57 protein-coding genes (2 of these 57 only partly in view) are annotated in these 55,354 nt (G+C 69.4%); 29 read left to right on the top strand and 28 right to left on the bottom strand.

What is annotated here, in order from left to right; translation table 11 throughout:
* Positions 1-551, top strand: the 3' portion of a protein-coding gene (locus tag WC555_RS03605) for an acetyl-CoA hydrolase/transferase family protein (RefSeq protein WP_373251199.1). It extends 961 nt beyond the left edge of the window; the window shows 551 of its 1,512 coding nt (coding positions 962-1,512); its start codon lies off the left edge, out of view; it ends in the stop codon at positions 549-551.
* Positions 552-603: 52 nt separating this feature from the next.
* Here the strand turns inward: WC555_RS03605 and WC555_RS03600 are convergent, their stop codons facing one another.
* The 5 genes from WC555_RS03600 to WC555_RS03580 form a co-directional block, all read right to left on the bottom strand.
* Entirely contained in the window at positions 604-1,254 is a 651-nt protein-coding gene (locus tag WC555_RS03600) for an OmpW family protein (RefSeq protein ID WP_373251198.1), read from the bottom strand.
* A 122-nt stretch (positions 1,255-1,376) separates the two neighbouring features.
* On the bottom strand, positions 1,377-2,759 hold the full coding sequence (hemN, locus tag WC555_RS03595) for an oxygen-independent coproporphyrinogen III oxidase (RefSeq protein ID WP_373251196.1): 1,383 nt from the start codon (positions 2,757-2,759) through the stop codon (positions 1,377-1,379).
* Positions 2,749-2,886 (bottom strand): cytochrome bd-I oxidase subunit CydX, encoded by a 138-nt coding sequence (gene cydX / locus WC555_RS03590; RefSeq protein WP_373251195.1) that lies wholly within the window; start codon positions 2,884-2,886, stop codon positions 2,749-2,751. The genes hemN and cydX overlap by 11 nt, the downstream gene beginning before the upstream one ends.
* 20 nt (positions 2,887-2,906) lie before the next feature.
* A complete protein-coding gene (cydB, locus tag WC555_RS03585) occupies positions 2,907-4,055 on the bottom strand; it encodes a cytochrome d ubiquinol oxidase subunit II (protein ID WP_373251193.1) in 1,149 nt (382 codons plus the stop codon).
* Between the two features lie 19 nt (positions 4,056-4,074).
* A complete protein-coding gene (locus WC555_RS03580; protein ID WP_373251256.1) occupies positions 4,075-5,652 on the bottom strand; it encodes a cytochrome ubiquinol oxidase subunit I in 1,578 nt (525 codons plus the stop codon).
* 123 nt (positions 5,653-5,775) lie between these two features.
* Here WC555_RS03580 and cydD point away from each other — a divergent pair, with 123 nt between their 5' ends.
* The gene (gene cydD / locus WC555_RS03575; protein ID WP_373251191.1) at positions 5,776-7,386 is read left to right on the top strand and encodes a thiol reductant ABC exporter subunit CydD; all 1,611 of its coding nucleotides are present in this window, start codon (positions 5,776-5,778) and stop codon (positions 7,384-7,386) included.
* The gene (locus WC555_RS03570) at positions 7,383-9,029 is read left to right on the top strand and encodes an amino acid ABC transporter ATP-binding/permease protein (protein ID WP_373251189.1); all 1,647 of its coding nucleotides are present in this window, start codon (positions 7,383-7,385) and stop codon (positions 9,027-9,029) included. The genes cydD and WC555_RS03570 overlap by 4 nt, the downstream gene beginning before the upstream one ends.
* A gap of 259 nt (positions 9,030-9,288) precedes the next feature.
* Here the strand turns inward: WC555_RS03570 and WC555_RS03565 are convergent, their stop codons facing one another.
* Together WC555_RS03565 and WC555_RS03560 are read right to left on the bottom strand one after the other, a co-directional pair.
* Positions 9,289-9,870 (bottom strand): NAD(P)H-dependent oxidoreductase, encoded by a 582-nt coding sequence (locus tag WC555_RS03565; protein WP_373251187.1) that lies wholly within the window; start codon positions 9,868-9,870, stop codon positions 9,289-9,291.
* Positions 9,871-9,927: 57 nt separating this feature from the next.
* Positions 9,928-10,758 (bottom strand): universal stress protein, encoded by an 831-nt coding sequence (locus WC555_RS03560; RefSeq protein WP_373251185.1) that lies wholly within the window; start codon positions 10,756-10,758, stop codon positions 9,928-9,930.
* A gap of 112 nt (positions 10,759-10,870) precedes the next feature.
* Here WC555_RS03560 and WC555_RS03555 point away from each other — a divergent pair, with 112 nt between their 5' ends.
* From WC555_RS03555 to WC555_RS03530, 6 genes are all read left to right on the top strand, one after another.
* Positions 10,871-11,269, top strand: a complete 399-nt coding sequence (locus WC555_RS03555; RefSeq protein ID WP_373251183.1) for a cytochrome c — start codon at positions 10,871-10,873, stop codon at positions 11,267-11,269.
* A complete protein-coding gene (locus WC555_RS03550) occupies positions 11,266-11,769 on the top strand; it encodes a pyridoxamine 5'-phosphate oxidase family protein (protein ID WP_373251181.1) in 504 nt (167 codons plus the stop codon). The genes WC555_RS03555 and WC555_RS03550 overlap by 4 nt, the downstream gene beginning before the upstream one ends.
* Before the next feature lie 67 nt (positions 11,770-11,836).
* Positions 11,837-12,697, top strand: coding sequence for a universal stress protein (locus WC555_RS03545; protein WP_373251180.1), 861 nt, complete (start codon positions 11,837-11,839; stop codon positions 12,695-12,697).
* A 55-nt stretch (positions 12,698-12,752) separates the two neighbouring features.
* Positions 12,753-14,333, top strand: coding sequence for an MBL fold metallo-hydrolase (locus tag WC555_RS03540; protein ID WP_373251178.1), 1,581 nt, complete (start codon positions 12,753-12,755; stop codon positions 14,331-14,333).
* Entirely contained in the window at positions 14,330-15,088 is a 759-nt protein-coding gene (locus tag WC555_RS03535) for an LOG family protein (RefSeq protein WP_373251176.1), read from the top strand. Before WC555_RS03540 ends, WC555_RS03535 begins: the two co-directional genes overlap by 4 nt.
* A 74-nt stretch (positions 15,089-15,162) precedes the next feature.
* On the top strand, positions 15,163-15,783 hold the full coding sequence (locus WC555_RS03530; protein ID WP_373251175.1) for an NAD(P)H-dependent oxidoreductase: 621 nt from the start codon (positions 15,163-15,165) through the stop codon (positions 15,781-15,783).
* A gap of 3 nt (positions 15,784-15,786) precedes the next feature.
* Here the strand turns inward: WC555_RS03530 and WC555_RS03525 are convergent, their stop codons facing one another.
* From WC555_RS03525 to WC555_RS03485, 9 genes are all read right to left on the bottom strand, one after another.
* Positions 15,787-16,554 carry an SDR family NAD(P)-dependent oxidoreductase gene (locus WC555_RS03525; RefSeq protein WP_373251174.1) on the bottom strand — a complete coding sequence of 256 codons (768 nt, stop codon included), beginning with the start codon at positions 16,552-16,554 and terminating at the stop codon, positions 15,787-15,789.
* Between the two features lie 4 nt (positions 16,555-16,558).
* Positions 16,559-17,125, bottom strand: coding sequence for a hypothetical protein (locus WC555_RS03520; protein WP_373251172.1), 567 nt, complete (start codon positions 17,123-17,125; stop codon positions 16,559-16,561).
* Between the two features lie 57 nt (positions 17,126-17,182).
* The gene (locus WC555_RS03515; RefSeq protein WP_373251254.1) at positions 17,183-17,569 is read right to left on the bottom strand and encodes a response regulator; all 387 of its coding nucleotides are present in this window, start codon (positions 17,567-17,569) and stop codon (positions 17,183-17,185) included.
* Positions 17,570-17,653: 84 nt separating this feature from the next.
* Entirely contained in the window at positions 17,654-18,253 is a 600-nt protein-coding gene (gene fixJ / locus WC555_RS03510; RefSeq protein WP_373251170.1) for a response regulator FixJ, read from the bottom strand.
* Positions 18,246-19,673 (bottom strand): PAS domain S-box protein, encoded by a 1,428-nt coding sequence (locus tag WC555_RS03505; protein ID WP_373251168.1) that lies wholly within the window; start codon positions 19,671-19,673, stop codon positions 18,246-18,248. The genes fixJ and WC555_RS03505 overlap by 8 nt, the downstream gene beginning before the upstream one ends.
* A 107-nt stretch (positions 19,674-19,780) precedes the next feature.
* Positions 19,781-20,422 (bottom strand): helix-turn-helix domain-containing protein, encoded by a 642-nt coding sequence (locus tag WC555_RS03500; protein ID WP_373251166.1) that lies wholly within the window; start codon positions 20,420-20,422, stop codon positions 19,781-19,783.
* Between the two features lie 71 nt (positions 20,423-20,493).
* Positions 20,494-23,052 carry a cation-translocating P-type ATPase gene (locus WC555_RS03495; protein WP_373251164.1) on the bottom strand — a complete coding sequence of 853 codons (2,559 nt, stop codon included), beginning with the start codon at positions 23,050-23,052 and terminating at the stop codon, positions 20,494-20,496.
* 135 nt (positions 23,053-23,187) lie between these two features.
* The gene (locus tag WC555_RS03490) at positions 23,188-23,391 is read right to left on the bottom strand and encodes a DUF2892 domain-containing protein (protein WP_373251162.1); all 204 of its coding nucleotides are present in this window, start codon (positions 23,389-23,391) and stop codon (positions 23,188-23,190) included.
* Positions 23,388-24,701, bottom strand: coding sequence for an NAD(P)/FAD-dependent oxidoreductase (locus tag WC555_RS03485; RefSeq protein ID WP_373251160.1), 1,314 nt, complete (start codon positions 24,699-24,701; stop codon positions 23,388-23,390). The genes WC555_RS03490 and WC555_RS03485 overlap by 4 nt, the downstream gene beginning before the upstream one ends.
* A 164-nt stretch (positions 24,702-24,865) precedes the next feature.
* Here WC555_RS03485 and WC555_RS03480 point away from each other — a divergent pair, with 164 nt between their 5' ends.
* The 5 genes from WC555_RS03480 (at position 24,866) to WC555_RS03460 (ending at position 31,371) form a co-directional block, all read left to right on the top strand.
* Positions 24,866-25,900 (top strand): efflux RND transporter periplasmic adaptor subunit, encoded by a 1,035-nt coding sequence (locus WC555_RS03480; protein ID WP_373251159.1) that lies wholly within the window; start codon positions 24,866-24,868, stop codon positions 25,898-25,900.
* Positions 25,897-29,127, top strand: a complete 3,231-nt coding sequence (locus WC555_RS03475; RefSeq protein WP_373251158.1) for an efflux RND transporter permease subunit — start codon at positions 25,897-25,899, stop codon at positions 29,125-29,127. The genes WC555_RS03480 and WC555_RS03475 overlap by 4 nt, the downstream gene beginning before the upstream one ends.
* Positions 29,124-29,468, top strand: coding sequence for an ArsR/SmtB family transcription factor (locus WC555_RS03470; protein WP_373251157.1), 345 nt, complete (start codon positions 29,124-29,126; stop codon positions 29,466-29,468). The genes WC555_RS03475 and WC555_RS03470 overlap by 4 nt, the downstream gene beginning before the upstream one ends.
* Complete coding sequence (locus tag WC555_RS03465) at positions 29,465-29,848, top strand: DUF302 domain-containing protein (RefSeq protein ID WP_373251156.1); 384 nt, start codon at positions 29,465-29,467, stop codon at positions 29,846-29,848. The genes WC555_RS03470 and WC555_RS03465 overlap by 4 nt, the downstream gene beginning before the upstream one ends.
* A 122-nt stretch (positions 29,849-29,970) precedes the next feature.
* Positions 29,971-31,371, top strand: a complete 1,401-nt coding sequence (locus WC555_RS03460; protein ID WP_373251154.1) for a dicarboxylate/amino acid:cation symporter — start codon at positions 29,971-29,973, stop codon at positions 31,369-31,371.
* Here the strand turns inward: WC555_RS03460 and WC555_RS03455 are convergent.
* Positions 31,368-31,859: a VOC family protein gene (locus WC555_RS03455; RefSeq protein WP_373251152.1), complete on the bottom strand. Its 492-nt coding sequence runs from the start codon at positions 31,857-31,859 to the stop codon at positions 31,368-31,370. The genes WC555_RS03460 and WC555_RS03455 overlap by 4 nt on opposite strands.
* 106 nt (positions 31,860-31,965) lie before the next feature.
* Here WC555_RS03455 and WC555_RS03450 point away from each other — a divergent pair, with 106 nt between their 5' ends.
* Positions 31,966-32,313: an arsenate reductase gene (locus WC555_RS03450; RefSeq protein ID WP_373251150.1), complete on the top strand. Its 348-nt coding sequence runs from the start codon at positions 31,966-31,968 to the stop codon at positions 32,311-32,313.
* A 300-nt stretch (positions 32,314-32,613) separates the two neighbouring features.
* On the opposite strand, the gene WC555_RS03445 is transcribed toward WC555_RS03450, so the two are convergent.
* Together WC555_RS03445 and WC555_RS03440 are read right to left on the bottom strand one after the other, a co-directional pair.
* A complete protein-coding gene (locus WC555_RS03445) occupies positions 32,614-34,893 on the bottom strand; it encodes a glycoside hydrolase family 3 N-terminal domain-containing protein (RefSeq protein WP_373251149.1) in 2,280 nt (759 codons plus the stop codon).
* 85 nt (positions 34,894-34,978) lie between these two features.
* On the bottom strand, positions 34,979-35,218 hold the full coding sequence (locus WC555_RS03440; RefSeq protein ID WP_373251147.1) for a DUF2188 domain-containing protein: 240 nt from the start codon (positions 35,216-35,218) through the stop codon (positions 34,979-34,981).
* A gap of 179 nt (positions 35,219-35,397) precedes the next feature.
* Between WC555_RS03440 and WC555_RS03435 the strand changes: the two genes are divergently transcribed.
* From WC555_RS03435 to WC555_RS03425, 3 genes are read left to right on the top strand one after another with little or no spacing between them, the layout of a single operon-like run.
* Positions 35,398-35,814: a hypothetical protein gene (locus WC555_RS03435; protein ID WP_373251145.1), complete on the top strand. Its 417-nt coding sequence runs from the start codon at positions 35,398-35,400 to the stop codon at positions 35,812-35,814.
* Between the two features lie 21 nt (positions 35,815-35,835).
* On the top strand, positions 35,836-36,375 hold the full coding sequence (locus WC555_RS03430; RefSeq protein ID WP_373251143.1) for an RNA polymerase sigma factor: 540 nt from the start codon (positions 35,836-35,838) through the stop codon (positions 36,373-36,375).
* Positions 36,365-36,661 carry a hypothetical protein gene (locus WC555_RS03425; protein ID WP_373251141.1) on the top strand — a complete coding sequence of 99 codons (297 nt, stop codon included), beginning with the start codon at positions 36,365-36,367 and terminating at the stop codon, positions 36,659-36,661. The genes WC555_RS03430 and WC555_RS03425 overlap by 11 nt, the downstream gene beginning before the upstream one ends.
* Here the strand turns inward: WC555_RS03425 and WC555_RS03420 are convergent.
* Entirely contained in the window at positions 36,648-37,466 is an 819-nt protein-coding gene (locus tag WC555_RS03420) for an endonuclease/exonuclease/phosphatase family protein (protein ID WP_373251139.1), read from the bottom strand. The two genes, WC555_RS03425 and WC555_RS03420, sit on opposite strands and share 14 nt — an antisense overlap.
* 154 nt (positions 37,467-37,620) lie before the next feature.
* Here WC555_RS03420 and WC555_RS03415 point away from each other — a divergent pair, with 154 nt between their 5' ends.
* The 8 genes from WC555_RS03415 to WC555_RS03380 all read left to right on the top strand — a co-directional run bounded on the left by WC555_RS03415 (position 37,621) and on the right by WC555_RS03380 (position 44,407).
* The gene (locus tag WC555_RS03415; RefSeq protein ID WP_373251137.1) at positions 37,621-38,028 is read left to right on the top strand and encodes a DUF6249 domain-containing protein; all 408 of its coding nucleotides are present in this window, start codon (positions 37,621-37,623) and stop codon (positions 38,026-38,028) included.
* Between the two features lie 25 nt (positions 38,029-38,053).
* Complete coding sequence (locus tag WC555_RS03410; RefSeq protein ID WP_373251135.1) at positions 38,054-38,614, top strand: RNA polymerase sigma factor; 561 nt, start codon at positions 38,054-38,056, stop codon at positions 38,612-38,614.
* Positions 38,604-39,026: a hypothetical protein gene (locus WC555_RS03405; RefSeq protein WP_373251133.1), complete on the top strand. Its 423-nt coding sequence runs from the start codon at positions 38,604-38,606 to the stop codon at positions 39,024-39,026. The genes WC555_RS03410 and WC555_RS03405 overlap by 11 nt, the downstream gene beginning before the upstream one ends.
* 90 nt (positions 39,027-39,116) lie before the next feature.
* Complete coding sequence (gene panB, locus WC555_RS03400) at positions 39,117-39,953, top strand: 3-methyl-2-oxobutanoate hydroxymethyltransferase (RefSeq protein ID WP_373251131.1); 837 nt, start codon at positions 39,117-39,119, stop codon at positions 39,951-39,953.
* Positions 39,954-40,045: 92 nt separating this feature from the next.
* On the top strand, positions 40,046-40,822 hold the full coding sequence (locus WC555_RS03395; RefSeq protein ID WP_373251129.1) for a tetratricopeptide repeat protein: 777 nt from the start codon (positions 40,046-40,048) through the stop codon (positions 40,820-40,822).
* A gap of 23 nt (positions 40,823-40,845) precedes the next feature.
* A complete protein-coding gene (locus WC555_RS03390) occupies positions 40,846-42,276 on the top strand; it encodes a PQQ-binding-like beta-propeller repeat protein (protein ID WP_373251127.1) in 1,431 nt (476 codons plus the stop codon).
* Between the two features lie 32 nt (positions 42,277-42,308).
* On the top strand, positions 42,309-43,931 hold the full coding sequence (der, locus tag WC555_RS03385) for a ribosome biogenesis GTPase Der (protein ID WP_373251125.1): 1,623 nt from the start codon (positions 42,309-42,311) through the stop codon (positions 43,929-43,931).
* Between the two features lie 113 nt (positions 43,932-44,044).
* Positions 44,045-44,407 (top strand): endonuclease domain-containing protein, encoded by a 363-nt coding sequence (locus WC555_RS03380; RefSeq protein ID WP_373251123.1) that lies wholly within the window; start codon positions 44,045-44,047, stop codon positions 44,405-44,407.
* A gap of 81 nt (positions 44,408-44,488) precedes the next feature.
* On the opposite strand, the gene WC555_RS03375 is transcribed toward WC555_RS03380, so the two are convergent.
* The gene (locus tag WC555_RS03375; protein ID WP_373251121.1) at positions 44,489-45,253 is read right to left on the bottom strand and encodes an SDR family NAD(P)-dependent oxidoreductase; all 765 of its coding nucleotides are present in this window, start codon (positions 45,251-45,253) and stop codon (positions 44,489-44,491) included.
* Between the two features lie 47 nt (positions 45,254-45,300).
* Here WC555_RS03375 and WC555_RS03370 point away from each other — a divergent pair, with 47 nt between their 5' ends.
* Together WC555_RS03370 and WC555_RS03365 are read left to right on the top strand one after the other, a co-directional pair.
* Entirely contained in the window at positions 45,301-45,564 is a 264-nt protein-coding gene (locus WC555_RS03370; RefSeq protein WP_373251119.1) for a CopG family ribbon-helix-helix protein, read from the top strand.
* Positions 45,561-45,845 carry a type II toxin-antitoxin system RelE/ParE family toxin gene (locus WC555_RS03365; RefSeq protein WP_373251117.1) on the top strand — a complete coding sequence of 95 codons (285 nt, stop codon included), beginning with the start codon at positions 45,561-45,563 and terminating at the stop codon, positions 45,843-45,845. Before WC555_RS03370 ends, WC555_RS03365 begins: the two co-directional genes overlap by 4 nt.
* Here the strand turns inward: WC555_RS03365 and WC555_RS03360 are convergent.
* Genes WC555_RS03360 through radA form a run of 4 tightly spaced genes read right to left on the bottom strand, consistent with a single transcriptional unit; the run spans position 45,842 to position 49,753 of the window.
* Entirely contained in the window at positions 45,842-46,186 is a 345-nt protein-coding gene (locus WC555_RS03360; RefSeq protein ID WP_373251115.1) for a VOC family protein, read from the bottom strand. The two genes, WC555_RS03365 and WC555_RS03360, sit on opposite strands and share 4 nt — an antisense overlap.
* A gap of 29 nt (positions 46,187-46,215) precedes the next feature.
* Complete coding sequence (gene purF, locus WC555_RS03355) at positions 46,216-47,730, bottom strand: amidophosphoribosyltransferase (protein WP_373251113.1); 1,515 nt, start codon at positions 47,728-47,730, stop codon at positions 46,216-46,218.
* A gap of 27 nt (positions 47,731-47,757) precedes the next feature.
* A complete protein-coding gene (locus tag WC555_RS03350; RefSeq protein WP_373251111.1) occupies positions 47,758-48,354 on the bottom strand; it encodes a CvpA family protein in 597 nt (198 codons plus the stop codon).
* Positions 48,355-48,382: 28 nt separating this feature from the next.
* Positions 48,383-49,753 carry a DNA repair protein RadA gene (gene radA, locus WC555_RS03345; RefSeq protein WP_373251109.1) on the bottom strand — a complete coding sequence of 457 codons (1,371 nt, stop codon included), beginning with the start codon at positions 49,751-49,753 and terminating at the stop codon, positions 48,383-48,385.
* A gap of 520 nt (positions 49,754-50,273) precedes the next feature.
* Between radA and WC555_RS03340 the strand changes: the two genes are divergently transcribed.
* Positions 50,274-51,551, top strand: coding sequence for an amidohydrolase family protein (locus tag WC555_RS03340; RefSeq protein ID WP_373251107.1), 1,278 nt, complete (start codon positions 50,274-50,276; stop codon positions 51,549-51,551).
* A 3-nt stretch (positions 51,552-51,554) separates the two neighbouring features.
* Here WC555_RS03340 and alr read toward each other — a convergent pair whose 3' ends face one another.
* The 3 genes from alr to WC555_RS03325 all read right to left on the bottom strand — a co-directional run.
* Positions 51,555-52,589 carry an alanine racemase gene (gene alr, locus WC555_RS03335; RefSeq protein ID WP_373251105.1) on the bottom strand — a complete coding sequence of 345 codons (1,035 nt, stop codon included), beginning with the start codon at positions 52,587-52,589 and terminating at the stop codon, positions 51,555-51,557.
* Positions 52,590-52,634: 45 nt separating this feature from the next.
* Positions 52,635-53,717 (bottom strand): ABC transporter ATP-binding protein, encoded by a 1,083-nt coding sequence (locus tag WC555_RS03330; RefSeq protein WP_373251103.1) that lies wholly within the window; start codon positions 53,715-53,717, stop codon positions 52,635-52,637.
* Positions 53,718-53,842: 125 nt separating this feature from the next.
* A protein-coding gene (locus WC555_RS03325; protein ID WP_373251101.1) for a DEAD/DEAH box helicase crosses the window boundary here: on the bottom strand, positions 53,843-55,354 show its 3' portion. The gene runs 699 nt beyond the window's last position; the window shows 1,512 of its 2,211 coding nt (coding positions 700-2,211); its start codon lies off the right edge, out of view; it ends in the stop codon at positions 53,843-53,845.

Below are 55,354 nucleotides of genomic sequence, written 5' to 3'. Positions count from 1 at the left end.
CCGCCCAGGACCTCAACGCCCGGATGGACGCGTTCCACGACCGGATCATCCTGCGGCCGCAGGAGATCAGCAATCATCCGGAGCTGATCCGCCGCCTCGGCTGCATCGCCATGAACGGGATGATCGAGGCCGACATCTTCGGCAGCGTCAACTCCACCCACATCATGGGTTCGCGCATCCAGAACGGCATCGGCGGCTCGGGTGATTTCGCCCGCAACGCCTACATCTCGATCTTCATGGCGGCCTCGACGGCCAAGGGCGGGCGCATCTCGACCATCGTGCCCCACGCCTCCCACACCGATCACATCCCGCAGGATGTGCAGGTGATCGTCACCGAACAGGGCCTCGCCGATCTCCGCGGTTTGTCGCCGAAACAGCGGGCGACGCTGGTGATCGGGAACTGCGCCCACCCCGACTATCGGCCCGCGCTGGAGGACTACTACGCCCGGGCGCGCAAGGATTCTTACGGCCAGCAGTCGCCCATGCTGCTGCAGGAGGCGCTGTCCTGGCATGACCGCTTTGTCCGCACCGGCTCCATGATGCCCGAATGACAAGACGGCGGTCCTGCAAGGACCGCCGCCTTTTCAGAGTCGATGCGCCGGATCAGAATTTCCGGCCGATACCCACCGACACGACCCACGGATCCAGATCGACATCGCTCTTCAGCGCCCCGCCGTTGACCGTCGCGTCGGTGTTGAACCACACCTTCTTGACGTCGAGGTTCAGGCTCCAGGGGCCCTGCAGGCCGATGTCGGCGCCGACCTGGGCGGCGTAGCCGAACCCGTCGTCGAGATCCACGGTGAAGCCGTTCTTGTCGTCGCCGCCGTAGAACAGCATGGCGTTGACCCCGGCGCCGACGTAGGGGCTGAAGCGTCCCTCGGTCAGCGGCCGATACTGGAGGGTGACCACCGGCGGCAGGACCCAGGTCTCGTGCACGACCACATCGGTGGCCCCGCCCTGGGCCCGGATCTCGTGCCGGGTCGTGCCCAGGATGGCCTCGACCGCCCAGTGATCGGTGATGAAATAGGTGAAGCCCAGGGTCGGCATGATGCTGTCGCCGACGTCGACGTTGAGGCCGGTGGCGGCTCCGGCGGCGGTGACGATCGCATCGTCAGTCGTCGGCGCGACATCGGTGATGCGCCCCGTGATCAGCCAGTCGCCAGCCTGCGGCGCCTGCCAGGCGTCCTGGGCCTGGGCGGTCCCCGCCAGGGCGAGGAGGCCCAGGGCGGCGAGAGAGACGGTCTTGAGAGTCATGGTCTTGTCCCCGACGATTCCCGACCGCGAATTCGGCCGTCGAAAGCGTCGGAGGCCTTGTGCGGCCACGCCTGGTCGCGGGCCTTGATCCAGAGCAAAGGGCCGGGCCCTGCGACAATGAGTCAGACCACGCGGGCGTGGCGGCCTTCCGCCGGCCGGACCGTGGGGTCCCAGGCGGCGCAAACGACGCGTGCGAACGGGCGGCCCGCGTCGGTTATCCGCACCCTCGCTCCATGCTGGACGATCAGGCCGTCGGCCTCGAGGCGGTCGAGGGCGGGCCAGGCGAAGGCGGTGTCGCGGACGTCGGCGCCGAGGCGCCTCGCCACCGCCTCCACATCCACAGTGAAGTCGCACATCATCTGTTCGATGATCGCGGCCAGAAAGGCGTCCCGGTCTGTAATCGGCACGCCCCGCGTCGCCGGAAGGCCGCCGGCCTCGACCGCGGCGCGCCAGTCCCGTTCCTGGGAGGGGTTCTGCACATAGCCCTGGCGGAACCGGCTGATCGAGGAGACGCCCAGCCCGATGAGGGCTTCGGCGCGGTCGGTGGTGTAGCCCTGGAAATTCCGGTGCAGGCGGCCGGAATCCGCGGCCCGGGCCAGGGCGTCGTGGGGCAGGGCGAAATGGTCGAGGCCGATCACGCGCCAGCCGTGGGCGACCAGGAAACGCTCGGCCGCACGGCTCTGGTCGAAGCGGGCGCGCGCATCGGGAAGCGTCGCGCTGTCGATCAGCTTCTGGTGCGGTTTCATCCATGGGACATGGGCGTAGCCGAACAGGGCCACCCGATCGGGGCGCAGGGTGACGATCTGGTCCAGCGTCGTCAGCACCTCCTCGACGCCCTGCAGCGGCAGGCCGTACATCAGGTCCAGGTTGAGCGACCGGACGCCCGCTCCTCGCAGGCCCTCGGCCGCGCGCCGGATGGTGTCGAAGGACTCCGGCCGGTTCACCGCCGCCTGCACGCGCGGCGACAGATCCTGCACGCCCAGGCTGGCGCGGGTCATGCCGACGCGGCCGGCGGCGGCGATCCAGTCCTCGGTGAGAACTTCCGGGTCCAGCTCCGCGGCGATCTCCTCGACCTCCGCAAGGTCGAAGCGCGACGACAGACCGGCCATGAGCCGCTCGAGATCGTCGGGCGACAGCATGTTGGGCGTGCCACCGCCGAGATGAAGGAAGCTGACCGGCAGCCTGCGCCCGGCCGCGGCGGCCACGCGTTCGGCCTCGACCAGAAGCAGATCGACATAGCTCGCGATCAGCGCCGGACGGTTCATCGCCCGGGTGTTGCAGCCGCAGTACCAGCACAGCCGCTTGCAGAACGGGATGTGCAGGTACAGCGAAACGGGGAGACCGTCCGGCAGGCTCGAGAGCCAGCGGGCGCGGTCGTCCGGCCCGACCGCGGGCGTGAACTGCGCCGCGGTCGGATAGCTGGTGTACCGCGGCGCGTTGACGTCGTAGCGGGCGATCAGTTCGTCGACCGTCAGGCTGACGGCGGGTCGGGCTTCAGTCTGCATCGGCGGGCGAGGGGATGGAGGCGCCCTCATCCCCTTCATCGAACAGCTGGAACTCATGCCAGACGCCGTTGAGGACACCGAACAGGACCGCCAGGCCAAGGCCGAGAATCCAGGCGAAATACCACATGGTCGTTTTCCTTGGTCTGATCAGTAGAGGTCGGGATTGGTGCGCAGGGCGGCGGTGCTCGAACGGCCCCACAGCACCCGGTAGACCCAGGCGGTGTAGGCGAGGACCATCGGCAGGAAGATCACCGTCACGACCAGCATGATGAACAGGGTCGTGTGGCTGGACGACGCGTTCCAGACCGTCAGGCTGGACTGCGCATCCACGGAGCTGGGCAGGATGAAGGGGAACATCGACAGCCCCACCGTGGAGATGATCCCGATCGCCGAAACCGACGATCCGGCCAGCGACAGGGGCTCCGATCGACGCAGCAGCCCGACGAGGGCCGCCAGCGCCCCGACGAAGCCGAGCACGGGCGCCGTGATCATCCAGGGGTAGCGCGAATAGTTCGCCAGCCAGGCGCCGGGCTGGGCCTCGACCGCGGTGCGCATCGGATTGGACGCTCCACCCGGATCGATCGCGCCGGTGATGGCGAAGCCCAGCGGCCCGAAGGCGACGAACAGGCCGCCCGCCGCGAACAGGACGAGACCCAGCACGGCGGCGATGATTCCGATGGTCCGCGCCCGGGCCTGGATCGGACCGCGCTCGGCCTTCACGCCCAGCCAGGCGGCGCCGTGCAGGACCAGCATGGTCACCGACAACAGGCCGCAGATCAGGCTGAACGGCGTGAACAGGCCCAGAAGCGAGCCTTCGTAGAAGGAGCGCAGATCGTTATCGAGACGGAAGGGCGCGCCCAGCAGGACATTGCCGACGGCGACGCCGAACACCAGGGCCGGGACGAAGCCGCCGACGAACAGGGCCCAGTCCCAGAAGCTGCGCCAGGCCCGCGACGGCCGCTTGGAGCGGTATTTGAACGCGACGGGCCTGAGGATCAGGGCCGCCAGCACCAGGAACATCGCCAGGTAGAAGCCCGAGAAGCTGACGGCGTAGACCAGCGGCCAGGCGGCGAAGATGGCGCCCCCGCCGAGGACGAACCAGACCTGGTTGCCCTCCCAGGTCGCGCCGACGGTGTTGATCACCATCCGACGCTCCTCGTCCGTGCGGGCGACGAAGGGCAGCAGGGCGCCGACGCCGAGGTCGAAGCCGTCGGTCAGGGCGAAGCCGATCAGCAGCACGCCCAGCAGACCCCACCAGATCAGGCGGAGCGTTTCATAGTCGAGAGGCAGTTCCATCTGAGTCTTTCCAGGGTTGTCAGGCGACGGCGGGTGCGGCTTCGGCAGCCGACGGATCGGAGGGGCTGGGCGCGAACTCTTCCTGCTGGGCGAAGGGCCCCTTCTTGATCGTGTGCAGGATCAGGCCGACCTCGACCACGGCGAGGGCGCCGTAGAAGAGGGTGAAGCCGATGATCGTGGCCCACAGCTGGGGCACGGTCAGGCTCGAGGCGCCGAGGAAGGTCGGCAGCACGCCCTCGACCGCCCAGGGCTGACGACCAAATTCGGCGACGACCCAGCCCAGTTCGGCGGCGATCCACGGCAGGGGGATGGCCGCGACGCAGAGCCACAGGAACCAGCGGGTTTCGTGCTTGCGCAGGGTGCACAGCAGGAAGGCCGTGGCGAACAGGGCGATCATGGCGAAGCCGATCGCCGCCATGAAGCGGAAGGTCCAGAACATGACCGGCACATTGGGGACGGTGTTCCACGCCGCGTCGCGGATCTGCTCCGGCGTGGCGGTGCGCGGATCCGCCACATGCCGTTTCAGCATCAGGCCGTAGCCGAGGTCGTTGCGGTGCAGCTCGAACAGGCTGCGGGCGGCGGCGTCCGTCGGGTCGGCCTTGATCGTCTCCAGCGCGTCATAGGCGATCACGCCGGACTCGATGCGGGTTTCGGCCACCGCGACCAGCTGCAGGATGCCCTCCACGCTGCCGTCGAGGCTGCGCGTCGAGATCAGCCCGAGCACCCAGGGGATCTGCACGTCATAGCGGGTCTCGCGCAGCTTCATGTCCGGTATGCCGAAGATGCTGATCCCGGCTGGCGCGGGCTGGGTGTTCCACATGGACTCAATGGCGGCCAGCTTCATTTTCTGGTTGTCGGTGAGGGCATAGCCGCTCTCGTCGCCGAGGACGACGACCGACAGGGAGGCCGCCAGGCCGAAGGCGGCGGCCACGGTCATCGAGCGCTTGGCGAAGCCCTTGTGGCGGCCCTTCAGCATGTAGAAGGCCGAGACCCCCAGCACGAAGACGGCGGCGATGACGTAGCCGGCGCTGACGGTGTGCACGAACTTGGCCTGCGCCACCGGGTTGAACAGCACCGCGGCGAAGTCGGTCACCTCCATCCGCATGGTGTCGGGATTGAAGCGCGCGCCGACCGGATTCTGCATCCAGCCGTTGGCGATCAGGATCCACAGCGCCGACAGATTGGTTCCCAGCGCGACCAGGAAGGTGACCAGCAGATGTTGCACCCGCCCCAGCTTGTCCCAGCCGAAGAACATCAACCCGACGAAGGTCGCCTCAAGGAAGAAGGCCATCAGGCCCTCAATGGCGAGCGGCGCACCAAAAATGTCGCCCACATAATGTGAGTAGTAGGACCAGTTCATTCCGAACTGGAACTCCATCGTGATCCCGGTCGCGACGCCCAGGGCGAAGTTGATGCCGAACAGCATGCCCCAGAAGCGGGTGATGGTTCGCCAGATCGGCCGGCGGGTCATCACATAGATGCTCTCCATGATGACGAGCATGAACGACAGGCCGAGCGTCAGCGGCACGAAGAGAAAATGGTAGAGAGCCGTCAGCGCGAACTGCAGACGGGAAAGGTCGACGACCGCCAGGTCGATCATGGGTCGGCTCCGAAAGCGACGGTCCCTTCGACCGCGTTCCGTCCCGCCTAGGAGCGCCCTCGCCACCTCGCCTTGATTTCGATCAAAGCAGAGGTTCGGCGCCTGGGCTCCAAGCAGGACATGACCGCTGAGATCCTGACCGCCCCGATCAAGCCCGCCCGCTGGCTGCGGGATGCGGGGCGACCCTGGGCGCGTCTGAACGGTCTCGCGGCGATCCTGACGGTCCTGGACATCCTGCCCGCCGCGGGCTTCGCCGGCGGTCTCGCCATGGCCGTGTCGGTGGCTTCGACGTCCCTGAATTCAGCCTTGCCCTGGCTCCTTCTGGCCGTCGCGAGCCTCGCGGCGAGGGGGCTGATGGCCCAGCGGGCAGCCGCGGGCGGCGCGCGCGCCGCCCGCGCCGTGAAGGGGCAGGTCCGGCGCGAGGTGGCGGAGGACCTGTTCCAGGGCCGCCGTTCGGGATCGGGAGCCCTGGCGGCGGCGACAGACGGCGTCGACGCCATCGACGGATACTACGCCCGTTTCGGACCGGCCAGGCTCGCCGCCACGGCGTCTCCGCTGGTCGCCATCGGCATCATCGCCTTCGTCAGTCCGGTGGCGGCGGCCATCCTGCTGTTCACCCTGATACCCTTCGTCGCAGGCATGGCGCTGGCGGGCGCGGCCGCGGCCGGGGAAAGTCGGAAGCAGTTCGACGCCATGGCGCGGCTGTCCGGCCTGTTCCTCGATCGCATCCGGGCCCTGCCGGCCGTCCTCGCCTTCCAGGCGGAGGATGCGGTGACGCGGGAGGTGGCGCGCAGTTCCACCGATCTCGCGCTGCGCACCAGCCGGGTGCTGCGCATCGCCTTCCTGTCTTCCGGCGTGCTGGAGTTCTTCTCGGCCCTGTCGGTGGCCTTGGTGGCCGTCTACTGTGGCTTCAACCTGTTGCGGATGCTGCCCTTTCCCGTCCCCGAACAGCTGGATCTGGGGCGCGCCTTCTTCGTGCTTGCCCTCTCCCCCGAGGTCTACGCCCCCATGCGCCGGCTCGCCGCCGCCTATCACGACCGGCAGGCGGCGGAGGCGGCCGCGCCGTCACTGCTCGCGGCGACCCGTCCGGAGACCCGCTCTCCGATCGGACTGGGCCGCGCGGCGCCGGCGGTGCGCTTCGAACGCGTGAGCATCGCCTATGACGGCGGGGCGCCCGTCGTCGCGGCCTTCGATCTCGAGGTGCGGCCCGGGCAGATCGTCGCCCTTGCCGGGAGCAGCGGCGCGGGCAAGACCAGCCTGCTTCATACCCTGCTCGGCCTCGCGCCGTTGACGTCCGGCGACGTTCTGATCGACGGCCGACGTCTGTCGCGGTGCGGCGATTTCGCCGGCCAGATCGCCTGGGCCAGCCAGTCGCCGGTGATCGTGCCCGGCTCGCTGCGGGACAACATCGCCCTGGCGGACCGCGGCGCTTCGGTCGAGGCGATCGCCCAGGCCGCCCGCCGGGCCGGATTGTCCGCCGACCTGGGGCGTGCGCTGGACGAAAGGGGCGGGGGACTGTCGGGCGGCGAACGTCGCCGGCTGGCCCTGGCCCGGGCCATCCTCAAGGATGCGCCGCTGCTGCTCATGGACGAACCGACCGCCAATCTGGACGCCGAGGCGGAACAGGCGATGCTGCTCCTGATCCGTGAGGCGGCGCGGGGAAGAACCACCCTGATCGCCACCCATTCGCCCGCTGTCATGGCGATCGCCGACCGCGTGGTGACGCTGTGAGCGTCCCGATCGGCCGCGTCGGCGCCCTTATCGCGGGCCAACGAAAGGCCCAGAGGCAGCGGCTGGCCGTCTCCGCCGTGGCCGGCAGCGTCCTGGCGGCCGCGTCCGTCGGCCTGCTGGGAATTTCCGGCTGGTTCATCGCCGGAGCGGCGCTGGCCGGAGCCGCCGGCGCCTCCGCCGCTCACGCGTTCAACTATCTGACGCCCAGCGCCGTCATCCGGCTGCTGGCCATCCTTCGGACCGGCGCGCGCTACGCCGAACGGGTCAGCGGCCACGACGCCGCGCTCCATGCCCTGGCCCGGTTGCGGCCCGAGGTCTTCGCAAGTTTCGCCACGGGTCGGCCCGGGGCCGTTCTGCGGGTGTCCGCGGGCGAGGTTTCCAGCCGGCTGGTGCAGGACATCGACGCCTTGCAGATCCTGTTCATCCGCCTGTCGGCGCCCTGGGCCCTGGGAACAGGCGCGACCGTCGCGGCGGGGCTGGCCTGGCTGGCTCACCCCCTGGCCGGGGTGACGACCGTGGCGTTCATGGCGGCGGCCGCTGTCGCCAACGGCCTGCTGGGGCGGCGGCTGGCAGGTCCGGCGGGTCGCGAAATCCAGCACAGTGGAGGCGCCTTCCGCGCCCGGCTGGCCGCCCTCGAAGCCGCGGCGCCCGAGCTGAAAGCCTACGGCCTGGCGGCCTGGGCCGTGCATGAGGTCGAGACAGCGGCGGACCCTCTTGACCGCGCGACGGTCCGGCTGAACGAGGCCGGCGGCTGGATGGTCGCGAGCCAGGCGGTGATCACGGGCCTGGCGACCGCCGCGGCCGTTGTGGCCGCCCACGGCGCCGCGACTCCGATGGTCGCGCTCGCCGCCTTGTCCGCGGTGACCGGCGTCGAAGCCGCCGGCGCCCTCGCGGCGGCCTTCCGTCAGGGCGGCTCCGCGCAGGAGGCCGTCGAGCGCCTTGAACAGCTGACGCCGGAGCCGGCGCGGGTTTCCGGCGCTCATCCGCGCGACGCCGGCCTGACGACGGGTCTGACCGGCGAAACCCTGACCCCGCCGGCCCGGCTCGCCATTGTCGGCCCCTCGGGCGGCGGCAAGACCACTCTGATCGAGCGCCTCATCGGCTTGCGCGAACCGGTCCCGCACGAGTGGCGGCTGGGGGATGTGGATTTGCCGGATCTGGCTCCGGGGGCCGCATCCCCCCTGTTCGCCTACGCCGCCCAGGACGTGCGTCTCCTGGACGGAAGCGTGCGCGACAATCTGAGGCTCGCGGCGGCGGAGGCTCCGGACGAGCTCCTGTGGGCGGCCCTGGAAGATGCGGCGCTCGCAGAGCGAATCCGCGCCGCGCCCCGCGGCCTGGACATGGCGGTGGGTTCGAACGGACTCAAATTGTCGGGGGGGGAAAGGCGGCGCCTCGCCCTCGCCCGGGCCTATCTGCGGCCGGCGCCCTGGCTGGTGCTGGACGAACCGACGGAGGGGCTCGACGCCGCCACTGAGGCGCAGGTGCTCGAGCGGCTGGATCGCCGTCTGCGCGACCAGGGCCAGGGTTTGATCCTGATCAGCCATCGCCTGGCGCCGGTCAGGCTCTGCGAGCGGGTCATCAGGATCGAAAAGGCCGTCGCGGCCGGGCCGGCGCGAACGGCAGGGCGGTTCATCGTCGCCTGAGCGGTTTTGATCCCGATCAAGGCGATCCGGTCTCCCCCTGGCGATGTTCGGCCATAGCAAAGGAGCCCGCCATGCCTGCAGACGTCGTCCCCTACATCATCGCCATCTGCGCGGTGTTCTCGCTCTTCATCCTCGTGGTGGGAGGCGTCTCCATCTGGACCTATCTGCCGGACCGCAACGAGCGGGACTGACGGGAATCCGCGCGGATGGGTCCGACGGAACGCCGGGCCGGGTCCGGGGAACGGCAGGGGTGCGGAGCCTAGGCCGCGCGCCCGCCCATCGCGCCGATGCGCTTCAGCAGGCGTTCGCGATCCGGGCGGGACTCTATTCCGCCCAGGACGGTGTCCCGGACGGGCCCGAACCCGACGAACCCCAGGATGCCGCCTTTGAGCGCCTTGAGCGAGTGACCGAAGAAGACGGTCCGGTAGACGAGCGCGGGCATGCCCATGGTCACGATAATCCTCGCCGACCGGCCCTTCAGCCTGCCTCGGCCGGGCGCCACGGGCGCATCCCCGAAAGCGAAAGAGGGACGGAAGGCCTGTTCGAGCAGCGCCTTCAACCGGGCCGGCATCGATCCGAGCCAGAGCGGATAGATGATCACCAGGTGCTCCGCCCACGCCAGTTCATCCTGAAAGGCGAGCACGGCGGGGCAGGGCGTTCCGCTCTCCCAGTCCTCGCGCGTCGCGAGGGTGGGGAACTCCATCTCGGACAGGTTTACGCGGTGGACGATGTGGCCCGCGCCGGCGCCGCCCCGGGCATAGGCGGCGGCCAGGGCGTGACAGAAGCGACCGGGATCGCGATCAGGGTGGCCGTCGAGGATCAGGATGCGGCGACGGCTCATGCGTCAGACATCCGCGACCAGACGGATGTGGCGAGCTTGCCTGGTCATGAGCGGTCCCTAGTGCGCGAAGCAGAGACAGATCGGGCTGTCGTTGATCAGATCGCGGGTCACGCCGCCCAGCGCCCATTCGCGCAGTCGGGCATGGCCGTAGCCTCCCGCCACGATCAGACCTGAGTCGCGAGCGAGCGCTTCATCAAGGATCTGGCGGGCCGTCGGCGCCTCGCCCCGGAGGGCGATGACGGGCTCGGCGAAAATTTCATGTCGCGCCAGAAACTGCACGACATCGGCCAGCTCGCCGTCGGCCTGCGCGTTCTCGTCCTCGGTGCAGACCATATACAGCGTGACGCCCTCGGCCCGTTTCAGCAACGGAATCGCGGCGGCCAGGGCGAGACGGGACTCGCGACAGTCTTTCCAGGCCACCAGGACGTGTTCGCCGACGGGATTGCGAAGGCGCGTCGGCGGCGTGACCAGCACGGGCCGTCCGCAGCCCATGAGGACATCGGAGACGTCCGGCGCGTGGTTCGGCGCTTTCGAATTGCGACCGCCGAGAATGACCAGATCCGCCGCCCGCGCGGCGCGGGAACAGACCTCGCCCGGAAAGCCGATCTCCCCCCGCCATCCGGCTTCGACCTCGCGCGCCTGGACGACCTCGAAGAAGCGCGAACGGGCGCGCTCCACATCGGCCTCCGCCATGTCGCGGTAGAGGGTGAGCAGTTCGCCGACCATGGCGCCGCCCGCGAGCGGATCGTAAAGGGGCGGCGCGATGGACCCCGCGCACAGCCCGGTCAGGTGAGCATCGAAGGCGACGGAAAGGTCGCAGGCGAGTTCAAGGCGGCTGTCGCTCTCGGGTCCGTCTTCGACGGCGACGAGCAGGCTGGCGTAGGTCATGGCGATCTCCTTCGCTCCCCAGCAGAGCGGACGGCGACGGGGACCGCATTGACGAAGATCAAGGTGGACGGTCCGCGCGCGGACCAGCATGGTGTTCTCGTGGAGAAAGTTCATGTCCGCCTTCCGGTTCGCCGCCGCGCTCGCGCTGATTTGCATTGTTCCGGCGGCCTGCGCCCGTGAGCCGGCCGTCCTGCCGCATCAGGTCGCCCCGGACGTCGGCGCGCCCGCCGCGACCGCTCCGGATACGGTGGCCCGGGCCGCGGAGCGCGGTCGGCGGCTCGCCGCCAACGCCTGCGCCAGCTGTCACGCGACCGGACCTGGCGGCGCCAGTCCCATGGCGGTCGCGCCGCCGTTTCGCGATATCGTAAGCCGCAAGCCTCTCGATCAGCTGGAAGCGGGGTTCGCCGAAGGTCTCGTCACCGCCCACCCGGCCATGCCGGCGTTCACCTTCCGCGCCAGCGAGATTGACGATCTGATCGCCTGGCTCGACACTTTGAAGGCCGGGCGGTGAGCGCCCCGGACCCGGCCCCGATCCACGGCCGCGCCGTCGCGGCGATCGCCGATCTGCTGGATCGTGAGCGCCTGATGACCCTCGCGTGCAACCGGCCCGACGGCTGGCCCCATGCGACCACCGTCGGCTATCTGAACGAAGGTCTGAACCTGTATTTCATCGTCGCCCGGACGAGCCAGAAGTTCGCCAATCTCCAGGCCGATCCCCGCGCCTCCGTGGCGGTCCGGTCCCAAAGCGGAGGTCAGGGCGACGGCGTCGGCCTGTCCATGGCCGGCCGGGTCGTGGAGGTCGTCGATCCCGAGGCCGTCGAGCGGCTCAACCGTCAGGTGATCGAGCGATATCCAGCGGTGCACGTCTACTGTCCATCGGCGGACGCCGTCGCGGTGCTGCATTTCAAACCGGAGGTCATTTCCGCCGTCGGCGTGATTGACGGCCGCAGCGTTGCGGAGACTTTCAACCTCGCAGAGACGGACGCCGGCAGCGTTTCCCGGTTGTTCTGACGGCTTGACACCGATCAAGGCGGGGCCGGGCCGCCTCGCCCAAGGTGGCCCCAAAGGGAGACCCATCATGAGCCTGAAACGCATCCTCGCCCTGGCCTCCGGCGCCGCCGGCGACGCCTCCGCCTTGGCCTTCGCCGCCCATCTGGCGGGCCAGCACGACGGCGTCGTGGAGGTCGTTCCGGTCTATCCGGACTCCGCCGCAGACATGATCGCCCTGGGCCTGACCCTTGGCGCCTCGCTCTCGAAAGAGGCGGTCGAGGAGCTGGCCGCGGCCGAAACCGAGTTGCAGGGCCGCATCGAAGTCGCCGCGCGGCGCGCGGCGAACGAGGCCGACGTGGTGTTTGGAGCCGGCGAGGGCGCGCCCCGCATGTCGGTTCTCACCCGCGGACTCCGGCCCGCGCTCGCCCTGTCGCGCCATGCCGCCCTGGCTGATCTGGTGGTGGTGGCCCAGGAGGGTCTCCAGGACGGACCGGTACGGGACCTGCTGGGCCAGGCGCTGGTGGGCGATCGCGCGCCCGTGCTGATCGCGCGCGGCGATCCGGATCGCCTCTCCGGACCGGCCGCGATCGCCTGGGACGGCAGCCCGCAGGCGGGCCGCGCCGTCCGCGCCGCCCTGCCTCTGCTGGCGATGGCCAGCGCGATCCATGTGTTGCAGTGCGTGACCAGCCTCGACCAGCAGGCCGCGGATCCCGACATCGACCTGCTCAACGCCTATCTCAAGCTGCACGGCGTCGGCGCCGGGGTGGCGACCATGGTCGAAGGCGCCGATGAGGGCGCGGCCTTGATCGCGGCGGCCGAAGGCAAGCAGGCCGGGGTGCTGGTCGCCGGCGCCTGGGGCCATTCGCGGCTCCGGGAGACGGTCTTCGGCGGGGCCACGCGGACCTTCCTGCGCCGCAAGGACGGTCCCAGCCTCATGCTGGCGCATTGAGGGTGGCGCGTCGCCTTCCGGTCGTTTCCATCTCGCCGTCCCCGGGACCCCTGACGTGACCGCCCGGCTGACCTTCCATGGAGCCGCCGAGTGCGTCACCGGCTCCTGCATGCTGCTGGAAACGGGGGCCAGGCGAATTCTCATCGACTGCGGCATGTTCCAGGGGCCCAAGACCCTGAAGGCGCTCAACTACGAGCCCTTTCCCTTCGCCGCCGACTCGCTCGACGCGGTGCTGCTGACCCACGCCCACATCGACCATTCGGGATTGCTGCCGAAGCTCGTTCGCGCCGGCTATCGCGGTCCGATCTTCGCCACCCGCAGCACACGGGATCTCTGCGAGGTGATGCTGGCGGACTCCGCGGGGATCCAGGAAAGCGAGGTGCGCCATCTGAACCGGCGCAACGCCCAGCGCGGCCTGAGGCCTGTGGAGCCCATCTATACGGCGGGGGACGTGGATACGACCCTGCGGCTCTTCGAGCGCGTGCGGTTCGGCGAACCGGCCACGATCGGCGAAGGCGTGCAGGCCACCTGGTGGGCGGCCGGCCATCTCCTCGGGGCGGCCTCGATCCAGATCCAGCTGGAGGAGGGGGGCGAGAGCCTGAATCTGCTGTTCTCCGGCGACCTCGGCTCGGGGCGGCAGCCGTTTCTGCCCGGTCCGACCGGACCCACGGGCGTCGATCATGTGATCCTCGAAAGCACCTATGGCGACCGGGAACGCATCGATCTGGAACTCACCGCGCGCCGCCGCGCGCTGGCTGACGAATTGCGTCAGGCGCGCGCCGCGGGCGGACCGCTGCTGATCCCGAGCTTCGCCGTGGGGCGCGCGCAGGAACTGATCCTCGACCTGCTGGCGGTGATGGACGCCGAGCCGGATCTGGCGGCCGAGATCTTTCTGGATTCCCCGCTCGCCATCGAGGCGACCGATGTCTTTCTGCGTCGCGGCTGGAACCCGGACACCGCGGAGAATCCCTTCGAGCCGCTGCGGCACGCGACCCGCCTGCACCATCTGATGCGGCCGCAGGAGAGTGACCGGCTTGAGCGCCTGACCGGCTGGCACGTCATCCTCGCCGGCAGCGGCATGTGCGACGCGGGACGAATCCGCCGCCACCTCAAACGCCTCCTGTGGCGCAAGGAGGTGACCGTGCTGATGACCGGCTTCCAGGCCGCCGGCACCCTGGGCCGGTTGCTGGTGGAGGGGCGCTCCGCCGTCCGCATCCAGGGCGAGGACATTCGCGTCGGGGCCCGCATCCGCAATCTCGACACCTATTCCGGCCACGGGGACGCGACCGACCTGGTGGCCTGGCTCAAGGCGAGAAGTCCGGTGGCCGGAAGCGTCCTGCTCGACCACGGCGAGCCGACCGCCATCGCAACCCTGTCGGGCCGCCTGTCGGAGGCCGGATACAGGCCCGTCACCGCCCTGCTGGACCAGACCTACGCCCTCACGCGGACATCGGCGGACCCGCTGCCCCGGACCCGTGCGCGACTGGAGCGCGGGGACGCGACACGGCTGGACTGGCACAATGACCGCGCCGCCTTCCTGGTCGCCTTGAACGAAAGGCTTCAGGGGCTTCCGAACGATGCGGAACGGGTACGCCTGGTCGCCAGGCTGGGCGAGGCTCTGGAGACTGGCCGATGACCGGTCCCGCCGCGGCGCCGAACGCCGCCCAGATCGCCTCCCGGGCCTATCGCCTTCCGGCTTTCGACGAGGCCTTCCTGCTCGGCGACTCCATGCGCGGGGCGCGGTTCATGATGGAGTTCGCCAAGGCGGACGAGGTCCTGCGCGCCTGGGAGATCGGATCGACGATCGTCGTCTTCGGCAGCTCCCGGATCACCGAGGACGGGCTCGCCGACCACGCGCGCTGGTACGCCGAAGCACGCCGGTTCGCCGCCCTGGCCTCGCGGGAAGGCGGGGCGCTGACCGGCGACGGCGGGCCGCGGCGGAATGTCATCGCCACCGGAGGCGGTCCGGGCATCATGGCCGCCGCCAACCGCGGAGCGGCCGACGTCGGAGCGCCGTCGATCGGTTTCAACATCAGCCTGCCGCAGGAGCAGGGGCCGAACGCCTGGTCGACCCCGGAACTGACCTTTCGTTTCCACTACTTCGCCATGCGCAAGATGCACCTTGCGATGCGCGCCAGCGCGCTCGTGGTCTTTCCGGGCGGCTTTGGAACCATGGACGAACTGTTCGAGATCCTGACCCTTCGCCAGACGGGGAAGATGAAGTCCGTTCCGGTCGTTCTCGTGGACAAGGCCTACTGGACGGGCCTGATCCGCTTCGAGACGCTCCGGGAGCAGGACTTCATCGGCCCCGGCGACCTCGAGCTGATACAGTTCGCCGCGGACGGCGCCGAGGCTTGGGGTCTTCTCGCTCCCCTGCTGTCCGCCCCCTGATCCAGACGAGGGCGCGCCTCCGGGCCTTGAGCCAGATCAATGCCGGCAGGCAGGGTCCGACGCAGGATTGAGGCATGCAAACCTCAGCCCCCCGCATCGCCGTCATTGTCAGCCATCCCCGGCGGCGAAGTTTCACCGTCGCCATGGCCGAGGCTTTCGCCGGGGCGGCGCGCGCCGGCGGCGCGGAGGTGGTGGAACGGGATCTCTACCGGCTGCGCTTCGATCCGCGGCTGCGAGCCGGAGAGATGCCGGACCATCTGGGCGCGGCCGTCCGCCCCGACGTCGCCCGTGAACGCGCGGCGCTCGCCGACGTGGACATTTTCGCCTTCTTCTACCCGCTGTGGTTCAACGCCACCCCGGCGATGATGAAGGGTTATGTCGAGCGGGTCTTCGGCATGGACTTCGGCTACACGGCTCGCCAGCACGGCGGCAATCAACCTCTGCTGGGGGGTCGCAAGATGGTCACCTTCACCTCCTCGGGCGCGCCGCAGGACTGGGTGGAGCGGACCGGCGCCTGGGAGGCGATGCAGAAGCATTTCGATGAGCATTTCGCGGCCATGACCGGGATGGAGATCATCGGCCACCACAACGTCGGCCAGATCGGCGGAGGCCTGCGCAAGGATGTCGTCGAACGCCATGGTCAGGCCGTCGCGGCCCGCGCAAGCCGGATCGTCGACGTCTATCGCCGCGAATAGACCTCAGCGGGCCGTATAGCCGCCGTCGATCACGAGTTCGGAGCCCGTGACGAATTTCGCCTCATCCGAGGCGAGATAGACGGCCCCCCAGGCGATGTCGTCGGGCTCTCCCATGTGGCCGAGCGGGTGCAGGGCGGCGACGGCCTTGCGGCCGGCCTCGATGTCGCCCTGACCCGCGAGATGGCCTTCGACCATCGGAGTCCAGATGAAGCCGGGATGGATGGAATTCACCCGGATCCGGTCGGCGGCGTATGTCAGGGCGTCGGTCTTGGTCATCAGGCGCACGGCGCCCTTGGAGGCGTGGTATGGCGGCACATCCGGTCCGCCGACGAGGCCGTAGATCGACGACAGGTTTATGATCGAGCCCCCGCCGGCGGCTTTCAGCGGGCCGATCGCGTGCTTGGTGCAGAAGAAGACGCCCTTGACGTTGATCGCCTGGACCCAGTCCCACTCGGCCTCGGTGATCTCGTGCGTCGGCTTGTTGACCCCGGCCACGCCGGCGTTGTTGACCAGGATGTCGATGCGGCCGAAATGCCGGACGACCTCCTGCATCACCGATTGCACCTCGCTCTCGCTGGACACGTCGCAGCGCCACCAGGCGGCCGGCAGGCCCCTGGCCTCAAGCTCGGAGACCAGCGCCCGACCCTCGGCGTCGCGGACATCGAAAAGAGCGACCGAAGCGCCTTCTTCCGCCATGCGGAGAGCGGTGGCGCGGCCCAGACCCACGGCGGCGCCGGTGATCACGGCGACCTTGCCAGCAAGACGGTTCATGGCGTCAGGCCTCCGGCCGGATGATGCGGTGTTCGAGCGATGTCTTGACGGCCCTGGCGTCGAAGGCGCGCGCGTCGTCGACGGGCTTGGCCCCCCGGCGCATCACCACCTCGGCGACGGCCTCATAGGCGGTGACCCGCTGGACGTCGAAGGCGGGACCCGCGGTGTGGCGATCCCAGGTGCGCCAGCCGGCGTGGACGCCATAGGCGTAACGCCAGTGGGGTTCCCAGCCGGGGCCCCAGGGGCCGATCGGCTCGTGCACGGTGAGGGTGACGTGTTCCTCGGTGTCGCGTTCCACGGTCTGGAACCAGTCATAGCCGTTTTCCAGGGTCAGTTCGGCGGCGCGATACAGCAGATACGTCTCGACCGTGTCGCGCGAGGTCAGGCTGTTGCCGGAGAAGACGACACGCCAGCGCTCAGGCTCCACCCGCAGTTCGCGATAGCCGTCCGCGTGAGCGGGGTCCGTCAGCGAGGCCGCGTGATAGGGCGTCGGAGCGGCGCAGCCGCCCAGGATGGCGGCTCCGATCGCGAGACCGGCGAAGAGGGGCGAGGTGCGGGTGAAACGGGCCATGGGAGTCTCCGGTTTGTCCTATCTCGCCTGAACCGCCGGGGGCGGCATTGACCGATATCAATCCGGCCCGATCAGCCGGTGGAGCTGGGTGAACAACTCCTCGTCGAGGAGAGGTTTCTCAACGATCGGCACGCCCGCCGCCGCGGCCTGTCGCTTCAGGGTCGGAGACGGGCCCGTGGTGATCACGACCGCAGGAGCCTCGACACCCAATTCCCGCAATCTCGACAGCAGTTCGATTCCCTGAAGATCGGGCAGTTTCTGGTCGATGATCAGGCCGGCGAACCGCTGCCCGGCGGCGGCCAGCGCGATCGCTTCCCGGGCGGTGCCGCAGCGCTGGACGCCAAAGCCGCGCGTGGCGGTCATGAAGGCGAGCGCGCGCAAGACGTCCGGATCGTCATCGACGATCAGCAGGGTCTGCCGTTCAATGGAATTGCGTGCAACCACCAAGGGTCCCTGCTCATGGCTTCGGCCGGCGCCGATGCCTTTTCCTGGCGCAGTCGGCGGCGGAACGCCTTGATCCAGAACAAGTCAAAGGCCGGCGGCGAGCGCGATCCGCATCAAATCAGCGACGTTCCGCGCGCCTGTCTTGGACATCAGATTGGCCCGATAGATTTCCACGGTCCGAGGGCTGATCGAGAGATCGAACGCGATCTGCTTGTTCAACTTGCCTTCGACCACGCCGTCGAGGACATCGCGTTCCCGCGGTGAAAGTTGCGCCAGGCGCTCCTCGGCGACCGCCCGCGCCGCCCCGGGTTCATGAACGGTTCGCAGGTTCGCGAGGGCCGCGCGAAGGGATTCGGTCAACCGCGCTTCCTCGAACGGCTTTTCGATGAAGTCGATCACGCCGGCCTTCATGGCTTCCACCGCCAAGGGGACGTCGCCATGTCCGGTCATGACGATCACCGGAAAGGATTCGCCTCGCTTCCTGAGCTCGCGCACCAACTCCAGCCCCGTCAGGCCGGGCATCCGGACGTCGGTCAGGACGCAACCCTCGCCGACAGGCAGGGCGTCGAGGAAGGCGTTCGCCGAAGCGTAGAAGCGGGCCTCGATCCCGTTCACCTCGAGCAGGAACCCCAACGCGTCCCGCAGACCGTCGTCGTCATCGATGACATGCACCAGATCAGGCACGGCCGGTCTCCTCGGCGCGGGGCAGGGTGAACGAAAAAACCGCGCCGCCGCCGCTGTTGTCCTCTGCCCAGATTCGCCCGCCATGGGCTTCGACGATAGTGCGACAGATCGACAGCCCCACTCCCATGCCGGTCGCCTTGGTGGTTACGAACGGCTGGAAAAGTCTGTCGCGCACCGTCGGGTCGAGCCCCGGCCCCGAGTCGGCGACACTGATCCGGATGGCGCCGCCGCCTTCCGCCTGCACCCGGATCTCCAGCTCGCGGCGCGGCGCGTCGGCCATGGCGTCGATCGCGTTGCGGATCAGATTGAGCGCCACCTGCTGAATCTGGATCTTGTCCACGATCACCCGACCGACATCGCGGGCCAGACGCAGGTCGACGCGAACGTCGCGGTCCTTGACGCCCACAAGTGCGAGGGCGCTGGCCTCCTCCATCATCTTGGCGGGATCCTCAAGCGTATGCTCGGTTTCACCCTTGGCGACGAACTCCCTCAGACGCTTGATGATGTCCCCCGCCCGCAGCGCCTGGTCGCCGGCGCGATCCAGCGCGCCGCGCAGCTTCGCAAGGTCCGGTTTCGGTCCCTCCAGCAAGGTCACCGACCCCTTCATATAGCTGGCGATCGCCGACAGGGGCTGGTTCAGTTCATGGGCCAGCGAGGACGCCATCTCGCCCATCGCGGTCAGGCGGGAGACGTGCATCAGCTCCGACTGCAGTTCCTGGAAGCGCCTTTCCTGGTCCCGCCGCTCGGTCAGGTCCCGGATGAAGCCGGTGAAGAAGCGGCTTCCGCCAACCTTGGCCTCGCCCACCGCCAGCTCCATCGGAAACGTCGACCCGTCCTTGCGCTGGCCCACCACGATGCGGCCGATGCCGATGATCCGCCGTTCCCCGGTGCCCATGTATCGGCTCAGATACTGATCGTGCTCGGACCGGTAGGGGTCCGGCATCAGGATGTTGACGTTGCGCCCGATCGCCTCCTCCGGACTCCATCCGAACATCCGGATCGCGGTGGTGCTGAACGACTGCATGATCCCGCTGGCGTCGATGACGATCATCGCCTCCGGAATCGTCTCGAGGATCGACTGAAGATGCGCCTGGCGACTGGCGGCCTCGCGGCTCCGCCGCCACAGGCGCTCGCCCATGACGGCGATGAAGGGGCCCAGCAGGGCGAACACCAGGGTTTCCACGAGGTTGGCCCGCTCGGTCCACAAGGCGGTCCCCAGCGTCGCGCCGCTGATCCCGAGACAGAGGGCCGTGGCGAGGAGAGCGGGCGTGCGGCCGCCCAGCGCCGCGGCCACGAGGACGATGGGCACATAGAGGACGAAGAACGACCGGTCGTCGAGCGTCCCGTCCAGCGCCAGCCGGACTCCGGCGGCGATCAGCGCGCCGATGACCGCTGCGACATAGCCGTAGCGCCGGGACATTGAGTGATTGATCGCGGATCGGATCTGCAACGGCGTCTCGGAACCGGACCGCGCCTCGCGGCGGCCTTCAGTCCAGCCTAGCACGGCGATACGATTCCCGCTTGGGTTCAGGCGGCGGCCAGGTCCGACAAGGCGCCGAGGCGGCGGATGCGGTATCTGCGCGCGCCGATGAACTCGACGAGGCCGTCGGCCTGAAGACGGCCCAGCATGCGCGAAATCGTCTCGATGGTGAGCCCCAGATAGTCGGCCATGTCCTGACGGCTCATCGGCAGGGCGATGATCTCGTCCCGGAAGCGGTCGGCGATGTCGAGCAGGAAGCGGGCGACCTTCTCGCAGGCCGTCGCCCGACCGAGCAGAAGCATATGGGACTGGGCGCGCTGCAGTTCGGCGCCGGTCGCCTGCCAGATCATGCGATCGAGGCGTCCCGCGTCATAGGCCGCCGAGCCGGCGCGACGGACGGCGAGCACTTCGCAGTCTCCCAAGGCTTCGGCCGAGAACCGGTGCGCGGCGCTGATCTCGAGGCCGAGCACGTCTCCCTCGTAATAGAAGTCTCCGATCTGGCGACGGCCGTCGGAGAGCAGGTGGCTGGTCCGGACCGCCCCGCGAACGAGGCGGTAGATCATGTCGGCATCTTCGTCCTGGGCATAGATTTCCTCGCCCTGTTTGAAGGTCAGGCGCGCGGCGCCCGTCCATTCGTCCGTTCCGTGGGAGGCGCTGGCGACCGCTTCGAATGGCAGGGTGATCGTCATGTCCGGATCTCCTCGTCTCGTGGCGACATGGATAGGCGGACGCGGCGGTTCTGATTATTCGGGAATGTTCCCTAAGTGGCGTCCCTTAAGGGTTGATACGGAGGTCGTCGGGGGCGGCGGCTCGCCAAGGCGTCCCGGCTGACGCGAACCACGCCGGTCCATCCCCCCGCCAGCAGTCCCGCCGCGACCGCGATTGCGAGCAGGGCGGGGGACGGAGCGCCGAAGCGGAAGACGTGGGCGATGCCGGGCACGTAGAGAGCCGTGAGCAGGACGGCGGCGAGGCTCGCGCCGATGCCCCAGAAGAGACGTCTATGCGGATCGAACAGGCCGACCCCGGCCGAGGCCCCGATCGCCAGCGCCAGCGCCAGATTGCCCACGGCCAGCGCCACATAGGCGACCGAGCGGGCGACGGCTTCCCCGGCTGTCGGCAGAACCACCAGATAGAGCGCGAGGACCGCCGCAAGGATGGGCAGCCCCCGAACGAGGCCCGTGACGATCTCCATCAGCCCGAAGAGACTTTTCTGTTGCGGGCGAGGCGGCCGCCGCATGGCGTCCGCCTCGCTGGGCTCGGCCTCGAAGGCCAGCGAACAGACCGGATCAATCACCAGTTCCAGCAGGACGACATGGATCGGGAAGAGTAGCGGCGGCGCGCCGAGCAGGATCGGCAGCAAGGCCAGGCCGGCGATCGGCACATGGATGGCGGTGACGTAGACCAGAGCCCGGCGGAGGTTGGTGAAGATGCGGCGGCCCAGGCGCACGGCGCCCAGGATCGAGCCGAAACGGTCGTCCAGCAGGACAAGGTCGGCCGCTTCCCGCGCGACGTCCGTGCCGCGACCGCCCATGGCGATGCCGATGTCGGCGGCCTCCAGGGCGGGGGCGTCATTGACCCCGTCCCCCGTCATGGCCACGACCGCGCCATTGGCCTGGAAGGCGCGAACCAGCGCCAGCTTCTGGCCGGGCTGCACCCGGGCGAAGACCCGAACGTCACGTATCCTTTCGGCCAGCGCGGCCTCGGTGAGGTCCGCGATCTCCGCCCCCGTCATCAGACCGGCCGAGACGTCGATCCCCGCGTCGCTGGCGATCTTCAGGGCCGTGGCCGGATAGTCGCCGGTGATCATGGCCACGTTGATGCCCGCGGCGCGCGCGATCTCCAGCGCCGCCGGCACGTCGGAGGCGACAGGATCCAGGAAGCCCACCAGGCCCCTGAACTCGAAATCCAGGGCTTCGGGGGTCGCGACCGCGGCGTCGTGGGCGGCCTCGGCGACGGCCAGGACCCGCAGGCCGCCCGACGCGAGGCGCTCGAGCGCGGACCGCGCCGCCGTCGCCTCGGGCGCGGTCATCCGGCAAAGGGCGAACACCGCTTCCGGCGATCCCTTGGCCGCGGTGCGCCGCCGCTCCGCCGTTCGCCAGGTCTGCACCACGGCCAGCCGGTGCGTCGCCAGCGGCCAGACCTGTTCCGGCCGTTCCGTCGCGGGGGGAGCGCGCGCCGCCAGCGCCAGGTCCATGGGATCGGTCGGCTGGGGGCTGCTGGCGTGCACCGCCGTATCGAGCAACGCCCGCAAGGCCGGGGCCAGGGCCTTGTCGTCCGGGCGGCCTTCGCCTTGCGGCGACCACAGGGCGGCCACGGCCATGCGGTTCTCGGTCAGCGTGCCGGTCTTGTCGACACAGAGCATCGTCGCCCCGCCGAGCGCCTCAATGGCCGCGGCCCGCCGCACCAGCACCTGATGCTGGGCCAGCCGCCAGGCCCCGAGGGAGAGGAACACCGACAGAACGACCGGGAATTCCTCGGGGATCAGCGCGATGGCGATGGTGATGCCGGCGAGCGCGCCCTCGATCCACAGACCCCGCAGCAGGCCGTAGGCCAGGGCGACGACGACGGCGAAGACCAGCGCCATCGCCCCGATCCAGATCACGATACGGCCCGTGGACTTCTGCAGGGGCGTCCGCCCCTCTCCGATCGTCGACAGCGAGGCGCCGATCCGGCCCAGGGCGGTGCGCGGTCCCGTGGCGTCGACCCGGACGACCCCGTGTCCGGCGACAACGAGGGTGCCGGCGAGGACCCGGTCCGACAACGCCCCGTCCGGCGGGGAGGGGGTGCCGCTGCGAATGACCGCCACGGACTCGCCGGTCAGCGCCGACTCATCGATCTGCAGGATGTCCGATCCCAGCAGGGCCCCGTCGGCGGGCGCCCGCTGGCCTTCGGCGAGCAGGACGATGTCCCCGCGCACCAGGTCCTGGGCCGCGATGGCCCGGGCCCGGCCGTCACGCACCACCCGGACCACGGGGTCGGCCAGGCGCCGCAGGGCCTTGAGCGCGGCCTCGCTCCGGGCTTCCTGGACCACCACGAGGGCGACGGTGACCACGCCGGCCGCAGCCAGGAGGAGGCCCTCCGAAAGATCTCCCAGGGCCAGGTACAGGGCCGATGCGGCGGCCAGGAGAAGGAACATCGGCTCGCGCATCGCGGACAGGGCGATCAGGGCGACCGGGCGGGTCCGGTCCGCGGACAGCAGATTGGGTCCGTCCGCGGCGAGGCGACGCGCCGCCTCGGCCGCATCGAGACCGTCGAAGGCGGACTGCGGGGAGAGGACCGCCCGGCTTGCATCCGGCGGTTCAGATGCGGAGGGGGTCAATCCACCCCCGCCGGCGTCCGCCGCGCGCGCCCTGTCGGGTGTCATTGTCGCCCCGCGAAAAGTCACATCTTCATCGGTCCGGGGACGGACCGGCGCCTTGATGTCGATCAAGCCTCGCGTGGGCGAGATCGCGTTTTACCGGAACGCCGTCCCGGGCCGCACGCCCAGACGCCGGAACAGCATGGCCGCCGGACAGAAGCCGGTGACCGACGCCTGCATCAGATTCAGGCCGACGAAGACGGTCAGCCAGACCCAGGCCGGATGGACCCAGTGGGCCAGGGCGACGCTGACCAGCACCATCAGGCCGGCGAACATCATGACGGCGCGATCGAGACTCATGCCTTGGGCTCCTGTGCAGGGGTGGACTGTGTGGTGCGGCGCAGCTTGTGGGCGCCGATCAGATCGAGAGCCAGCTTCTCATAGAGGGGCTCGGCCTGGCCCTTGCGGACCTTGTGCAGGAAGTAGCCCTCGAAGGCGACCTTGGCGGCGTGCACCCAGCGGCCGCTGGCCGACCAGTTGATGTTGCGCGGCGGAATCTGCGGCTGGGCCATGAAGGCCACGCCGCCGTCGCCGAAGTCAGCCAGGCAGATGGCGTTCCAGCTGGCCTCGTTGGTCGGCGCCTGGCCGTCGAGGATCTGCTTCAGATTGGCCGCGATGGCCGTGACCATGCTCTCGATCATGAAGCCGGTCTTGGGCACGCCGACGGGCACCGGCGTCGGTCCGGTCGGCGGAATGGCGATGCATACGCCCAGGGCGAAAATCTCGGGCCAGGCCGGATTGCGCTGATGCTTGTCCACCAGGATGAAGCCGCGCGGATTGGTCAGGCCCTCGACGCCGCGCACCGCCTCCACCCCGCGGAAGGCGGGCAGCATCATGGAATACGAGAAGGGCAGGTCGTGGTTCGCCTTCACGGCCCCGTCCTCGCCGATCTCCTCGACGTGCATCAGGCCGGCGTCGACGCTCTTCACCTTGGCGTTGGTGACCCATTTGATGTGCCGCTGGCGCATCTCGCTTTCCAGCAGACCCTTGGTGTCGCCGACCCCGTCGAGCCCCAGGTGGCCGATATAGGGTTCCGAGGTGACGAAGGTCATCGGCACGCGGTCGCGCAGCTTGCGCCGGCGCAGCTCGGTGTCGAGGATCATGGCGAATTCATAGGCCGGTCCGAAGCACGAGGCGCCCTGCACCGCCCCGACCACGATCGGGCCGGGGTTCTCGACAAAGCGATCGAAAGCCTCGGCCGCGTCCACCGCGTGATCGACATGGCAGATCGACACCGTATGCCCGTTCGGGCCGAGGCCCGGGATCTCGTCGAAGGCCAGGTCGGGCCCGGTGGCGATGACCAGATAGTCGTAGTGAAGCGCCCGGCCGTCGGCCAGGTCGATGCCCTTTTCGGCGGGGCGGACGCCCGTGGCGGCGACGTTGATGAACTCCACGCCCTTGCGCTTCATCACCTCCGGCAGGCTGACCTCGATGGCCTCGCGCTTGCGCCAGTTCACCGCCACCCAGGGGTTGGACGGGGTGAAATGGAAGATGTCGCCCTTCGACACCATGACGATGCGCGCGCGGTCGCCGAGGGTGTCGCGAATTTCATAGGCGGCTATGGCGCCGCCCAGGCCTGCGCCCATGATGACGATGGTGGGCCGATCCATGGCGGTCTCCTTGAGCTTTCCCTGATGCCTGATCCTGCGCCGCCGGGGCCGCCGCGCCTTGATCCGCATCAAGGCCGGGGGCTGGCGCCGGGAGCACGGTGCTCAGGCTTGCATTCATATTAGCATGATCTAATATTAGAGCAACCTTACATAAGGATTCTCTGATGAAGACGTTCACGGCCCCGTTCGCCGCTCTCGCTGCCGCCGCCCTTCTGGCCGGCGGCCTGTCGGCCTGCGGCGGAGAGCCCGAGGTCGCGGCGTCCGCGCCCGTGCGCGGTGAACGTCTGACGGTCGCGGAGCAGACCATCGACGCGGTCAAGCCGGCCTCGGCCGTGGTCGCCTCGCGCGATCTCGGCGAGGCCCGGGCCCGGATCCCGGGCACGCTGACGCAGTTGAACGTGCGCGAAGGCGACACGGTGCGTCAGGGCCAGGTCATCGGCATGGTCATTGATAACCGGGTCGGGCTCGAGACGGCGGCGTACGGCGCCCAGGTCGCGGCCGCCGAGGCCGAGGCCGCGCGCGCCCGGGCCGATCTGTCGCGCATCCAGACCCTGTTCGACAAAGGCATCTACGCCCAGGCCCGGCTCGACCAGGCCCTCGCCGCCTCCCAGGCCGCCAACGCCCAGGTCCGGGCGGCGCGCGCCGTGCGTTCGGCCAGCGCCGAGACCGGGGCCCAGGGCCGGATACTGGCCCCCACGTCCGGCCGCGTGCTCGCCGCCGACGTGCCCGCCGGCTCGGTGGTCAGCGCCGGACAGTCGGTCGCCACCATCACCGCCGGACCGCTGATCCTGAGGCTGGAACTGCCCGAGGCCCAGGGCCGCAACCTCCGGGTCGGCCAAAGCGTCGTGGTTTCATCCGAGGACCTGCCCGGCGTCAGCACCGGGACCATCGCCCAGGTCTATCCAGCCTCCACCGGCGGCCAGACCACCGCCGACATCTCCGTCGCGGGCCTGGGCAGCGACCGGGTCGGGCAGCGGGTCACCGTCCAGGTGCCGGTGGGACAGCGGCGCGCGCTGGTCATTCCTCGCCGCGTCGTCTCCACCCGCTACGGCATCGATTTCGTCCGCACCATCGACCGCGCCGGCCGCGTCAGCGAGGCTCCGGTCCAGCTGGCGGGTCCCGCCGGCGCGGATCGCGTCGAGGTGCTGTCGGGTCTCGCCGCCGGCGATGTCGTCCTCGCTCCGGAGCGCGCCCGATGAACCTCGGCCTTTCCGGGCGGCTGACGCGCGCCACGCTCAACTCGCCCCTGACCCCCCTGATGCTGCTGGCGGCGATCGCCGTCGGCCTGATGGCCGTGCTGTCGATCCCCCGCGAGGAGGAGCCGCAGATCAGCGTGCCGATGGTCGACATCATGGTCGCGGCCCCGGGACTGAGCGCCTCCGACGCCACCGAACTGGCGGCCAAGCCGCTGGAAGCCATCGTCCGCAGCATCGACGGCGTCGAGCACGTCTACACCCAGGTGCAGGACGACCAGGTGATGGTCACCGCCCGCTTCGTGGTCGGCTCGGATCCCGACGACGCGGCGGTCCGCGTCCACGAAAAGGTGCGCGCCAACTACGGCTCCATTCCCGTCGGGGTGTCCGAGCCCCAGATCGTCACCCGCGGCATCAATGACGTGCCCGCCGTGGTCCTGACCCTGACGCCGCGCGCCGACGCCGCCGCGCGCTGGAGCGACCAGGCCCTCTACGACGTCGCCGCCCGCCTGCGGACCGAGATCGGCAAGGTCGAGGACGTCGGCCTGACCTTCATCGTCGGCGGCCGCCCGTCCGAAATCCGGGTCGAGCCCGACCCCGCCCGCATGGCCGCGCGCGGCGTGGCCCTGTCCTCGGTGCTCGAGACCGTCGCCCAGGCCAACCGCAGCTTCCCCGCCGGCGCCTTCCGCGACCAGGGCCAGGCCGTCTCCCTGCGCTCGGGCGAGCGGCTGGCCACGCCCGACGACGCATCCTTGTTGACGGTCAGCTCGATGGCCGGCGAGCCCGTCTATCTGCGCGACGTGGCGACCATCGTGCAGGCCCCGCGTGAGGACCAGGCCCGGGCCGCCCACTACGCCCGCGCCGGCGACGGCTGGAGCCGGACCCCCGCCGTCAGCCTGGCGGTGGCCAAGCGCCAGGGCGCCAACGCCGTGGTCGTCTCCCACGGGGTGATGCAGCGGGTCGAGGCGTTGAAGGGCACGCTGATCCCGGACGGGCTCGAGGTCGTGGTCACCCGCGACTACGGCGAGACCGCCAATGAAAAGGCCAATGAGCTGCTCATGCACCTCGGCCTCGCGACCATTTCCATCGTCATCCTGATCGGCTTCGCCATCGGCTGGCGCGAGGCCGGCGTGACGGCGGTGGTCATCCCCACCACCATCCTGCTGACCCTCTTCGCCTCCAATCTGATGGGCTACACCATCAACCGCGTCAGCCTGTTCGCCCTGATCTTCTCGATCGGCATCCTCGTCGACGACGCCATCGTGATGATCGAGAACATCGCCCGCCACTGGGCCATGAAGGACGACCGCAGCCGCGCCCAGGCCACCGTCGAGGCCGTGGCCGAGGTCGGCAATCCGACCGTGGTCGCCACCCTGACGGTGGTCGCCGCCCTGCTGCCCATGCTGTTCGTCTCGGGCCTGATGGGCCCCTATATGGCGCCGATCCCGGTCAACGCCTCGGCGGCCATGGTCTTCTCCTTCTTCGTCGCCGTGGTCATCGCGCCCTGGCTGATGATCCGCCTGGCCCGCAAGACCCTGGCCGGAAGCCACGGTCACGAGCACGGCGAGGGCAAGCTGGGCCGCCTCTATCGCAAGGTGGCCACGCCGGTGATCCGCTCGCGCCGCAGCGCCTGGATCTTCCTGATCGTCGTCGGCCTCGCCACCCTGCTGGCCATGTCCATGTTCGGCTTCCGGGCGGTGCCGGTGAAGCTGCTGCCGTTCGACAACAAGTCCGAGCTGCAGGTCGTGCTGGACATGCCCGAGGGAACCAGCCTCGAGACCACCGAACGCACCCTGGCCGGGGCCGCGGCCGTGGCCGGAGTCCTGCCCGAGGTGGAGTCGCTGGAGAGCTACGCCGGTACCGCCGCGCCGTTCAATTTCAACGGCCTGGTCCGTCACTACTTCCTGCGCGCCGGCGCCGAGCAGGGCGACCTGGCGGTGATGCTGGCCCCCAAGGGCGAGCGCAGCCGCAGCAGCCACGCCATCGCCCTCGACCTGCGCCGGCGTCTGGCCGACCTGCCGCTGCCGGCCGGGTCCTCGATCAAGGTGGTCGAGGCTCCGCCGGGACCGCCGGTGCTGGCCACCCTGCTGGCCGAGGTCTATGGCCCCGATCCCGCCACCCGCCGCGCCGTGGCCGCCGAGCTGGAGACCCTGTTCCGGGCCGAGTCCTCGGTGGTCGATGTGGACAACAGCTACGGCGTCCGCCGCCCGGTCCTGCGCCTGATCCCCGACCGCGAGAAGATCGAGCGCTTCGGCCTGTCCGAGCGCGAGGTGCACGACTCCATCGCCGCCGTCATGGGCGGCCAGATCCTCGGCTACGCCGCGCGCGACAACGAGCGGACTCCGGTCGAGATCGCCGTGCGTCTGCCCCAGTCGGCCCGGACCTGGAACGAACAGATGGCCGTCATGCCCGTGGCCGTGACCACGCTCGACGGCGGCCGGCGGCTGGTCGAGCTGGGCGAGGTCGTCGAGGCCCGCACCGAGCTGGCCGGCTGGCCCGTCTACCGCCGCGACGGCCGCGCCGCCGAAATGGTCACCGCCGAACTGGCCGGCCAGTTCGAGGCTCCGATCTACGGCATCCTCGCCATCGACGCCGCCATCAAGGCGCACGACTGGAAGGGGCTGCCGCGGCCCGAGGTCCGGCTCAACGGCCAGCCGACGGACGAGACGACGCCCACCGTGCTGTGGGACGGCGAGTGGGAGATCACCTGGGTGACCTTCCGCGACATGGGCGCCGCCTTCGGCGTGGCCCTGCTGGGGATCTATGTTCTGGTCGTCGCCCAGTTCAAGGACTTCCGTATCCCGCTGGTGATCCTGACGCCCATCCCCCTGACCCTGATCGGCATCGTCATCGGCCATATGCTGTTCGGCGCGCCCTTCACCGCCACCTCGATGATCGGCTTCATCGCCCTGGCGGGGATCATCGTGCGAAACTCGATTCTGCTGGTCGACTTCATCCGCCACGCCCGAACGCCGGGACGGCCCCTGCGCGAGGTCCTGCTGGAGGCCGGGGCCATCCGCTTCAAGCCGATCCTGCTCACCGCCCTGGCGGCCATGATCGGCGCGGCCGTGATCCTGTTCGACCCGATCTTCCAGGGACTGGCGATCTCCCTGCTGTTCGGTCTGATTTCCTCGACCATTCTGACGGTGCTGGTGATCCCGGCGATCTATATTGCGTTGAAGGACGACGGCCGCCCCCTGGCCGCGCCCGGACCCGCGCAAGAGACGCCATGACCGACGCCCTCCCCAGGCCGAACGCGGCCGCCCTGGCCGAACTCGAGGCCAGCGCCGCCCCGGCCGCCCGGCTGATGCGGCTGTTCGCCAATGAGCAGAGGCTGATGCTGATGTGCCGGCTCAGCGAGGGCGACTGCGCGGTCGGCGAGCTGGCCGGCTTCGTCGGCCTGTCCCAGTCGGCCTGTTCCCAGCACCTGGCCCGGCTGCGCGACGCCGGCGTCATCGCCCCGCGCCGCGAGGCCCAGACCATCTACTATGGCATCGCCGACCCGGCCGCGGCCCGGGTCATCGCCCTGCTCTGCGACATCTATCGCGACAAACCGGAGGCATCGAATTCATGACCTATTTCCACGCCCGCACCATCGAGGGCGACTTCGACGCCGTCCTCGACCGCACCCGCGCCGCCCTGCAGAAGCACGGCTTCGGCGTCCTCACCGAAATCGACGTCCAGGCCACGCTGAAGGCCAAGATCGGCGAGGACTTCCGCCCCTACCGCATCCTCGGGGCCTGCAATCCCGTCATGGCCCATGAGGCCCTGATGATGGAGCCTCACGTCGGCGTCATGCTGCCGTGCAACGTGGTGGTTCAACAGTCAGACGGGTGTGTGGAGGTCTTCGCCATCGAGCCCGCCGCCTCCATGCGCGCCATCGAAAACCCGGCGCTTCTCGCCCATGCCGGGACGGTGGGCGAACGCCTGAAGGCCGCCGTCGACGACGTCTGACGGCCGGCCCCGTCAGCGCGCCTCGCGACCGCCTCTTCAGGGCGACGCCGGTGGGAAAGCGCGGCGCGAGGTCGTAGTCTGCGTCCGGGAATCGCGGCGACACGCGATCAGGGGAAACAGGCATGGCCCGCAAGCCGACGACATCCGCCACGCCGAAGAAACCCGCGCCCCGGACCGCCAGGATCGCGCCTGGCGTCGCCGTCGAGGCCGCGCCGCCGACCCCGGCGAAGAAGAAGCCGATCTGGACCCACCTCTATTTCCAGGTCCTGGTCGCCATCAGTCTCGGCGCCCTGATCGGCCACTTCTGGCCCGTCTTCGGCGAGAGCCTGAAGCCGCTCGGCGACGCCTTCATCCGCCTGGTCAAGATGATCATCGCCCCGGTGATCTTCCTGACCGTGGCCACCGGCATCGCCCACCTGCGCGACCTCGGCCGGCTGGGCAAGGTGGTGGGCAAGGCCTTCGCCTATTTCCTGACCTTCTCCACCCTGGCCCTGATCATCGGCCTGATCGTCGCCAATGTGGTGCAGCCGGGGGCGGGGATGAACGTCGATCCGGCCACGCTCGATCCGGGCGCCGTGACCACCTATGTCCAGAAGGCGCACGACACCGACATCGTCGCCTTCCTGATCAACATCATCCCCGAGACCGTGGTCGGCGCCTTCGCCGGCGGCGACATCCTGCAGGTGCTGTTCTTCGCCATCCTGTTCGGCATTTCGCTGGCGATCATCGGCGACCGCGCCCAGCCCGTCCTGACCCTGCTGGAGAGCGTGTCCGAGGCCTTCTTCAAACTGGTAGCCATCCTGATGAAGGCGGCGCCGATCGGGGCCTTCGGGGCCTTCGCCTTCACCATCGGCCGCTACGGCATAGAGTCGGTGATCAGCCTCGCCGCCCTGGTCGCCACCTTCTACCTGACCTCCGCCTTCTTCGTGATCGTGGTCCTGGGGGCCGTGGCCCGGTTCAACGGCTTCTCGATCTTCAGGCTGATCCGCTATCTCAAGGAAGAGCTGCTGCTGGTCCTCGGCACCTCGTCGTCCGAGGCGGCCCTGCCCAGCCTGATCGAGAAGATGGGCCGCGCCGGCTGCGACAAGTCGGTGGTCGGCCTGGTCGTGCCCACCGGCTATTCGTTCAATCTGGACGGCACCAACATCTACATGACCCTGGCGGCCCTGTTCATCGCCCAGGCCTGCGGCGTCGAGCTGTCTCTGGGCGAACAGCTGCTGCTGCTGGCGGTGGCCATGCTCAGCTCCAAGGGCGCGGCGGGCGTCACCGGCGCCGGCTTCATCACCCTGGCCGCCACCCTCGCGGTGGTGCCAAGCGTGCCCGTCGCCGGCATGGCCCTGATCCTCGGCGTCGACCGGTTCATGAGCGAGTGCCGGGCCCTGACCAACTTCATCGGCAACGCCGTGGCTACCATCGTGGTGGCGAAATGGGAGAACGGACTGGATCGCGAGGCCTTGAACATGGCGCTGTCGGGCGCGCCCGGCCCGGTCGCGGCGGGCGCCGTGCAGGCGGACGAGGACTAGCCCCGCGCGGCGCGCTCGATCTCCGCGACGTTCAGCCGTTTCATGGTCATCATGGCCTCGAACACCCGCTTGCGGACGCCCGCGTCCGGATCGGCCAGATATCGGTTCATCGCATAGGGCACGACCTGCCACGACAGGCCGTAGCGGTCTTTCACCCAGCCGCACTGCTCGGCCTCGGGCACGGCGGACAGGGCCTCGGTCAGGCGATCCACCTCCGCCTGGTCCTCGCAGTCAATCTGCAGCGAGATGGCTTCGGTGAAGCTGAAATGCGGCCCGCCATTCAGGGCGGTGTAGCGATGGCCGGCGAGGGTGAACTCGACCAGCAGGACGTCGCCGGCCTTGCCGCTCGGATAATCACCCGGCGAGGTGATGACGGCGTCGATCCGGGAATCCGGGAACAGCGAAACGTAAAACCCGGCGGCCTCCTCGGCTTGCTTGTCGAACCAGAGACAGGGGATCAGCTTCTGGCGCGGGGGCAGGGCGGACATGGCGCGTCTCCTTAATGCTGGAGACGGATAATATTAAACTTACGGGTTAAATGCAAACGCGGACGCGTGGCTTGCTGTTCCCGGCGGGGCTGGGCAGACAGGCGCCATGACCCCGACTCTCTACGGAATCCCCAACTGCGACACGGTCAAGAAGGCCCGGACCTGGCTGGACCAGCACGGCGTGGGCTTTGATTTCCACGACTACAAGAAGGCCGGAATCGACCGCCCGCGGCTGGAGGCCTGGGTCGCGGCGCACGGCTGGGAGACCGTGCTGAACCGCGCCGGCACGACCTTCCGGGCCCTGCCGGACGCCGACAAGACCGGTCTCGACGCGGCGAAGGCCATCGACCTGATGCTGGCCCAGCCGTCGATGATCAAACGCCCGGTGCTGGATCTGGGCGACCGGACCCTGGTCGGGTTCAAGCCCGACGCCTGGGCCGCGATCCTGACCTAGGTTGAGGCTCCGTCTGGTCCCTTGCCCCGGCGAGTGCTGGTTCATCACAAAGGACACAAAGGAAATCACGAAGGACACAACGGGTCCTGAGTGGATGACAGAGCCGGACCCGTCGTCAGCGCGATGAGCAGACTCCGGCTCACGCCTGAGCCTTGATTAAATCAAATGCGGCGAACGCCGCGATCACGAGACGCGCGGAAGAAGGCGCCAACCTCGACGCGGCCCCGGTCCCGTCGTGTCCTTTGTGAGTTCCTTGGTGATGAACCTTCCAGCCGCAGCGCCTTCCCCGAAGGGTGCCGTCTAACGGACGAGGGCGAACGACGCCGGTTCGCCGCTCTGGGCGTCGGCGCTCAGCCACACGTCGAACAGCCCCGGCTCCACGGTCGGCCGCAGGTCGGGGCCGAGGAACGACAGCTCGGCGAACGTCAGCGGCATCGCGGCCTCGACCGACCCGCCCGCCGGCACGGTGACGCGGCGGAATCCCTTCAGCAGCCGCACCGGCTGGGTGATCGAGGCGGTCCTGTCGCGGATGTACAGCTGGACCACCTCGGAAACCGCGCGGGACCCGGCGTTGGTCAGGGTGACGGCGACCGTGATCTCGCCGTTCCACGCCATCGTCGGCGCCGACAGGCGGACGGGCGAGTAGTCGACGGCCCCGTAGGTCAGGCCGTGGCCGAACGGGTACAGCGCCAGATGCGGAACCTCGCGGAATTTCGAGGTGAACTCCGTGTCCGTCGGCTTCGACGGCCGGCCCGTGGCCTTGTGCGCATAGTAGAAGGGCGACTGGCCCGAGCGGTGCGGGAAGCTGACCGGCAGGCGGCCGGTCGGGGCGTGGTCCCCGAACAGGATGTCGGCGACGGAATTGCCGGTCTCCGAGCCCAGGAACCAGGTCACCAGAATGGCCGGGGCGTCCTTGACCGCCCCCGCCAGCTCCATGCCCCGGCCGTTGCGCAGCAGAACCACCACAGGCTTGCCGGTGGCCGCCACGGCCTCGGCCAGCGCCAGTTGCGGCGCGGGAATGCCGATGTCGACGCGTGACTGGGATTCGGCCGACATCTGGGTGGACTCGCCGATCGCCAGCAGCACCACATCCGCCTGGCCCGCCGCGATCACGGCGGCCTCGATCCCGCCGGCCAGCGGCGCCTCGACGTCCGATCCCTTGACCACCGTCAGGCTGGAGCCTTCGCCCAGCTGGGCGCGCAGGCCCTGTTCCAGCGACACGGCCAGCTTCGGATCCTTGAAGATGGACCACGGGCCGAACAGGTCGGTCGTATCCGCCCCGAACGGCCCGATCAGGGCGTAGCGTTTGCCCGCCCTGGCCAGGGGCAGCAGGCCGCCGTCATTCTTCAGCATCACGATCGACTTGCGCCCGGCCTCGCGGGCGAGGGCCAGATGCTCGCGGCTGCCATGGACCCGGCGCTCCACGCGCACGTCCGAACCCCGGTACGGGGTCTCGAACAGGCCCAGCGCGGCCTTGGTCATCAGCACCCGCCGCACGGCCTCGTCCACGCGCGCCACCGGCACGTCGCCGGACTGCACCAGCTCGGGGATGTGCTTGAGGTACAGCCCGCTCTTCATCGACATGTCGACGCCGGCCATCAGGGCCAGCCGCGCCGCGTCGCGGCCGTCGGCGGCGTAGCCGTGGGCGATCAGCTCCTGTTCGGAGGTGTAGTCCGAGACCACGAAGCCGGCGAAGCCCCATTCACCGCGCAGGATGTCGGTCAGCAGCCATCGGTTGCCGCTGGCCGGCACGCCGTTCAGGTCGTTGAAGGCGCTCATCGTCGACAGGGCGCCGGCGTCGAAGGCGGCCTTGAACGGCGGCAGATAGACCGAGCGCAGCTCCAGCTCGCTCATGTCGGTCGAATTGTAGTCCATGCCGGCCTCGGCCGCGCCGTAGGCGGCGAAATGCTTGGGACAGGCCAGCAGCGACGACCAGGCCTTCAGATCGTCGCCCTGGAAGCCCCGCGTGCGCGCCGCGGCGAACAGATTGCCCAGCAGGACGTCCTCGCCCGCCCCCTCGACCACCCGGCCCCAGCGCTGGTCGCGGCCGACGTCGACCATGGGCGCATAGGTCTGGTGCACGCCCGCGGCCCCGCCCTCGACGGCGGCGGCCCGCGCCGTGCGCCGGGCCAGGTCCGTATCCCAGCTGGCGGTTTCGCCCAGCGGCACGGGGAAGGTGGTGCGCAGGCCGTGGACGATGTCGGCGGCGAACAGCAGGGGAATGCCCAGCCGGCTGTCCCGCACGGCCATGTCCTGCACCATCCGCGTGGCCTCGGCCCCCACGCCGTTGAACAGGGCGCCGATCCGGCCGGCGCGGATGTCGGCGGCGGTGGACGCCTGGTCCGGATTGAAGTCGCCCGGGTTCACGCCCTCGGGCCGCCAGCGGAAGGGGTCGTTCAGCAGGTTCAGCTGTCCGGCCTTCTCCTCGATGGTCATGCGGGCGATCAGACCGTTGACCCGGTCCAGGTTCGAGGCCGCCTGCGCCGAGGCGATCCGCGGCGCCATCACCATGCCGGCGGCCAGGGCGCCTCCGGCCAGAAGGGCGCGGCGGGTCGGGGCGGGAAGGGGGGAATGACGCATTGTAACCGGTTCCGCTGACTGGGCGGCCAGACCTAAAGGCCGGGGCCGGCCCCGCCTAGCCCGGCGCGATCACAAGCGGTTGCGATCAACCCTCGACGTCGACCTCGGGCCGGTCGTGGCCGTCGGCCCGTTCGGTGATCCAGCGGCCCGAGGCGTCGGCGTATTCGATCAGGGCGTCCTCGTCCGGCACCTTCTGCTCGCGCGCCACGGCGACGGCGGCCGCGCGCGCGGAATCGTGCGTCGGATAGGTCTCGGAATAGGTTCCGCCCGACTGATAGGCCCAGCCTCCGTCGTGCTCGACGATGCGATAGGTGATCTGGACCATGGGGGGCTCCTGTGCGGATTGAGTGTCCGCCAGCGAACGCAAGGCCGCAAGATGGGTTGCGATGACCGCCCCGGTTTAGGCTCCAGAAAAATCCGCGAGACCGCATCCGCTGGCGCGGTCGGCGACGACTACCCTATGAAAGCGCGGGCGCTGCGTCCGGCGCATGAGGGGTGAGGATCATGGAAGACCTGTTCCGTTCTTACTGGTGGCTGCTGTTCCCGCTGGCCTGGTTCGTGTTCGGCGGCTTCACCAGCCTGCTCAACTACCGTCGGCAAAGGGATGCGCTGAAGCTGATCCAGACCTATGCCGAAAAGGGCCAGGAGCCGCCCGCCGCCCTTCTCGCCCTGCTCGACAAACCCATCGACGGCAGCGGCGTGTGGGAGTCGCCCAACGACCGCTATGGCCGTCCCGGCGACGGCGCCTGGTTCTCCGTGGTGCTCTTCGGAATCATGGCGGCCGGCTTCGCCTACGCCAGCTGGACCGACATCTACGGCGCCGGCGAGGCCTTTATGATCGTCAGCTTCGTGCTCGGGGCCCTCTGCCTCGCCTCCCTGGTCTCGGCCCTGCGCAGCGGCGGACGCGGTCCGCGGGCCTGATGCGGCCCGGGACGGCGCGCCATGGGGGGATTTCACAGCGACGCCGAGCTGGTGAGCCGGGCGCTCGCCGGCTCGGACGCGGCCTTTTCGCGACTGGTCGAACGGCATCAGGCGGCCGTGCGCGGCTTTCTGCGCCGGGCCCTGGGCGGGGGCTGGGCCGAGGCGGACGACGTGGCCCAGGACGCCTTCCTCGCCGCCTGGCGCTCGCTGCGCTCGCTCAGGGACCCGAGCGGCGTCCGCGCCTGGCTGTGCGGCATCGCCTGGCGCAAGGCCCGGGACCGGATCCGCGCCTCCCGGCGGGGCGCGGCGCGCGACGGCGTCTGGCTGGAGACGATCGATACGCCCGCGGGCGTGTCGCACGAGGATCGGCTGTCGATGGCCGCCGCCATGGCCGAACTGCCGGCGGACGTCCGCGCCTGCGTCGCCCTGTGTCTCGCCGACGGCTGGTCGCACGGCGAGGCGTCGGTCGCCCTGGGCTTGCCTCTCGGCACCGTGAAGTCGCATGTTGCCCGGGGACGGGCGCGGCTTCTGAAAGCGCTCGGAGGAACCGATGACGCCTGACCAGAAACTCCAGGCCCTGTTCGCCGCCGAAACGCCCCCGGCGCGCGACTACGCCTTCCAGGCGCGGCTGGCGCAGCGGATCGCCCTGCGCCGGGCGTGGATGACCGTCGCGGCCCTCATCCCCTGGGGCGTCGCCGCGATCGCCGTCCTGTGGGCCCTGAGGCCTGTCGTCGGTCCCTTGACGGAAGACATCGGCGCCCTGATCCCCGCCGCCGCCATGCTGGCGGGCGTGGCGGTCAGCGCCGTCGCGGCCCTGTCTCTGGCGCGCCGGTTCAGCGCAGCCTGAGGGTCGCCGCCACGCCGAAATGATCCGAGGGATACTCTCCGCCCGTCGGCCCGGTTCCGATCACCGCCGCGCTCGCCGGCGCGAACCGGGCGGCCTCGGCGAAGATGTGGTCGATGACCCGCGGCGGATGGTTCTTCGCCGGGTTCAGCGTCGTGGCGGCCGTCCCGGGGGGCAGGGCGCTGAAGAACCGCTCGCCGGTCAGCGCCGCCAGCCCGGCGTCCTCCTGCACCGCGTTGAAGTCGCCCGTGACGATCAGCGGCGTCCCGTCCTTCGGCGCCCAGGCCATCAGATCGACCAGCTGGCGGGCCCGCACGGCCTGGGCGTCGGCCTGCCAGGCCAGATGGGTGTTGACGATGTCGACCCTGCGGCCTTCCACCGCCACCCGCGCCCGGACGGCGGTGCGATAATCGTCCAGCGGCTCCAGCTTCCTCCAGTCATGCGCCAGCACCGGCAGGCGGCTCAGGATCGCATTGCCATACCGTCGCGGCGCCCCCTCCGCGTCGGTCGAGACGAAATGCATCTCATAGCCGCCCAGGGCGTCCGCGATCGTCCGCGCCTGGTTCGGCAGGCCGACGGCGGCGTCCTCCAGCACCTCCTGCAGGGCGATCACGTCCGGATCCACGGCCCGCATCGCGGCGATCAGCAGGGGCAGTCGCGCGGGCCAGTCGCCCTGGTTGTGCCAGATATTGAACGTCACCAGCGTCAGCGACGGCCCGGCGGCGTCGGTCGCCACGCCCGTCCCGGCCGCGCAGGCGGTCAGCGGCGCGGCGGCCAGGCCGGCCAGAAGGAGTCGGCGGTCGATCATCGGCGTGTCTCCGGTCCGTCCAGACGAATGGGGTCGTTGCGCCTTACGAAAGTTTCACCTCGCCGTCCGCATCCATGCGGTCGCTTCACAGCCTCTTGTCGTCAGAAGGCCGAAGCATCACGCTCCCGGTCTGACCAAAAGAGGGGATACCCGCATGGAAGACTTCATCCCGCTGTTCGCGATCTTCGCGGTCTTCGGCACCATCACGGCCATCGTCGTCGGCCCCACCTGGCTCAAGTCCCGCGAACGCCGGGAAATGCAGGCGACGGTGCGTCACGCGATCGACAAGGGGCAGGAACTGCCGCCTGAAATCATCACCGCCCTGAGCAGCGAGGCCGCCCGCAAGCTGCCGTCGCGGACCCGCGACATCCGCCGCGGCATCATCTGGCTGGCGGTCGGCGTCGGCATCGCCGCCTTCGGCCTGATCAACGACATGCCCTGGCACGGCGGGGACGACTGGGGCGGCAACGTCGGCGACGGCCTGCTGGGCATCGCGGCCATTCCCGTCACCATCGGCCTGGCGTTCCTGGTCCTGAGCTTCTTCAACCCGAACAAGGACTGAGCCGGGTCGGACAGGGGGACTGATCATGACCCAACCTCTGATCGACCGGCACGACGTCGAGCTCGCCGCCCTCGCGGCGGCGGGCGGACGGCGGGAGTTCGGCGAACTGGTGCGCCGCCACGGCTCGGCGGTGCGCGGCCTGCTGCGGCGGATGGGGGCCCAGGCCTCGCTCGCCGACGACATCGCCCAGGACGCCTTCATCCAGGCGTTCGAGCGGTGCGCGGAGTTTCGCGGCGAGGGCACCTTCGCCGCCTGGGTCAAGCGGATCGCGGCGCGCCTTTACATCAAGCGCGTCGCCAAGGAAGCCCGCTACATTGCTGAAGTTGAACAGGAAGATATCGCGCCCGTCGCCGATCAGGCGGGCCTGATGGACCTCGACGAAGCCCTCAAGGGCCTCAGCGAGCCTGAACGCCTCTGTGTTTCCCTTTGTCACGGGGCCGGCATGGCGCATCCCGAGATCGCCGCCGCCCTGAATTTGCCACTCGGCACGGTGAAGTCTCATGTCAAACGTGGTCTGGATAAACTCCGCGCGCGGCTACAACCGCAATCCGCGCGGTCCGTGGGAGGAACGCAGCATGTCGGCTGACGAGTTCGATCCCGATATCGAGCGCCTGTTCGCGCGCACCCCGCACCTGCCCGACGCGGCCCTGTTCACCGCCCGGGTCGAGCAACGCCTGCAGAAGGGCTCCCATGTTCGCTTCGTCGCCCTTGGCCTCGCCGGCGTCGTCGGCGGCGTCGTGGCGGTCCGCGAGACCATGAGCGTGAACCTGGGCCTCAGCGGCGGGAGCGACGGCGTCGTCGCCGGCGACGCCCTGGGTCAGGGCATTCGCTCGACCTCGCTCGGGGTTCAAAGCACGGTTCAGGGCGGCCTTGACCAGTTCGGCCTCGGCCATCTGGAACTGGGCTCCATGGGCGGCATGCAGCTGTTCTGGATCGTCGCGGGCGCCCTGATCGCCCTCGCCGCCGCCGGCGTGATGAAGCTGTCGCAGGAAATCTGACCCGGCGTCCGTCATCTCCCGGGATGATGGGCCAAGGGATGACGGGGGCGAGCCCCGTCGCTATCTAGGTCTCCGAACAGGAGGACCGCCATGTCCAGCCAGAAGCAGGAAACCGTCCGCCGCCTCGCCGCGCCCGACATCCGCAACCGCAAGGGCGGCGAGCCCATCGTCTGCCTGACCGCCTATGACGCTCCCACCGCCGCCCTGCTGGACGATCATTGCGATCTTCTGCTCGTCGGCGACAGCGTCGGCATGGTGGTGCACGGCCTGCCCAACACCGTCGGCGTCACCCTGGAGATGATGATTCTCCACGGCCAGGCCGTCATGCGCGGCTCAAGGAAGGCCATGGTGGTCGTCGACATGCCGTTCGGCAGCTACGAGGGCGGCAAGGAGCTGGCCTACGAAAACTGCGCCCGCGTCATGAAGGAGACGGGCGCCCAGGGCGTGAAGCTGGAGAGCGGCCCCACGGTCGCGGAAACCATCGCCTATCTGGTCCAGCGCGGCATCCCGGTCATGGGCCACGTCGGCCTGCGGCCCCAGGCCGTGCTGACGGACGGGGCCTTCAAGGCCAAGGGCCGGACCGACGAGGAACGGCTTCGCGTCATGTCGGAAGCCGAGGCCACCGCTGACGCCGGGGCCTTTTCCATCGTCATTGAGGGCGTGGCCGAGGGCCTGGCCCGCGACATCACCGCCGCCGTCGACAAGCCGACCATCGGCATCGGCGCCTCGTCCGCCTGCGACGGCCAGATCCTGGTCACCCCGGACATGCTGGGCCTGTTCGACTGGACGCCGAAATTCGTCCGCCGCTACGCCGATATGCGCGGCGAGATCGACCGCGCCGTGGCCGCCTACGCCGCCGACGTGAAAGCCCGCCGTTTTCCTGCCGAAGTCGAGACCTACTTCTCGAAAAAGCCCGTTACGCCCTAAGGGCTGCGTTGCGGCGGGCAGGCTGACCCTCTAGGGTCCGGCCGGATTGAATTTCAGCGGCCTGAGCGCCGTTTTCTGGGGGCGACGTATCCGTGGTTGATGTCTTCGAGCAGGTCGAGGAGGAGCTCCGCTCCGACCGCTACAAGCGGCTGGCCCGCACCTGGCTGCCGGTCGCCGGCGGCGTGCTTCTGATCGCCCTGATCGCCGCCCTGGCCTTCTGGGGCTGGGACAGTCTTCAGACGTCAAAGGCCGACAAGGCCTCGATCGCCTTCGACCGCGGCATGCAATCGATGCAGGCGAACAACCCGGTCGGCGCCGACGCCGCCTTCACCCAGGCGGCCAGGGAGGGCAACGGCGCCTACAAGGCCCTGGCCCTGATGCAGCGCGCCGGCATCGCGGTCGACGCCAACCGCATTCCGGACGCCATCCGCCATTTTGACGAGGCGGCCAAGGCCTCGCGCGATCCGCTTCTGTCCGACGCGGCGGCCCTCAAGGCCGCATGGCTGGCCATGGACAGCGAAACCCTGGCCCAGATCGAGGCCCGCCTCGCGCCGATCGCGAAGGATGGCCGTCCGTACAGCCCCTTCGCGCTCGAGGCCCTGGCCATGGCGCGGCTCCAGAACGGCCAGGTCGCGCCGGCGCGTGAGGCGCTGGTGCTGCTCAAGAACGGCCTGGATACGCCCGACATCATCAGCCAGCGCGCCGACCTGACCATCGCCGCCATCGACTCCGGCGCCGCGGCCGGCCTGTCGGCCATCGTTCGCGCCCAGGCGGCTCTTCCCGTGGCCCCTCCGGCCGGTGCGGCTCCCGCCGCCGGCCCCGCCGCGCCGACTCCCGCCGCGCCCGCATCCGCTCCGGCCCGCCCGTGATCCCCGTTTCCAGGACGTCCGCCATGAATCGCGTGCTTAAAATCGCTCTGCTGGGCGGTGTGGCCGTCTCCCTCGCTTCGTGCGGCACGGTGCGCAACGCCCTGCCGTTCGGTCTGGGCGGCTCGAAGGAGCCCCAGGCCACGGCCTCGGCGGGGCAGCGGATCTCGGTCCTGGAGTTCGAACAGCAGCTGGCGCCGTCCGCCGCCCTGTCCGGCCGCGACTTCTTCCTCCCGGGGCCCCAGGCCGCCACGGCCTGGACCCAGCCCGGCGGAAACGCCGAGAATTCGGTTGAGCATGTCATCGCCGCGCCCGAGTTCGCCGTCGCCTGGCGGCGCGGTGTCGGCGCGGGCTCGTCACGCACGCGTCAGGTCATGGCTCCGGTCGTGGCCGACAACGGCCGCGTCTTCGTTCTGGACGGCGAATCCTTGGTGTCGGCCCTCGACTCCGGCACCGGCGCCCAGGCCTGGAAGGTCAACATCAAGCCCGACGAACGCGAAGGCGGCAGCCGCGGCTTCCTCGGCTTCGGCGGCACGGGCGGAACGACCGGCGGCGGCTTCGGCGGCGGGGTCGCCGTGGGCGGCGGCAAGGTCTTCGTCTCGTCCGGCTATCGCACCATGACGGCCCTGGACCAGGCCACGGGGGCCGTCCTGTGGACCACGCCCGTCGATGTGCCGATCCACGGCGCCCCGACCGTCGCGGGCGGCCGGGTGTTCGTGGTCGATGTCGAGAACCAGATCCAGGCCTTCGACACCACGACCGGCGCCCAGGTCTGGTCCTATCGCGGCATTCCCGAACCGGCCCGTATCATGCGCGCCTCCAGCCCGGCGGTCACCGGCGACACCGTGATCGCGCCCTTCTCGTCGGGCGAGATCGTGGCCCTGCGGGCCTCGACCGGTCAGGCCGTGTGGCAGCAGGTGCTGTCGCGCACCAGCCGCACCAGCGCCCTGTCCGAAATCCGCGACATCGTCGGCCGTCCCGTCATCAGCCGCGGCACGGTCTACGCCGTCAGCCACTCGGGTCTGCTGCAGGCGATGGACATTCGGTCCGGCCAGCCCAAATGGGCGCCCCTGCCGATCGCCGGCGTCAATGCGCCCCTGCCGGTCGGCGACGTCATCTATGTCGTGTCCAAGGACGGCGAACTGACCGTCATCAACCGCGAGACGGGCCAGATCTACTGGAGCCGCGACCTCAACGAGGGCCGCGTGCGTCAGGAAGGCGGCTATTTCGGTTTCTTCGACCGCACGGTGCGGCCGGAATGGTCGGGACCGCTGCTGGCCTCGAACCGTCTGGTCCTGACCAATTCGGACGGCGAGCTCGTCGCCTTCGACCCGAAGACCGGCGTCCAGACCGCCTCGCTCAAACTGGGCGCCGGACCGATCTATCTGGCGCCGGCCGCCTACAACGGCGCCCTGTATGTCCTCACCGACAAGGGCGACCTCGTCAGCATTCGCTGACGCTGGACCACAAACTGCGTTAGAAGGCCGACATGGCTCTCAAAGTCGCCATCGTCGGCCGCCCCAACGTGGGCAAGTCGACACTGTTCAATCGTCTCGTCGGCAAGCGCCTCGCGCTCGTCGACGACCGCCCGGGCGTGACCCGCGACCGTCGCTACGCCGACGGCAACATCGGCGACATGGACCTGACGCTGATCGACACGGCCGGCTATGAGGACATCAGCGACGAGAGCCTCGAGTCGCGCATGCGCGAGCAGACCGAGGCCGCCATCGAGGACGCCGATCTGCTGCTGTTCATGATGGACGCCCGCGAGGGCGTGACCTCGCTGGACCAGATCTTCGCCGACCGCCTGCGCAAACAGCACAAGCCCGTCATCCTGCTGGCCAACAAGTCCGAGAGCCGCGAGAGCGGCGGCGGCATCGGCGAGTCCTGGTCGCTCGGCTTCGGCGAGCCCGTCGCCATCTCGGCCGAGCACGGCGAGGGCATGGCCGACCTCTACGCCGCCATCGTCGCCGCCAGCGCCGACATCTTCATCGAAGAGGTCGACGAGCCCGACAAGCCGATCCGCATCGCCATCATCGGCCGTCCCAACGCCGGCAAGTCGACCCTGATCAACCGCCTGATCGGCGAGGACCGCATGCTGACCGGCCCCGAGGCCGGCATCACCCGCGACTCCATCTCGGTCGACTGGGAATACGAGGGCCAGAACATCCGCCTGGTCGACACCGCCGGCATGCGCCGCAAGGCCCGGGTGCAGGAAAAGCTGGAAAAGCTGTCGGTCGCCGACACCATCCGCGCCATCACCTTCGCCGAGGTGGTCGTGCTGGTCATGGACAAGGACGACGCCTTCGACACCCAGGACCTGCAGCTGGCCGATCTGGTCGAGCGCGAGGGCAGGGCGCTCGTCTATGTCGCCGCCAAATGGGACCTCGAGACCGAGCCCCAGGCCAAGCTCGCCAAATTGACCCAGATGGCCGAGGACAAGCTGCCCCAGCTCAAGGGCTCGCCCTTCGTCGCCCTGTCGTCGCACAGCGGCCGCGGCGTCGAACGGCTGATGCCGGCCGTGCTTCAGGCCCACGCCACCTGGTCGGTCAAGGTCAAGACCAAGGACCTCAACACCTGGCTGGCCCTGGCGACCCAGAGGCATCCGCCCCCCGCCGTCGACGGCAAGCGGATCAAGCCCAAATACATGGCCCAGACCAAGGCCCGGCCGCCCACCTTCGTGCTGATGGCCAGCCGCGCCGAGTCCATGCCCGAGCAGTACAAGCGCTATCTGGTCAACAACCTGCGCGAGTCGTTCGACCTGCCGGGCACGCCGATCCGCCTGCTGGTCAAGTCGGGCAGCGAGAACCCCTATGCGCCGGGCGGCTCCAAATCGGGCCCCGAACGCTACAAGGGCGACGCCAAGACCGCGCCGCGCAAGGTCATCAAGAAGGCCGAGCGCGCCGAGATGCTGTCCAACCTGCCCGGCAAGGCGCTGGAGCAGAAGAAGGCCGGCAAGACCAAGCTCAAGCCGCTGGCCGGCCTCAAGGCCAGCGCCAACAAGAAGGCCGGCTCCTCGGTGGCCGTCCAGAAGGGCGCCCGCGGCGGGGCCCGTCAGGTCTCGCGCTCGGGCCGCGTGCGGACGGGACAGAAGCATTTGCCGAAGAAGTAGGCTGGCTCTGAGTTCACCTCTCCATTCGCGTAGGCGAATGGGGAGGACAGACCGCGTCAGCGGTCAGGAGGGGGCGACTCGACGGTTCCGGCGAGCCGCGAAATACTGCTCACATGCCCGACGGTCTCAGCTACACGCGCGCCAAAGCCTTCCGTCGCCAGATGACGCCCCCAGAAGCGCGGTTATGGAGTTGCCTGCGCGCCGGCCGCTTCCGTAGCTTGAAGTTTCGGCGTCAGCATCCCGTCGGCCCCTACATTCTGGACTTTTACTGCGCTGAAGCCCGGCTGGCGGTTGAGGTTGACGGCATGACCCATGACCATCCCGATCGCATCGCTCATGATCGTCGGAGAACGGCGTGGCTCAGCACCAAGGGAATCAAGGTCATTCGATTACGCGCGACGGACGTAAGGGACGAACTGGAGGGCGTCCTCGGATTCCTGCTGATCGCTGTGCGTGAAAGGCGTGATGAGGGCTGACACCGCGTCGCCCCCTCCTGGCGCGTGCCGCGCCTGTCCTCCCCATTCGCCTCCGCGAATGGGGAGGTGAACCTTGGCCGCCTAGATCAGGGCCTGGACCGACGGACCTTCGCTCCATTCGCTGAACTTGACCTCCAGCGCCGGCTCCAGATCGCCGCGCGCCAGCTCGACCATCAGCGGGCCGATGGCCGAGGGATGGGTGACGTCATCCGGATCCTCGCCCGGATAGGCCTGGGCCCGCATCGCCGTCCGCATCCGGCCCGGATCGACGATCGCCACCCGCACCGGCGTCGACTCGATCTCGTCGGCCCAGCATTTGACCAGGGCCTCGGCCCCGGCCTTGGACGCCGCATAGGCCCCCCAGAAGGCCTTGGGCGCGCTGGCCACGCTGGTGGTCAGATAGATCGCCCGCCCTGCGTCCGACGCCTTCAGCAACGGCTCCAGCGAGCGGATCAACCGATAGACGGCGGTGAAATTGGTCTTCTCGACCTTGGCCCAGACGCGCGGGTCGGCGTGGCTGACCGGCGTCAGGCCCGAGGCCCCCATGGTCGCCGCCGCCTGCACCCAGACATCCAGCCGTCCGAACCGCTCATAGATCGCCCCGCCCAGCCGGTCGATGGCCCCGCCGTCGACCAGATCGAACGGGATCAGCGTCGCGTGCTTGCCGGTGGCCGCGTAAATGGCGTCGTCCAGTTCCTCCAGCCCGCCCTGGGTCCGCGCCGTGGCGATCACATGCGCGCCCGCCTTCGCCAGCGCCAGGGCGGTCTCATAGCCGATGCCGCGCGAGGCCCCGACGACGAGGGCGATGCGGTCTTTGAGGGGAAGGGTATCGGAATGAGGGGTCATGGATTATCTTGGGATGGTCGGAACTGGCCTTCTAGCGGAGCAACGCGATGAGTGCAGAAGAAAAGCTGACGCTGACGTTGCCGGCCGAGCTTCTGGAGGCCCTGGCTTATCTGTCAGAGCAGTCTGGCCGCTCGGTGGAGACGATCGCCGCCCAAGCCTTGCATCGTTTCGTCGACCTTGAGATCCCCATTTTCGAGCAGATCGAAGAGGGACTGGATGATATCGCCGCCGGGCGCGTCGTGAGCCATGAAGACGCAATGGCTGAAATAAGGGCGCATATCGACGCTCGAAAGAACGCCGAAGCGGCGTGACACGGGTCATCTGGTCAGCCGGCGCCCGGGCCGAGCTGAAGAAGGCCTATGACTATATCGCCGTGGAAAACCCGGCCGCGGCCGAACGGACGGTAGCCCGGATCGAAGCGGCCGCCGAGTTCGTCGCTCGCCGAAACATCGGCCGTATCGGACGGCGTCGCGGCACGTTCGAGAAATCGGTGATCGGAACCCGATATATCCTGATCTACACGCGGGACGAGGGGCTGGGAGAAACCCGGATCGTTACCGTCCTGCACTCGTCAAGGGACTATGGACGCTAGAACCCCGGCGCGGGCTGCCACAGGCTGAAACTGACGCCCTGGTCGTCGCTGACCACGGCCGAACGCCCGGTCGAGCCGTCCGCGGGGACCGCCGCCCGGCCGCCCAGCTCGGTCACCCGCCGGCAGGCGGCGTCGATGTCGTCAACGCGGAAATACAGGTGCGGAAACCGGCCGGCCCGCTCCACCTTGGTGAAGCCGAACGCCGGATCGCTGCCGGCGACATGGGCGTAGGTGGGCCCGGACGCCGACTCGTCGAACCGCCAGCCGAACAGGGCCGAATAGAAGGCGCGCGCCTGGTCGACGTCGAGGGTGTCGATGGTGAAATAGCCGAGCTGAACCATGCGACGCCTCTGAAGGAACGGATTGAGCCTTAAGCGCTGACCAGCAGGGAAAGTTGCCGCGCCGCCACCTCGCGCCCGCCTTCCTCGATCTCGCGATCCAGCAGACGGGTCGGGTATTCGCCGGTGAAATAGTGGTCGGTGAACTGCGGATTGTGCGGATCGCGCGGTCCGGCCTCCATGGCGTCGTACAGGCCGTCGACCGACAGGAAGCCCAGGGAGTCGACCTCGAGGAAGGCCTTCATCTCCTCCAGCGTCTTGTTGGCGGCGATCAGCTGGTCCCGCTCGGGCATGTCGATGCCGTAGAAGTCCGGCCACAGGATCGGCGGGCTGGCCGAGCGCAGGTGCACCTCGGTCGCGCCTGCGGCCCGCACGGCCCGCACCAGCTTCACCGACGTCGTGCCGCGCACGATGGAATCGTCGATCAGCACCACCCGCTTGCCCTTCAGCACCGAGCCGTTGGGGCTGTGCTTCATCCGCACCCCCTTCTGCCGGGCGCCCTGGCTGGGCTGGATGAAGGTGCGGCCCAGATAGTGGCTGCGGATGATCCCCATCTCATAGGGAATGCCGCTCTCCTGGGCGTAGCCCAGCGCCGCCGGCACGCCGGAGTCGGGCACCGGCACCACCACATCGGCCTCGACCGCGTGCTCGCGGGCCAGCTTCATGCCCATACGCTTGCGCACGCCATAGACCGAGCGGCCGTTCACGACGCTGTCGGGGCGCGAGAAATAGACATATTCGAACAGGCAGGGCCGGGCCCCGCGGGTGGGGAAGGGCTTCAGCGACTTCAGCCCCTCGTGGTCGATCACGACCACCTCGCCATGCTCGACGTCGCGCTCGAAGGTCGCGCCTATCGTGTCCAGGGCGCAGGTCTCGGACGCCAGCACCCAGGCGTCGCCCAGCCGGCCCAGCACCAGCGGCCGGATGCCCAGCGGATCGCGCGCGCCGATCAGCTTCGAACGGGTGGCGCAGACCAGGGCGTAGCCGCCCTCGATCCGGCCGATGGCGTCGATGAAGCGGTCGACGATCTTGGCCTTCCGGCTGCGCGCGATCAGGTGAAGGATGACCTCCGAGTCCGAGGTCGACTGGAAGATCGCCCCTTCGCCGACCAGCTGGTTCCGCAGATACAGGAAATTGGTCAGATTGCCGTTGTGGGCGATGGCGATGCCGCCCTGGTCCAGATCGGCGAACATCGGCTGGATGTTGCGCAGGAAGCTGCCGCCCGCCGTCGAATAGCGGGTGTGTCCGACGGCCGCCGTGCCGGGCAGACGCTCGGGCAGGTCGGCGCCGCCGAAGGCTTCGCCGACCAGACCCATGTGGCGCTCGGTGTGGAAGCGGGTGTCATGCACGCTGGCGATGCCGCAGGCCTCCTGGCCGCGATGCTGCAGGGCGTGCAGGCCCAGGGCCACCACGGCCGAGGCCGCGTCCTTGTCAGCCCCCCAGACGCCGCAGACGCCGCATTCCAGGCGCGGACGGTCGTCGTCCGCGTCGCGATGGTGCGCCCGGTGAACGACCGGGGCGGCGATGGAATGCTCGAGGCGGCTCATCGTGGGGCTCCGATGAAGCAGGGAACGCTAGCGTGCGGCGGACGGGCGCGAAGTATTGTTTGTTTGGGGCGAGGGCAAGGCTTCTTCGTCCGAAAACCCTTTGCTCACGGACGAAGTCACCATCGGGGTGAGGGCGTCCGCGCCCCGGCCGATGCCGGGAAGCACGAACTGGATCAGCCGCGCGGCGCCCGCCGTGACCGGCCGCAGGGCCGCCTCGCTCAGCCAGCGCGGCGTTTTCTCGCCCGGCATGGCCGCGACGATGACCAGATGGATGGCTCCCAGCAGCACCAGCGACCGGGCCGCGCCGACGAAGACGCCCGCGATCCGGTCAATCCCGCCCAGCTGCGGATGGGCCTGGGCCCGCTTCGACAGGATCGAGCCGAACAGGCGGATGCCGAAATAGATGGCGAGGAAGGAAACGACGGCCGCCGCGATGGTCCCCATCCAGTCCGGATCGACCAGGGCCCGGCCCAGCGGCGCCGTCAGCGGCAGCGTCACCAGGGCGAGAAACGCCGCCAGCACGAAGCTCAGCAGGGTGATGATCTCGCGCGTCCCCCCGCGCACCCAGCCGGCCGCGGCCGAGGCGAGGATGACCAGAATGGCGATAACGTCGAAACCGGTCATGCGCGCCCGAACTGAGATCAGTCCGATCTCAATAGCGGTTTTGCGAGATTCGTTCGACCGCTTCGGTCAATCGCGTCACCGACGTCACCTTGACCCCCTTGTCCTTGACCGTGAGGGGCGGCGTCAGGGCCTGATCGAAGCCCAGCTTCTGGGCCTCGCGCAGCCGCGCCTCGGCCCGGCCCACGGCCCGCACCTCGCCCGACAGGCTGATCTCGCCGAACACGACGCAGCCCTGGGGCAGGGGGGTGTCGGTCGCCGAACTGATCAACGCCGCCGCCGCCGCCAGATCCGCCGCCGGCTCATTGATGCGCAGACCGCCGGCCACGTTCAGATAGACGTCCTGATCGCCGAAGCCGAAGCCGCACCGCGCCTCCAGCACCGCCAGAACCATGGCCAGCCGCCCGGTGTCCCAGCCCACCACGGCCCGGCGCGGCGTGCCATAGGCCGATTTCGACACCAGCGCCTGCATCTCGACCAGCACCGGCCGCGAGCCCTCGATGCCGGCGAACACCGCCGCGCCCGGGGCCCGGTCCCGACCCTCGCCGAGGAACAGGGCCGAAGGATTGGCCACCTCGCGCAGACCCGCGTCTCCCATCTCGAACACCCCGATCTCGTCGGTGGCGCCGAAGCGGTTCTTGCCGGCCCTGAGGATGCGGAACGGATAGCCGCGCTCGCCCTCGAAGCTCAGCACCGCGTCGACCATATGCTCGACCACGCGCGGGCCGGCGACCTGCCCGTCCTTGGTCACATGCCCGACCAGCACCACCGCCACCCCCTGCGACTTGGCCAGCCGCACCATCTCCCCGGCGCAGGCCCGCACCTGGGTCACCGAGCCCGGCCCCGCCTCATGGGCGTCGGACCAAAGCGTCTGGATCGAATCGACGATGACGATGTCGAACTTCTCGCGCTTCAGCGTCCCCAGAATGTCGCGCAGAGCCGTGGCCGAGGCCAGTTCGACGGGGGCCTTCTCCAGCCCCATCCGCTTCGCCCGCGCCCGGATCTGCTCGACCGCCTCCTCGCCCGAGATATAGGCCACCCGCCGCCCGGACAGGGCCGCGCGGCCGGCCACGTCCAGCAGCAGGGTCGACTTGCCGACGCCCGGATCGCCGCTCAGCAGGATCGCCGAACCGGGCACCACCCCGCCGCCGCAGACCCGGTCGAACTCGGCCACCCCGGTGATGATGCGCGGCGGCTCCGGTGTCTCGGACTGCAGTCCCTCGAACTGCACCCCGCGCCCGCGCCCGGCCGCGCTCGTCGCCGGCTTCATCGCCCCCGGCGGCGCCGCGCGGCTCTCCTCGACGATGGAGTTCCACTGCCCGCACGCCCCGCACTGGCCGGCCCACTTGCCGTGCACCGCCCCGCAGGACTGACAAACATAGATCGCACCGTCTCTCGCCATGCGTCCGGCTTACAGGAGTCGCGCGCGGCGGGGCAGGGGGCTCACGAACAGGTACGTCCGGAAATGACGTAGGCGCAGCCCCCTCCGTCTCGTCGGCTCCGCCTCCGATCCACCTCCCCATCTGCGATGGGGAGGAGACGAAATTCGCATGGTCGAGATGAGGACTCTCGCCCCCTCCAGCCCGGGACTCTCGAGACATTTTTTCGCCCATCCCGCCCCTTCATCCCGGCTCCAGTCGCCCCCCCCAAACCCCCTGCGTCCGCGTTTGACGCATCGCCATGCATACTGGATCAAATCCCCACGGGGACTGGTCTTTGACAACACCCAGCCTCGCCCGGAGCCGCCTCAGGCCCCGGCGTCCGCCTCGCGGTGATCCGGTCGTCCCGGCCCATTCGTCATGATGATTTTTAATCGTGAGAGTGGGGACTCCCGCCCCCGAAGCCGTGCGGTCGGCGGCGCACCCGTTGCCCGCCGGCCCCCGCCATGCCAGCTTCACGCCCACAGGGGAGACCATCACCAAATGCTGCACCGTCTGGCCGCCGCCATCGCACTCACGCTCGGCCTCGCCGCGCCCGCCCACGCCGACACCCTCGTCGTCACCGCCGCCCGCATGGTCGACGTCGAGCGCGGCCGCTATGTCGACAATCCCGTCGTCGTCGTCACCGACGGCCGGATCACCTCGGTCGGAAGCGCCGTCCCCGCGGGCCTGCCGGCCGACGCCCGCCGCCTCGACCTGCCGGGCCTGACCCTGCTGCCCGGCCTGATCGACATGCACGTCCACCTGGCCGGCACGCCGTACGTCTCCGGCTTCAAGGTTCTGGAATACGCCGACGACTTCGAGACGGTGCTTCAGGTCCCCAACGCCCGCGCCAATCTGATGGCCGGCTTCACCACCGTCCGCAATCTGGGCGGCCCCGACTTCGCCGACGTCGCCCTGCGTCAGGCCATCGACGCCGGCTTCATCGAGGGGCCGCGGGTCATCCCGGCGGGCGTCTCCTTCGGCGCCACCGGCGGCCATTGCGACGACACCGGCCTGCCGCGCTCCATGGCCCAGGCCAATGACTACAATGCCGACAGCGTCGACGCCGCCCGACACAGCGTCCGCGAGGTGCGCAAATACGGGGCCCAGGTGATCAAGGTCTGCGCCACCGGCGGCGTCTTCTCGCGCAACACCGAGCCGGGCCAGCAGCAGATGACCCTGGCCGAACTGACCGCCGTCGCCGACGAGGCGCATATGTGGGGTCTCAAGGTCGCGGCTCACGCCCACGGCGCCTCGGGCATCGCCGACGCCATCCGCGCCGGCATCGACACCATCGAACACGCCTCGCTGATCGACGCCGAGGGCATCCGGCTGGCGGTCCAGCGCGGGACCTGGCTGTCGATGGACATCTACAACACCGACTTCACCCAGGCGACGGGCACCGAGTTCGGCGTCACCGAGGACAATCTGCGCAAGGATCGGGAGATCGGCCAGCTGCAGCGCGACAATTTCCGCGCCGCCCACCGCGCCGGCGCCCGCATGGTGTTCGGCTCCGACGCCGCCATCTATCCCCACGGCCAGAACGCGAAACAGTTCGCCGTCATGGTCGAATACGGCATGACCCCGGCCGAGGCGATCCGCGCCGCCACCTGGAACGCCGCCCAGGCTCTCGGCCGCGAAGGCGACGTCGGCGCCATCGCCGCCGGCCGCTACGGCGATCTGATCGCCGTGTCGGGCGATCCGCTGGCGGATGTGCGGATGCTGGAAACCGTGCCCGTGGTCATCAAGGGCGGCGATGTGGTGCGGGACGCCCGCTGAGGCTCAGACGTAGACGCGGGGAACCCGGGCGGTGACCGAGGTGAGCAGCTCATAGGCGATGGTCCCCGCCGCCGCCGCAGCCTCGTCCAGCATCCGGTTCGCGCCGAACAGCTCGACCCGGTCGCCGGTCGCGACCTCCAGTCCGGTCACGTCGACGGCGCAGACGTCCATCGACACCCGCCCCACGATCGGCCGCAGCTGACCGGCGACGAAGACCAGGCCTTTCGGGCTGTTGGCGCGCATCACCCCGTCCGCATAGCCCGCGGCGCAGGTCGCGATCCGCGTCGGCCGCTCCGCCACGAAGCCGCGCGAATAGCCGACGCTCTCGCCCGCCGGGACCTCGCGCACCTGCAGCACCTCGGCCGCCAGCGTCGCCACCGGCCGGATGCGCGCATCCGGCCGTCCCTCGGGCCCGCCGCCGTACAGGCAGACGCCGGGCCGCAGGGCGTCGAACGCATAGTCCGCCCCCAGAAACGCCCCGCCCGAATTGGCGAACGACCGCACCGTCCCCGGGTAGCGCCCCGCCGCCGCCGCGAAGGCGTCCCGCTGCCGCGCATTCATGGGCTCGGCCGGATCATCGGCGCAGGCCAGATGGCTGAGCACCAGATCCAGCCCTTCGAACGGCTCGGGCGCGTCCTCGACGCGGAAGCCCAGCCGGTTCATCCCCGTGTCGATCTGCAGCCCGCACGCGCCGCCACCGGCCGCCCGCCACTCCGCCAGCTGAGCGCCCGTGTTGAGCACCGGCTTCAGCCCCGCCGCCCGCAATCGCTCCGCCCGCCCGGCCAGACATCCGTCCAGCACATAGATCGCCGGCGCCTCGCCCAGCGCCGCCCGCAGCCGCTCCCCCTCGTTGGTCCGCGCCACGAAGAAGGTCCGCGCCCCCTCGGCTGTCAGCCGCGTCGCGCAGGCGACGGCCCCCAGCCCGTAGCTGTCGGCCTTGACCACCGGATGCACGGGAACGCCGCCCGCCGCCTCCAGCGCATGGAAGTTCGCGGCGAGGGCGTTCAGATCGACGGTGAGCGTGGCCGGTGCGGGCATCCCGCCATGTAGAAGGCTCAGCTTGTGCGATGCAACACGCGGAGCCTACAGCCGCGCGAAAGCCTCGCCGTCGGCGTCGAACAGATGCGCCTGATCCGCCGGGACCTTCAGGCTCAGCGTCTCGCCCGCCGCCGGCCGCACGTCGCCCGGCAACAGCACCGTCAGCGGCGCCTCCCCGGCCGTCAGATAGGCGTAGGTCGCGTGCCCCAGCGTCTCGACGAAGGTCACCGCGGCGCGGATCGCATCGCCCTTGCCCGCCGTGGTCAGATGCTCGGGCCGCACGCCCAGGGTGACCGTGTCGCCCACCTTCGCCCGCGCCGCATCGACCGCGACCGTCAGCATTTCGCCCGCCGCCGTCCGCACCGTCGCGCCCTTGGCCGTGGCGGTGACGATCCCGACCGGCAGCAGGTTCATCTTCGGACTGCCGATGAACTCGGCCACGAACAGGTTGCGGGGCCGCTCGTACAGCTCCATCGGCTTGCCGACCTGTTCGATCCGGCCGGCGTTCAGCACCACGATCCGGTCCGCCAGGGTCATCGCCTCGACCTGGTCGTGGGTGACATAGACCATGGTCGTCTTCAGTCGCTCATGCAGGCTGGCGAACTCGTAACGCATCCGCACCCGCAGGGCGGCGTCGAGGTTGGACAGGGGTTCATCGAACAGGAACACCTGCGGCTCGCGCACGATGGCCCGGCCGATGGCGACCCGTTGTCTCTGGCCGCCGGACAGGGCCTTCGGCTTTCTCTCCAGCAGGTCTGTGATGTTCAGCGTTTCGGCCGCGCCCCGCACCCGGCGGTCGATCTCGCCCTTGTCGGCCTTCGACAACTTCAGCCCGAAGGCCATGTTCTCGTAGACGCTCATGTGCGGATAGAGGGCGTAGGACTGGAACACCATGGCGATGCCCCGGTCGGACGGGCCCAGGTCGTTGACGACCTGGCCGCCGATGGCGATGTCGCCGCCGGTCGCCTCCTCGAGGCCCGCGATGGTGCGCAGCAGGGTGGACTTGCCGCAGCCCGACGGTCCGACGAAGACCACGAACTCTCCGTCCGCGATCTCCAGATCGATGCCCTTGAGAACCTCGGTGGTCCCGAAGCTCTTGGTCACGCCGGTCAGCCGGACGTCCGCCATATGTTTCCTGCCCGCAGCTTCTTGTTTGGCCTACCGCGCTTCGCGCTGCATGAGGCCGGATTTGCGGTCACCGTAAACGGTTACAGGAGCGGATCAATCCTCACGGCCAGCGGGCCGGGCAGGGATCAGCGCGGGGTCTTGCCCTTGTACGGAGCCCGGGGCGCTGCGGGCTTTCCGCGCGCGTCCTTGGCCGCCCACGGACGATCGCCGCCCTTGGGCTTGCCCTTCCAAGGCTTGTCGCCGGCGGCGGCCGGCGCAGCCTCGGCGTCCGAGCGCGGCGTCCACGGCGTCTTGCCCTCGACCGGCGGCTTCTTCACCCACGGCTTCTTGCCTTCGGGCGTGGGATCGTTCGGGGTGCGTTTGACCCAGGGCTTCTTGCCCTCGGCCGCCGGAGCAGCCGCGTCATCCCGTTTCACCCAAGGCTTCTTCTCGCCCTGCGGCCGGTCCTCGCGGGCCTTCCACGCGGGCTTGTCGCCGGTCTCTTCGCGCTTGACCCAGGGCTTCTTGCCTTCAGCCGGAGCCGCCGCGTCGTCGCGTTTGACCCAGGGCTTCTTCTCGCCCTCGGGACGATCCTCGCGCGGCTTCCAGGCCGGCTTGTCGCCGCCCTCTTCACGCGCCTTCCAGGGCTTCCGCTCGGGACGGTCGCCGCCACCAGCGGGCTTCTTGTCCCAACGGCTGACAGGTTTCTCCGACGGGCCGGGGGCCACGGCGGGGTCGATCTTGACGCCTTCCTCGAGACCCAGGGCGATGGCGGCCTCGAATTTCGCCTTCATCTCCTGGGTGATCTCGAACTTGGTCTCGCGTTCGAAGATCTTGATCGAGCCGATGTCGCGCTTGGTCACATGGCCCAGGCGGCAGATCGTCGGCATCAGCCATTTGGGATCGGCGTTCTTGTCGCGGCCGATGTTGATCCGGTACCAGGTCATGTCGCCGCCGCGGGCGAAGTCCGTGTACGGAACGTCCGGCTGGCCCTTGTCGTTCTTGCCCGTGGCCTGCTGGCGCTTCATCCGTTCGTCGTCGAAGACGTCTTCCGGCGCCGGGAGCTTCTGCTGGTACAGGCGGATCAGGGCGGCCGCGACCTGTTCCGGCGTGCTGGTCTCCAGCAGTTTCCGGCCGAGGGCCAGAACCTCCTCGTCCTCGACCGGCGCGGTCAGGACGGGATCGGCCAGCATGCGTTTGCGGTCGTTCTCGAGGATCATCTCGGCCGAGGGCGGGCCCGACCATTCGGCGTTGATCGAGGCTGATTGCAGCATCAGCTCGACCTTGCGGCGGCGCGTATAGCTGACCAGCAGGACCGAGACGCCCTTCTTGCCGGCGCGGCCCGTACGGCCCGAACGGTGCAGCAGGCCGGCCTTGTTGACCGGGATCTCGGCGTGGATGACCAGACCCAGATCGGGCAGGTCCAGACCGCGCGCGGCGACGTCGGTGGCCACGCACACCCGCGCATGGCCGTCCCGAAGCGCCTGCAGCGCTTCCGACCGCTGGCTCTGGGTCAGTTCGCCCGACAGGCCCACGACCGAGAAGCCGCGCTCGCGCAGGCTCGAGGTCAGATGCTTCACCCGCTCGCGCGTATTGGCGAACACCAGCGCCCCGGGGGCCTCGAAATAGCGCAGCACGTTCACGACCGCGAGTTCGAC

The sequence above is a fragment of the Brevundimonas sp. genome (assembly GCF_041648615.1).
GTDB lineage: Bacteria > Pseudomonadota > Alphaproteobacteria > Caulobacterales > Caulobacteraceae > Brevundimonas.
The sequence above is the reverse complement of the archived record's forward strand: the minus strand, read 5'-3'. Positions and strand labels throughout refer to the sequence as shown.

Bases quoted from the DNA above. Each gene is read 5' to 3' on its own strand.
- WC555_RS03445 (WP_373251149.1), bottom strand. From the start codon at position 34,893: ATGCGTCATTCCCCCCTTCCCGCCCCGACCCGCCGCGCCCTTCTGGCC.
- radA (WP_373251109.1), bottom strand. From the start codon at position 49,753: ATGGCGAGAGACGGTGCGATCTATGTTTGTCAGTCCTGCGGGGCGGTG.
- WC555_RS03370 (WP_373251119.1), top strand. From the start codon at position 45,301: ATGAGTGCAGAAGAAAAGCTGACGCTGACGTTGCCGGCCGAGCTTCTG.
- WC555_RS03350 (WP_373251111.1), bottom strand. From the start codon at position 48,354: ATGACCGGTTTCGACGTTATCGCCATTCTGGTCATCCTCGCCTCGGCC.
- purF (WP_373251113.1), bottom strand. From the start codon at position 47,730: ATGAGCCGCCTCGAGCATTCCATCGCCGCCCCGGTCGTTCACCGGGCG.
- hemN (WP_373251196.1), bottom strand. From the start codon at position 2,759: ATGCAGACTGAAGCCCGACCCGCCGTCAGCCTGACGGTCGACGAACTG.
- cydD (WP_373251191.1), top strand. From the start codon at position 5,776: ATGACCGCTGAGATCCTGACCGCCCCGATCAAGCCCGCCCGCTGGCTG.
- WC555_RS03435 (WP_373251145.1), top strand. From the start codon at position 35,398: ATGGAAGACCTGTTCCGTTCTTACTGGTGGCTGCTGTTCCCGCTGGCC.
- WC555_RS03450 (WP_373251150.1), top strand. From the start codon at position 31,966: ATGACCCCGACTCTCTACGGAATCCCCAACTGCGACACGGTCAAGAAG.
- WC555_RS03340 (WP_373251107.1), top strand. From the start codon at position 50,274: ATGCTGCACCGTCTGGCCGCCGCCATCGCACTCACGCTCGGCCTCGCC.
- WC555_RS03430 (WP_373251143.1), top strand. From the start codon at position 35,836: ATGGGGGGATTTCACAGCGACGCCGAGCTGGTGAGCCGGGCGCTCGCC.
- WC555_RS03455 (WP_373251152.1), bottom strand. From the start codon at position 31,859: ATGTCCGCCCTGCCCCCGCGCCAGAAGCTGATCCCCTGTCTCTGGTTC.
- WC555_RS03410 (WP_373251135.1), top strand. From the start codon at position 38,054: ATGACCCAACCTCTGATCGACCGGCACGACGTCGAGCTCGCCGCCCTC.
- WC555_RS03535 (WP_373251176.1), top strand. From the start codon at position 14,330: ATGACCGGTCCCGCCGCGGCGCCGAACGCCGCCCAGATCGCCTCCCGG.
- WC555_RS03460 (WP_373251154.1), top strand. From the start codon at position 29,971: ATGGCCCGCAAGCCGACGACATCCGCCACGCCGAAGAAACCCGCGCCC.
- WC555_RS03480 (WP_373251159.1), top strand. From the start codon at position 24,866: ATGAAGACGTTCACGGCCCCGTTCGCCGCTCTCGCTGCCGCCGCCCTT.
- WC555_RS03600 (WP_373251198.1), bottom strand. From the start codon at position 1,254: ATGACTCTCAAGACCGTCTCTCTCGCCGCCCTGGGCCTCCTCGCCCTG.
- WC555_RS03530 (WP_373251175.1), top strand. From the start codon at position 15,163: ATGCAAACCTCAGCCCCCCGCATCGCCGTCATTGTCAGCCATCCCCGG.
- panB (WP_373251131.1), top strand. From the start codon at position 39,117: ATGTCCAGCCAGAAGCAGGAAACCGTCCGCCGCCTCGCCGCGCCCGAC.
- WC555_RS03525 (WP_373251174.1), bottom strand. From the start codon at position 16,554: ATGAACCGTCTTGCTGGCAAGGTCGCCGTGATCACCGGCGCCGCCGTG.
- cydB (WP_373251193.1), bottom strand. From the start codon at position 4,055: ATGGAACTGCCTCTCGACTATGAAACGCTCCGCCTGATCTGGTGGGGT.
- WC555_RS03380 (WP_373251123.1), top strand. From the start codon at position 44,045: ATGCCCGACGGTCTCAGCTACACGCGCGCCAAAGCCTTCCGTCGCCAG.
- der (WP_373251125.1), top strand. From the start codon at position 42,309: ATGGCTCTCAAAGTCGCCATCGTCGGCCGCCCCAACGTGGGCAAGTCG.
- WC555_RS03330 (WP_373251103.1), bottom strand. From the start codon at position 53,717: ATGGCGGACGTCCGGCTGACCGGCGTGACCAAGAGCTTCGGGACCACC.
- WC555_RS03360 (WP_373251115.1), bottom strand. From the start codon at position 46,186: ATGGTTCAGCTCGGCTATTTCACCATCGACACCCTCGACGTCGACCAG.
- WC555_RS03375 (WP_373251121.1), bottom strand. From the start codon at position 45,253: ATGACCCCTCATTCCGATACCCTTCCCCTCAAAGACCGCATCGCCCTC.
- WC555_RS03440 (WP_373251147.1), bottom strand. From the start codon at position 35,218: ATGGTCCAGATCACCTATCGCATCGTCGAGCACGACGGAGGCTGGGCC.
- WC555_RS03425 (WP_373251141.1), top strand. From the start codon at position 36,365: ATGACGCCTGACCAGAAACTCCAGGCCCTGTTCGCCGCCGAAACGCCC.
- WC555_RS03470 (WP_373251157.1), top strand. From the start codon at position 29,124: ATGACCGACGCCCTCCCCAGGCCGAACGCGGCCGCCCTGGCCGAACTC.
- WC555_RS03475 (WP_373251158.1), top strand. From the start codon at position 25,897: ATGAACCTCGGCCTTTCCGGGCGGCTGACGCGCGCCACGCTCAACTCG.
- WC555_RS03555 (WP_373251183.1), top strand. From the start codon at position 10,871: ATGTCCGCCTTCCGGTTCGCCGCCGCGCTCGCGCTGATTTGCATTGTT.
- WC555_RS03490 (WP_373251162.1), bottom strand. From the start codon at position 23,391: ATGAGTCTCGATCGCGCCGTCATGATGTTCGCCGGCCTGATGGTGCTG.
- WC555_RS03545 (WP_373251180.1), top strand. From the start codon at position 11,837: ATGAGCCTGAAACGCATCCTCGCCCTGGCCTCCGGCGCCGCCGGCGAC.
- WC555_RS03415 (WP_373251137.1), top strand. From the start codon at position 37,621: ATGGAAGACTTCATCCCGCTGTTCGCGATCTTCGCGGTCTTCGGCACC.
- WC555_RS03405 (WP_373251133.1), top strand. From the start codon at position 38,604: ATGTCGGCTGACGAGTTCGATCCCGATATCGAGCGCCTGTTCGCGCGC.
- WC555_RS03505 (WP_373251168.1), bottom strand. From the start codon at position 19,673: ATGTCCCGGCGCTACGGCTATGTCGCAGCGGTCATCGGCGCGCTGATC.
- WC555_RS03465 (WP_373251156.1), top strand. From the start codon at position 29,465: ATGACCTATTTCCACGCCCGCACCATCGAGGGCGACTTCGACGCCGTC.
- cydX (WP_373251195.1), bottom strand. From the start codon at position 2,886: ATGTGGTATTTCGCCTGGATTCTCGGCCTTGGCCTGGCGGTCCTGTTC.
- alr (WP_373251105.1), bottom strand. From the start codon at position 52,589: ATGCCCGCACCGGCCACGCTCACCGTCGATCTGAACGCCCTCGCCGCG.
- WC555_RS03560 (WP_373251185.1), bottom strand. From the start codon at position 10,758: ATGACCTACGCCAGCCTGCTCGTCGCCGTCGAAGACGGACCCGAGAGC.
- WC555_RS03500 (WP_373251166.1), bottom strand. From the start codon at position 20,422: ATGACGATCACCCTGCCATTCGAAGCGGTCGCCAGCGCCTCCCACGGA.
- WC555_RS03520 (WP_373251172.1), bottom strand. From the start codon at position 17,125: ATGGCCCGTTTCACCCGCACCTCGCCCCTCTTCGCCGGTCTCGCGATC.
- WC555_RS03485 (WP_373251160.1), bottom strand. From the start codon at position 24,701: ATGGATCGGCCCACCATCGTCATCATGGGCGCAGGCCTGGGCGGCGCC.
- WC555_RS03390 (WP_373251127.1), top strand. From the start codon at position 40,846: ATGAATCGCGTGCTTAAAATCGCTCTGCTGGGCGGTGTGGCCGTCTCC.
- WC555_RS03565 (WP_373251187.1), bottom strand. From the start codon at position 9,870: ATGAGCCGTCGCCGCATCCTGATCCTCGACGGCCACCCTGATCGCGAT.
- WC555_RS03420 (WP_373251139.1), bottom strand. From the start codon at position 37,466: ATGATCGACCGCCGACTCCTTCTGGCCGGCCTGGCCGCCGCGCCGCTG.